This window comes from Streptomyces sp. DSM 15324, from assembly GCF_001514285.1.
GTDB lineage: Bacteria > Actinomycetota > Actinomycetes > Streptomycetales > Streptomycetaceae > Streptomyces.
The window spans coordinates 284,714-342,384 of the sequence record NZ_KQ949027.1 but is presented as its reverse complement, the minus strand read 5'-3'; the positions used below and the strand labels follow the sequence as shown (position 1 = coordinate 342,384).

The 57,671-nt window shown below is 71.6% G+C and carries 51 protein-coding genes (2 of these 51 running past the window's edge); 30 read left to right on the top strand and 21 right to left on the bottom strand.

Annotated elements, in window-relative coordinates; all coding sequences use genetic code 11:
* Together AQJ58_RS18285 and AQJ58_RS18280 are read left to right on the top strand one after the other, a co-directional pair.
* A protein-coding gene (locus tag AQJ58_RS18285) for an AfsK-binding protein KbpA (protein ID WP_067251383.1) crosses the window boundary here: on the top strand, positions 1-516 show its 3' portion. It extends 231 nt beyond the left edge of the window; 516 of the gene's 747 nt are visible here — the last part of the coding sequence; its start codon lies off the left edge, out of view; its stop codon occupies positions 514-516.
* Between the two features lie 215 nt (positions 517-731).
* The gene (locus tag AQJ58_RS18280) at positions 732-3,098 is read left to right on the top strand and encodes a protein serine/threonine kinase AfsK (protein WP_067251381.1); all 2,367 of its coding nucleotides are present in this window, start codon (positions 732-734) and stop codon (positions 3,096-3,098) included.
* Positions 3,099-3,928: 830 nt separating this feature from the next.
* Here AQJ58_RS18280 and AQJ58_RS40900 read toward each other — a convergent pair.
* Entirely contained in the window at positions 3,929-4,087 is a 159-nt protein-coding gene (locus AQJ58_RS40900) for an Arc family DNA-binding protein (protein ID WP_079079011.1), read from the bottom strand.
* 50 nt (positions 4,088-4,137) lie between these two features.
* Here AQJ58_RS40900 and AQJ58_RS18270 point away from each other — a divergent pair, with 50 nt between their 5' ends.
* The 6 genes from AQJ58_RS18270 (at position 4,138) to AQJ58_RS18245 (ending at position 8,537) form a co-directional block, all read left to right on the top strand.
* Positions 4,138-5,379, top strand: coding sequence for an RNA-guided endonuclease InsQ/TnpB family protein (locus tag AQJ58_RS18270; protein WP_199844607.1), 1,242 nt, complete (start codon positions 4,138-4,140; stop codon positions 5,377-5,379).
* 48 nt (positions 5,380-5,427) lie between these two features.
* Positions 5,428-5,631, top strand: a complete 204-nt coding sequence (locus AQJ58_RS18265; protein WP_067251377.1) for a hypothetical protein — start codon at positions 5,428-5,430, stop codon at positions 5,629-5,631.
* Positions 5,624-6,745, top strand: coding sequence for an ATP-grasp peptide maturase system methyltransferase (tgmC, locus tag AQJ58_RS18260; RefSeq protein WP_067251826.1), 1,122 nt, complete (start codon positions 5,624-5,626; stop codon positions 6,743-6,745). The genes AQJ58_RS18265 and tgmC overlap by 8 nt, the downstream gene beginning before the upstream one ends.
* A gap of 73 nt (positions 6,746-6,818) precedes the next feature.
* Complete coding sequence (locus tag AQJ58_RS18255) at positions 6,819-7,250, top strand: hypothetical protein (RefSeq protein WP_067251376.1); 432 nt, start codon at positions 6,819-6,821, stop codon at positions 7,248-7,250.
* Between the two features lie 254 nt (positions 7,251-7,504).
* Positions 7,505-8,161, top strand: coding sequence for a DUF433 domain-containing protein (locus tag AQJ58_RS18250; RefSeq protein WP_067251824.1), 657 nt, complete (start codon positions 7,505-7,507; stop codon positions 8,159-8,161).
* A 31-nt stretch (positions 8,162-8,192) separates the two neighbouring features.
* Positions 8,193-8,537, top strand: coding sequence for a PIN-like domain-containing protein (locus AQJ58_RS18245; protein ID WP_234360086.1), 345 nt, complete (start codon positions 8,193-8,195; stop codon positions 8,535-8,537).
* Positions 8,538-8,866: 329 nt separating this feature from the next.
* Here AQJ58_RS18245 and AQJ58_RS18240 read toward each other — a convergent pair whose 3' ends face one another.
* From AQJ58_RS18240 to AQJ58_RS18220, 5 genes are all read right to left on the bottom strand, one after another.
* Positions 8,867-9,286 carry a PIN domain-containing protein gene (locus AQJ58_RS18240; RefSeq protein WP_067251372.1) on the bottom strand — a complete coding sequence of 140 codons (420 nt, stop codon included), beginning with the start codon at positions 9,284-9,286 and terminating at the stop codon, positions 8,867-8,869.
* Positions 9,283-9,504: a type II toxin-antitoxin system VapB family antitoxin gene (locus tag AQJ58_RS18235; protein WP_067251370.1), complete on the bottom strand. Its 222-nt coding sequence runs from the start codon at positions 9,502-9,504 to the stop codon at positions 9,283-9,285. The genes AQJ58_RS18240 and AQJ58_RS18235 overlap by 4 nt, the downstream gene beginning before the upstream one ends.
* A gap of 73 nt (positions 9,505-9,577) precedes the next feature.
* On the bottom strand, positions 9,578-10,351 hold the full coding sequence (locus AQJ58_RS18230; RefSeq protein WP_079079010.1) for an enoyl-CoA hydratase/isomerase family protein: 774 nt from the start codon (positions 10,349-10,351) through the stop codon (positions 9,578-9,580).
* Positions 10,348-10,764 (bottom strand): Zn-ribbon domain-containing OB-fold protein, encoded by a 417-nt coding sequence (locus AQJ58_RS18225; RefSeq protein WP_067251823.1) that lies wholly within the window; start codon positions 10,762-10,764, stop codon positions 10,348-10,350. The genes AQJ58_RS18230 and AQJ58_RS18225 overlap by 4 nt, the downstream gene beginning before the upstream one ends.
* 13 nt (positions 10,765-10,777) lie before the next feature.
* Positions 10,778-11,923: a lipid-transfer protein gene (locus AQJ58_RS18220; RefSeq protein ID WP_067251367.1), complete on the bottom strand. Its 1,146-nt coding sequence runs from the start codon at positions 11,921-11,923 to the stop codon at positions 10,778-10,780.
* Positions 11,924-12,027: 104 nt separating this feature from the next.
* Between AQJ58_RS18220 and AQJ58_RS18215 the strand changes: the two genes are divergently transcribed.
* Positions 12,028-13,617: a FadD3 family acyl-CoA ligase gene (locus AQJ58_RS18215; protein WP_067251365.1), complete on the top strand. Its 1,590-nt coding sequence runs from the start codon at positions 12,028-12,030 to the stop codon at positions 13,615-13,617.
* Positions 13,618-13,709: 92 nt separating this feature from the next.
* Here AQJ58_RS18215 and AQJ58_RS18210 read toward each other — a convergent pair whose 3' ends face one another.
* Together AQJ58_RS18210 and AQJ58_RS18205 are read right to left on the bottom strand one after the other, a co-directional pair.
* Positions 13,710-13,901: a hypothetical protein gene (locus AQJ58_RS18210; protein ID WP_067251363.1), complete on the bottom strand. Its 192-nt coding sequence runs from the start codon at positions 13,899-13,901 to the stop codon at positions 13,710-13,712.
* 203 nt (positions 13,902-14,104) lie between these two features.
* Positions 14,105-17,083: an SARP-family global regulator AfsR gene (locus AQJ58_RS18205; protein WP_067251362.1), complete on the bottom strand. Its 2,979-nt coding sequence runs from the start codon at positions 17,081-17,083 to the stop codon at positions 14,105-14,107.
* 207 nt (positions 17,084-17,290) lie between these two features.
* Between AQJ58_RS18205 and AQJ58_RS18200 the strand changes: the two genes are divergently transcribed.
* From AQJ58_RS18200 to AQJ58_RS18165, 8 genes are all read left to right on the top strand, one after another.
* Positions 17,291-18,532, top strand: coding sequence for an amidohydrolase family protein (locus tag AQJ58_RS18200; protein ID WP_067251360.1), 1,242 nt, complete (start codon positions 17,291-17,293; stop codon positions 18,530-18,532).
* A gap of 65 nt (positions 18,533-18,597) precedes the next feature.
* Positions 18,598-19,482, top strand: coding sequence for a TIGR03619 family F420-dependent LLM class oxidoreductase (locus tag AQJ58_RS18195; RefSeq protein WP_067251821.1), 885 nt, complete (start codon positions 18,598-18,600; stop codon positions 19,480-19,482).
* 1 nt (position 19,483) lies between these two features.
* Entirely contained in the window at positions 19,484-20,254 is a 771-nt protein-coding gene (locus tag AQJ58_RS18190; protein WP_067251359.1) for an SDR family NAD(P)-dependent oxidoreductase, read from the top strand.
* A 105-nt stretch (positions 20,255-20,359) separates the two neighbouring features.
* Positions 20,360-21,478 (top strand): LLM class flavin-dependent oxidoreductase, encoded by a 1,119-nt coding sequence (locus tag AQJ58_RS18185; protein ID WP_079079009.1) that lies wholly within the window; start codon positions 20,360-20,362, stop codon positions 21,476-21,478.
* A gap of 87 nt (positions 21,479-21,565) precedes the next feature.
* Entirely contained in the window at positions 21,566-23,296 is a 1,731-nt protein-coding gene (locus AQJ58_RS18180; RefSeq protein ID WP_067251355.1) for an N-acyl-D-amino-acid deacylase family protein, read from the top strand.
* Positions 23,293-24,774 carry an aldehyde dehydrogenase family protein gene (locus AQJ58_RS18175; RefSeq protein WP_067251354.1) on the top strand — a complete coding sequence of 494 codons (1,482 nt, stop codon included), beginning with the start codon at positions 23,293-23,295 and terminating at the stop codon, positions 24,772-24,774. The genes AQJ58_RS18180 and AQJ58_RS18175 overlap by 4 nt, the downstream gene beginning before the upstream one ends.
* Before the next feature lie 154 nt (positions 24,775-24,928).
* Positions 24,929-25,600, top strand: a complete 672-nt coding sequence (locus tag AQJ58_RS18170; protein WP_067251352.1) for an ABC transporter ATP-binding protein — start codon at positions 24,929-24,931, stop codon at positions 25,598-25,600.
* Positions 25,597-27,882 (top strand): FtsX-like permease family protein, encoded by a 2,286-nt coding sequence (locus tag AQJ58_RS18165; RefSeq protein ID WP_067251350.1) that lies wholly within the window; start codon positions 25,597-25,599, stop codon positions 27,880-27,882. Before AQJ58_RS18170 ends, AQJ58_RS18165 begins: the two co-directional genes overlap by 4 nt.
* A gap of 94 nt (positions 27,883-27,976) precedes the next feature.
* On the opposite strand, the gene AQJ58_RS18160 is transcribed toward AQJ58_RS18165, so the two are convergent.
* The 4 genes from AQJ58_RS18160 to AQJ58_RS18145 form a co-directional block, all read right to left on the bottom strand.
* Positions 27,977-28,372, bottom strand: a complete 396-nt coding sequence (locus tag AQJ58_RS18160; protein WP_067251348.1) for a nitroreductase family deazaflavin-dependent oxidoreductase — start codon at positions 28,370-28,372, stop codon at positions 27,977-27,979.
* A 407-nt stretch (positions 28,373-28,779) separates the two neighbouring features.
* Positions 28,780-29,334 carry a hypothetical protein gene (locus AQJ58_RS18155; protein ID WP_067251346.1) on the bottom strand — a complete coding sequence of 185 codons (555 nt, stop codon included), beginning with the start codon at positions 29,332-29,334 and terminating at the stop codon, positions 28,780-28,782.
* A 27-nt stretch (positions 29,335-29,361) separates the two neighbouring features.
* A complete protein-coding gene (locus AQJ58_RS18150; RefSeq protein WP_067251344.1) occupies positions 29,362-29,631 on the bottom strand; it encodes a DUF397 domain-containing protein in 270 nt (89 codons plus the stop codon).
* 10 nt (positions 29,632-29,641) lie between these two features.
* Positions 29,642-30,535 (bottom strand): helix-turn-helix domain-containing protein, encoded by an 894-nt coding sequence (locus tag AQJ58_RS18145; RefSeq protein WP_234360085.1) that lies wholly within the window; start codon positions 30,533-30,535, stop codon positions 29,642-29,644.
* 158 nt (positions 30,536-30,693) lie between these two features.
* Here AQJ58_RS18145 and AQJ58_RS18140 point away from each other — a divergent pair, with 158 nt between their 5' ends.
* From AQJ58_RS18140 to AQJ58_RS18130, 3 genes are all read left to right on the top strand, one after another.
* On the top strand, positions 30,694-31,137 hold the full coding sequence (locus AQJ58_RS18140; protein ID WP_107122077.1) for an ATP-binding protein: 444 nt from the start codon (positions 30,694-30,696) through the stop codon (positions 31,135-31,137).
* A gap of 74 nt (positions 31,138-31,211) precedes the next feature.
* Positions 31,212-31,487 carry a hypothetical protein gene (locus AQJ58_RS18135; RefSeq protein ID WP_159056262.1) on the top strand — a complete coding sequence of 92 codons (276 nt, stop codon included), beginning with the start codon at positions 31,212-31,214 and terminating at the stop codon, positions 31,485-31,487.
* Positions 31,484-31,726: a hypothetical protein gene (locus AQJ58_RS18130; protein ID WP_067251341.1), complete on the top strand. Its 243-nt coding sequence runs from the start codon at positions 31,484-31,486 to the stop codon at positions 31,724-31,726. Before AQJ58_RS18135 ends, AQJ58_RS18130 begins: the two co-directional genes overlap by 4 nt.
* Positions 31,727-31,793: 67 nt before the next feature.
* Here the strand turns inward: AQJ58_RS18130 and AQJ58_RS18125 are convergent, their stop codons facing one another.
* From AQJ58_RS18125 to AQJ58_RS18115, 3 genes are all read right to left on the bottom strand, one after another.
* A complete protein-coding gene (locus tag AQJ58_RS18125) occupies positions 31,794-32,666 on the bottom strand; it encodes a hypothetical protein (RefSeq protein ID WP_067251340.1) in 873 nt (290 codons plus the stop codon).
* Between the two features lie 168 nt (positions 32,667-32,834).
* Positions 32,835-33,608, bottom strand: coding sequence for a hypothetical protein (locus AQJ58_RS18120; protein WP_079079007.1), 774 nt, complete (start codon positions 33,606-33,608; stop codon positions 32,835-32,837).
* Positions 33,609-33,830: 222 nt separating this feature from the next.
* Positions 33,831-35,333: a CehA/McbA family metallohydrolase gene (locus tag AQJ58_RS18115; protein WP_067251814.1), complete on the bottom strand. Its 1,503-nt coding sequence runs from the start codon at positions 35,331-35,333 to the stop codon at positions 33,831-33,833.
* 191 nt (positions 35,334-35,524) lie between these two features.
* Here AQJ58_RS18115 and AQJ58_RS18110 point away from each other — a divergent pair, with 191 nt between their 5' ends.
* The 4 genes from AQJ58_RS18110 (at position 35,525) to AQJ58_RS18095 (ending at position 41,009) form a co-directional block, all read left to right on the top strand.
* The gene (locus AQJ58_RS18110; protein ID WP_067251338.1) at positions 35,525-36,391 is read left to right on the top strand and encodes an LLM class F420-dependent oxidoreductase; all 867 of its coding nucleotides are present in this window, start codon (positions 35,525-35,527) and stop codon (positions 36,389-36,391) included.
* 68 nt (positions 36,392-36,459) lie between these two features.
* Complete coding sequence (locus AQJ58_RS18105) at positions 36,460-39,063, top strand: bifunctional FO biosynthesis protein CofGH (RefSeq protein WP_067251336.1); 2,604 nt, start codon at positions 36,460-36,462, stop codon at positions 39,061-39,063.
* Between the two features lie 79 nt (positions 39,064-39,142).
* Positions 39,143-39,730, top strand: a complete 588-nt coding sequence (locus AQJ58_RS18100; RefSeq protein ID WP_107122076.1) for a L,D-transpeptidase — start codon at positions 39,143-39,145, stop codon at positions 39,728-39,730.
* Positions 39,731-39,890: 160 nt separating this feature from the next.
* Entirely contained in the window at positions 39,891-41,009 is a 1,119-nt protein-coding gene (locus tag AQJ58_RS18095) for an ADP-ribosylglycohydrolase family protein (protein ID WP_067251333.1), read from the top strand.
* Between the two features lie 187 nt (positions 41,010-41,196).
* Here the strand turns inward: AQJ58_RS18095 and AQJ58_RS18090 are convergent, their stop codons facing one another.
* Complete coding sequence (locus AQJ58_RS18090; protein ID WP_067251331.1) at positions 41,197-41,982, bottom strand: SDR family oxidoreductase; 786 nt, start codon at positions 41,980-41,982, stop codon at positions 41,197-41,199.
* A gap of 714 nt (positions 41,983-42,696) precedes the next feature.
* Here AQJ58_RS18090 and AQJ58_RS18085 point away from each other — a divergent pair.
* From AQJ58_RS18085 to AQJ58_RS18070, 4 genes are all read left to right on the top strand, one after another.
* Positions 42,697-43,227 (top strand): SigE family RNA polymerase sigma factor, encoded by a 531-nt coding sequence (locus tag AQJ58_RS18085; RefSeq protein ID WP_067251329.1) that lies wholly within the window; start codon positions 42,697-42,699, stop codon positions 43,225-43,227.
* Entirely contained in the window at positions 43,224-44,024 is an 801-nt protein-coding gene (locus AQJ58_RS18080; RefSeq protein WP_067251328.1) for a hypothetical protein, read from the top strand. The genes AQJ58_RS18085 and AQJ58_RS18080 overlap by 4 nt, the downstream gene beginning before the upstream one ends.
* Positions 44,025-44,500: 476 nt before the next feature.
* Positions 44,501-47,026, top strand: coding sequence for a non-reducing end alpha-L-arabinofuranosidase family hydrolase (locus AQJ58_RS18075; RefSeq protein ID WP_079079005.1), 2,526 nt, complete (start codon positions 44,501-44,503; stop codon positions 47,024-47,026).
* Positions 47,027-47,221: 195 nt separating this feature from the next.
* The gene (locus tag AQJ58_RS18070) at positions 47,222-47,491 is read left to right on the top strand and encodes a hypothetical protein (RefSeq protein WP_067251325.1); all 270 of its coding nucleotides are present in this window, start codon (positions 47,222-47,224) and stop codon (positions 47,489-47,491) included.
* On the opposite strand, the gene AQJ58_RS18065 is transcribed toward AQJ58_RS18070, so the two are convergent.
* On the bottom strand, positions 47,461-49,164 hold the full coding sequence (locus AQJ58_RS18065; protein ID WP_234360084.1) for an RICIN domain-containing protein: 1,704 nt from the start codon (positions 49,162-49,164) through the stop codon (positions 47,461-47,463). The two genes, AQJ58_RS18070 and AQJ58_RS18065, sit on opposite strands and share 31 nt — an antisense overlap.
* Positions 49,165-49,500: 336 nt before the next feature.
* Positions 49,501-49,632 (bottom strand): hypothetical protein, encoded by a 132-nt coding sequence (locus AQJ58_RS45370; protein WP_267892066.1) that lies wholly within the window; start codon positions 49,630-49,632, stop codon positions 49,501-49,503.
* On the opposite strand from AQJ58_RS45370, the gene AQJ58_RS44465 reads away from it, so the two are divergent.
* Both AQJ58_RS44465 and AQJ58_RS18060 read left to right on the top strand, forming a co-directional pair.
* Positions 49,589-50,062: a non-reducing end alpha-L-arabinofuranosidase family hydrolase gene (locus tag AQJ58_RS44465; protein ID WP_234360103.1), complete on the top strand. Its 474-nt coding sequence runs from the start codon at positions 49,589-49,591 to the stop codon at positions 50,060-50,062. The two genes, AQJ58_RS45370 and AQJ58_RS44465, sit on opposite strands and share 44 nt — an antisense overlap.
* Positions 50,063-50,609: 547 nt before the next feature.
* On the top strand, positions 50,610-52,031 hold the full coding sequence (locus tag AQJ58_RS18060) for a non-reducing end alpha-L-arabinofuranosidase family hydrolase (protein WP_067251323.1): 1,422 nt from the start codon (positions 50,610-50,612) through the stop codon (positions 52,029-52,031).
* 341 nt (positions 52,032-52,372) lie between these two features.
* On the opposite strand, the gene AQJ58_RS18055 is transcribed toward AQJ58_RS18060, so the two are convergent.
* From AQJ58_RS18055 to AQJ58_RS18045, 3 genes are all read right to left on the bottom strand, one after another.
* Positions 52,373-53,230 carry a hypothetical protein gene (locus tag AQJ58_RS18055; RefSeq protein ID WP_067251321.1) on the bottom strand — a complete coding sequence of 286 codons (858 nt, stop codon included), beginning with the start codon at positions 53,228-53,230 and terminating at the stop codon, positions 52,373-52,375.
* Between the two features lie 242 nt (positions 53,231-53,472).
* Positions 53,473-55,398 (bottom strand): MFS transporter, encoded by a 1,926-nt coding sequence (locus AQJ58_RS18050; protein ID WP_067251319.1) that lies wholly within the window; start codon positions 55,396-55,398, stop codon positions 53,473-53,475.
* A gap of 184 nt (positions 55,399-55,582) precedes the next feature.
* A protein-coding gene (locus tag AQJ58_RS18045; RefSeq protein WP_067251318.1) for a serine hydrolase crosses the window boundary here: on the bottom strand, positions 55,583-57,671 show its 3' portion. The gene runs 443 nt beyond the window's last position; 2,089 of the gene's 2,532 nt are visible here — the last part of the coding sequence; its start codon lies off the right edge, out of view — the gene reads right to left on this strand; the stop codon is at positions 55,583-55,585.

Sequence of the window (57,671 nt, the reverse complement as noted above, 5' to 3'; positions counted from 1 at the left end):
GTCTGGACGGTGTACTTCTCCACCCCCGACGCCCAGGCCACCGTGCGGCGGGTCCGGTCGGCGGGCGGGCAGGTGGTGATGCCGCCCTTCCCGGTGGACGGCCAGGGCTTCGCCGCCCTCGCCGCCGACCCCGAGGGCGCCGTCTTCGGCCTCTGGCAGCCGGGCTCCCACCCCGGTTTCGGTCTCCGGCACGTCCCCGGGGCGTTTGCCTGGGCGCAGCTCTACGCCCGGGACACCGAGATCGCGAACACCTTCTACGGCCACCTCTTCCACGAGGCCCTCTTCGGACCCGGCGCCGCGCCCGACTTCGGCCGGGTGCCGGTCACCGACGTCTTCCCGGAGGTCATGCCGCCGCACTTCCTGGTCCACTTCGGGGTCCGGGACTGCCAGGCGGCGCTGGGCACGGTCGGCCGGCTCGGCGGGCGGGTCCAGGCGGGCCCGTTCACGGCGTCGTACGGCATCGTGGCGGTCGTCACGGACAATCAAGGTGCGTCGTTCGCGCTGCTTCAGCGTTGAACCACGTACCGGAGTACCCGCTCACGCCCCGTCCCGCATGCTGTTTCGCCCCTATATGAGATGAGACACCCCGATCGCCCCCGGGTTCGCAACCAGCCGCCCGGCCAGGAAGAATCTGGGGTGCGTGCCGCCATGGCGGTGCGGTGGTGAGACGCTGCACTTCGGTCGCGTACACATAGTGGGTGACGTGGCCCGTACGGGGAGGTGGCAGGCAAGTGGTGGATCAGCTGACGCAGCACGATCCGCGGCGGATCGGGCCGTTCGAGGTGCTGGGACGGCTGGGGGCCGGCGGCATGGGGCTGGTCTATCTGGCGCGCTCCGCGTCGGGCCGGCGCGTGGCGATCAAGACGGTCCGGACCGAGCTCGCCGAGGACCAGCTCTTCCGCGTGCGCTTCACGCGCGAGGTGGAGGCGGCCCGGGCGGTGTCCGGCTTCTACACGGCCGCCGTGGTCGACGCCGACCCGCGCGCCGCGGTGCCCTGGCTCGCCACGGCCTATGTCCCCGCGCCCTCCCTCGAGGAGATAGTGAACGAGTGCGGGCCGATGCCGGCCCAGGCCGTGCGCTGGCTGGCGGCGGGCGTCGCCGAGGCGCTCCAGTCGATCCACGGCGCGGGACTCGTCCACCGTGACCTCAAGCCGTCGAACGTCCTCGTCGTCGAGGACGGGCCGCGGGTGATCGACTTCGGTATCGCCTCCGGTGTGTCGAACACCCGTTTGACGATGACGAACGTCGCCGTCGGCACCCCTGCCTACATGTCCCCCGAGCAGGCCAAGGACTCCCGCAGCGTCACCGGCGCCAGCGACGTCTTCTCCCTCGGCTCGATGCTCGTCTTCGCCGCCACCGGCCACCCGCCCTTCCACGGCGCCAACCCGGTCGAGACGGTCTTCATGCTGCTCCGCGAGGAGCCGGACCTCGAAGGCCTGCCCGACGAGCTGCGCCCGCTCATCGAGTCCTGTATGCAGATGGACGCCACGGCCCGCCCCAACCCGGCCGACCTCCAGGCCCAGCTCGCCCCGCACCTGTTCGGCTCCGGCTCCGACGACAGCGGTACGGCCTCGGCGTGGCTGCCCGAGAAGGCGGTCACCCTCATCGAGACCCGCCGCGGCGGCCGCCCCGCGCCCAAACCGGCGCCGGTGAGCCCGCGCGCCCCGCTGCCGCTGCCCCCGCCGCCCTCCCACGACCCCGTGGTGCCCGCGCCCGCCCTCGGCCCCGGCCCGGTGCCCGTCGGCGTCGGCGCCCCCGACACCGGCCCGGTGCGCCTGGCCGGCGCGTCCGTGCCGATCGGTCCCGGCCCGCGCGTCGCCGACGTCCGCGCCACCGCCGCCGTCAAGGCACCGCTGCCCGAGCCCGGCCTGGTCGCCAACTGGACCCGGATCCGCCCCGCCCTGGGCGCGGGCGGCGACACCGCGCTCACCGCCCCGCAGACCGCGGCGGCCCCGGACGGACACCCGGCGGGCTGGCGCCCCTGGCGGTTCCGCATGTCGAACGACGTGTGGGGCACCCCGGCCGTCTCCGGCGACCTCGTCTACGTCACCTCCTTCGAGGTGCACGCGCTGGACGTGGCGACCGGCCGGCGCCGCTTCAAGACCCGGGACGTGGCCTGGTCCATGGCGGTCGCCGACGGCCGCGTCCACGCCTCCGACGGTCCCACCCTGTTCGCCCTGGAGGCCCGCGAGGGCCAGGACCTGTGGCGGCTCCAGACCGACGCCTGGGTCTACTGCCTCAGAGCCGAGCGCGGCACGGTCGTCACCGCCACCCGCGGCGGCGGGGTCCAGGCCTGGGAGGCCTCCACCGGGCAGAAGCTCTGGGAGATCACCGGCTGCCAGAGCGACTTCGAATCGCCCGAGGCGGGCCCCGCCCTGCACGACGGCATGGTCTTCGTCTGGCAGGACGCCCGGCTCCGGGCCCTGGACGCCCGTACGGGTGACGAGCGCTGGTCGTATCCCATCGGCGACGCGGCCTCCTGCGGCGGCGTCCCGGTCCGCGTCACCCCCGCCCCCGACGGCCACGTCTACCTCTCGGCCGGCACCCGCGTCATCGCCGTGGACGTGGCGAGCGGCATGGTGCGCTGGCACTTCGAGGCCCCGGCGGTCTTCCTCTCCCCGCCCGCCTTCGTCCCCGGCCCCGCGGTCACCGGCGGTGGCGTCTACCTGGCCGACTACCTCGGCACGGTCTACGCCCTCGACGCCGCCGACGGCCGCGACCGCTGGCGCATCGCGACGGAGTCCCGCTCCTCCATCGACCCCGTCCTGGTGGCGGCCGGCCATGTCCACGTGGGCAGCGGCAAGGGCCTCTACACCCTGGACGCGGTCACCGGAACGCCCAAGTGGCGCTTCCAGGCGGGCGGCGACATCGTGGGCTCCCCGGCGGTCGAGGCGGGCCGCATCCACTTCGGCTCCACCGACCACCTCCTCTACACCCTCAAGGCCGACGACGGCCGCCTGCGCTGGAAACTCGCCACCGGCGGCGAGATCACCGGCTCCCCGGTGGTCCGGGACGGCGTGGTGTACGCGTGCAGCAAGGACCGTTGCGTGTACGCGCTGGACGCGGAGAAGGGAACGGGCACGGCCCGCACGGTGTGAGGCCGTGCCGCCCGTTCCGGGACGGCCGCAGCACCGGGCTCGGAGTAGACGGACAGGGTCCGTACGGCGGTCGCCCCGGCAGACGTCACGCCGGCTACAACTGGGGCCTGGTGCAGCTGATCGCCCTCAGCGACGACGGACAACTGCACGACTGGCTGGTGGGTGCCCCACGGTGACCTGGCCTCGCGGCCGACTGGACGTCACCGAGGACGAGTTGGGCCGTCAGGTCGGCCATGGTGCCCTTTCGTCTGCTCTGCCCTTCCTTGGCTGCTTCGGGACAGCCACCGGCCCCTTGTCCGCGAGGGTCCGGCGGGTCGCTGACCTCCAGAAAGAACCGGGGGAAAGAACTCCCGCCCACCCACCCTCCCCGGCCGCGCCGCTCGCGTCACTCGTCCGGGTGACCGGCTTGCAGGTGCGGGATGCGGACGGTTACGTTCGCCGCGACCACCACAAACAGATACGGCCCCCGGCCGGGACTGGCATCCCGAACGAGGGCCTAACCGCTCAGGAAGCGAGACCTTCCCGATGGCTGAATCGCAGTCTAACGCCCCCTCGCGCACCACCGCCGGACCTCCGGCCTCCGGCGTGATCCACGTCCGCACCCGCCTCACGTCCGACTTCACCGTGATCTCGCATGGGAGGCCGGTCGTGGCCGCCACGCGGGAGTGTACGAAGCCGAGGACGAGCCCCCAGGGATCTGGGCCGCTCCGGTCGAGGCGGCCGAGATCGACGCAGCAGTGCGTCACCGGGCTCCTCCGAGGATGCCCCGGCCTTGAGGCCGGGGAGGGATCGGGCTCCTGCGGAGCGGGGCAGGGAAAGCCGAATCGCCGTCAGGGCGAACCGGCGTCCGCCACGGTGGCGGCGCGTTCGATCTCCAGGCGATAGACGATCTCGGAGTTGAGGGACCTGCGGGCGGACTTGGCCTGCGTGACCAGCCATTCGTGCAGGTCGGCGGGCAGACGGAGCGTGATGCGCTTCTCTTCATCCATGACCCCAGAATAGTGGGTTCCGAGTGGCCTACGAGTGGTAGGGTGACACCATGACGACACTATGGAAGGTGGCGGAGGGTGCCGGGCACGCCCGGTACACCTACCGGCTTCGCGTGTCGTCGGCCGCCCGCACCGGCCTCGAAGCCGAGTGGGCGCGCTGCCGGTGGGTCTGGAATGAGTGCGTGGCCATGTCCCGTAAGGTCCACCACCTGAACCGGGACACGGCCGAGAAGACGACGTGCGGACCGGCCCAGCTCGACAGGATGCTGACCGAGGCCCGCAGCACGATGACCTGGCTGCGTGAGGGCGCCTCGGTGCCGCAGCAGCAGACCATCCGGGACTTCGCCAAGTCCCGCGCCAAGGCGATGAAGGACATCAAGGCGAAGCTGCCGGTACGGCAGCGCGCCGGGATGCCCCGGATCAAGCGCAAGCGGGACGCGCTGCCCACGCTGAACTACACCACCCGCGGCTTCCGGCTGAAGGACGGCCGCCTGCACCTGGCGGGCGGGATCGCGCTGACCGTGGTGTGGTCCCGCGACCTGCCGTCCACGCCGTCGAGCGTGCGCGTGTACCGCGACAGCCTCGGCCACTGGTACGCGTCGTTCGTCGTCGCGACCGACATGCAGCCGCTACCCGCCACGGGCGCGGCGCTCGGTGTGGACTGGGGCGTCAAGGAGACCGCTACCACCACGAGCGACGCCCACGACCTCCCCCACGCCCAGCACGGGAAGAACGCCGCGCAACGCCTCGCCCGCTACCAGCGGATGATGGCCCGCCGCCGCCCCGCCAGGGGACAGGCGGCGTCCAAGGGCTACCGGCACGCGCAGGCACAGACCGCGAAGCTGCACAAGAAGGTCGCCCGGCAGCGGCAGGACACCGCCCGCAAGTGGGCCAAGTCCGTCGTCCGCGACCATGACGCGGTCGCCGTCGAGGACTTCCGGCCGAAGTTCCTCGCCAAGACCGCCATGGCCCGCAAAGCCGCCGACGCGGCGATCGGCGCCACCAGGACGGCCCTGATCGAGATGGGCCGCAAGCACGGACGGGACATCCGCCTCGTGCATCCCGCGCACACCACCATGGACTGCGCGTCGTGCGGAGCGAGAACCAAGCACGCACTTCCTCTTTCGGAACGTTACACCTGCACCGCGTGCGGAGCCGTGTCCCCCCGGGACAAGAACTCCGCCCGCGTGATGCTCGTCCGGGCTGGTCTCAACCCGGCTGGTGCTGATCGTGTAAGAGCTGACGGACCGCTGGTCCCCAGCCGACGTGAGCCAGGAATCCCAGTCCTTTAGGGCGGGGAGGATGTCAAGTATGAACCGGTTGTCTGCTGCGCGGACGGGATGCGTGGGGCGCTGGCGCGGTTCCTCGCCGACTTCGGGCTGAGTTTCGGAGCCTTCGACTTCGCCGTGACCGCCTCCGGCGCATGGTGGTTCCTGGAGTGCAACCCCAACGGCCAGTGGGCGTGGCTCGAAGACGCGGCCGGACTACCCATCACCCACGCGATCGCAGACCTGCTGGAGAACGGAGCGAGTGGACATGACTGACCCCCTGTCCTCGGAACACCTCCGGGCCGACCTCGCGCGGCGCCTGTCCGAGTCAGGCGTTCTGCGGAGCCCGCGGTGGCGAGAGGCGGTCACATCGGTGCCCCGCGAGGCGTTCCTCTCGCACGGCTGGTTCGAGTGCGAAGAGGACGGCTGGTACCGGCCCGCGTTCGGGGAGTCCCCGGACGGACTCACGCGGATCTACGAGGACGACACCCTGGTGACACAGGTCGCCGGGGGCGTCTTCCCCGACCAGGTCGAGGGGCGCATCGCCGCGGCGCCCTCGTCGTCGTCCACTCTGCCGAGTCTGGTCGTGCGGATGCTCGAAGACCTACGGGCGAGCGAGGGGACGCGCGTCCTTGAGATCGGCACCGGTACGGGCTACTCGACCGCGCTGCTGTGCCATGTCGTGGGGGACGACCACGTGACCACGGTGGAGGTGGACGCCGAGGTGTCCGCCCGTGCCGCAACGGCCCTCGCGGGCGCCGGACACTGGCCGACCCGCGTGGTCGGCGACGGACTGGCGGGCTGCAAGGAAGGAGGCCCGTACGACCGTGTGATCGCCACGTGCAGTGTGCATACGGTGCCGGCCGACTGGCTCGCTCAGACTCGACCCGGCGGGGAGATCCTGGTGACGGTCGGCGGGGGGATGCAGGCATCCGAGCTCGTACGCCTCTCCGTTGCCGGTGACGGCACGGCCGACGGCCCGGTTCTCGGCGGACAGGTCTCGTTCATGCCGGCCCGTCCCCACCTTCCGCCGCCGCTGGGCGTCCTGCCGAACCTCGACGAGGGGGACGCGACGCCTGCCGGGCTGGGCGCGGAGGTGCTCGACGACTGGACGGCCCGGTTCGTCGCGCAGTTCGCCGCGCCGCGCGCACAGCGGCTCACGCTGCAACGGGACGGCCGGACGGAGCACGTCGTGATCGACGTGGAAGCCCAGGCGTGGGCGGTCGTCTTCCAGGACGGCGCGCGGTGGCTGGTCCGGCAGGGCGGCGCGGTTCGTCTATGGGACGAGATCACCGAGCGCCTCGCTCGGTGGCAGGCGGACGGACGTCCGTCGGCGGACCGTATGCGCCTGCACGTCGGCCCGGACGGGCAACGCCTCACCTGGCCATGACGGACGAATCGACGCCCAAATTCCGCCACGCGTGCGACACTTCGGGCCAGTCGGGTTGAGGAGGGGGCGCAGGATGTCCACCTGGAACGGATTCGGTACCACGTACCGGGGCTACAGCCATGTGAACCGTGACGGCAGCCACTACGCCACGCAGTGGGCCGTGCTGTTCTTCCTGCCGGTGGTCCCCTTGCGGCGCCACCGCCTGACCGTCGGCGACTCGACCTACACGCAGTACGGCAACGGCAGCACCTCGGTCACCCGGTACGCGGTGCACGAGGAGACGCCGCTCGTCGGCGCGGAGATACTGCGCACCTACCTGTCGTGGTGGGTGGTCGGCCCGCTGATCGTGTTCGGGCCGCCCGCCCTGGCGTTGTGGCTCATCGGCGACGCGGTGGGATTCGGGGGCTACTTCCTGCTCATGGCCGGCTGCGTCGCCTGGGGCATCTGGGCGGGCGGGACCCTGGACAAACGCAACCGCCGGGAGCGCGTGCTGCCGCCGTCGTAGGCCCGGTCGATCTCGGCGAGCACCCGTCCCCGAGACCAGGCTCCCCTTCCAGACCTGCGACGGCTGCGAGCGCGCCTTCCGCGCACCCGACCCCGGCCACTGCCGGGAATGCAGGTCCAGGGAATCAGGGGACCGTCTCCGTGTGGCCTGCTGAGCTGCCTGCGGCCGGGTGTGCGGTCCGGGCCCGGGTGGGAGGCTTGATGTGCGACGATGCGAAACCCGGATCCGGGTACGAGGGCAAGTGGAGGTGGGGCATGGTCGACAGGTTCAGTGACGGACTTCTGACTCCCACGGAAACGGCCTCCTATCTGGAGATTCCGCAGTCGACGCTCACCTCGTGGCTGAAGGGCAGGGCCGCCGGGTCCCCTCTGGTCCACCAGGTGGAGCCACTGCGGAAGGGACAGCCCTCGGTGCCGTTCATCGCGGTGGCCGAGGCTCACGCTCTTCGTTCCCTGCGAGCCCTCGGGCTCCGTATGAGCGAGATCAGGGAGGCGGCGGCAGCCGTACGCGACGCCTTCGCGACCCCCTATGGCCTTGTGTCCAGACGGATCGCGACGGACGGCGTGGACATCTTCGTCGAGCACGGCCTCGGGGATCTCCGCAGAGCCCGGGACGGTCAAGCCCCCATCCACGAAGTGGTCTCCGACTATCTCCGCTACCTGACGTGGGAGCCCGGCGACGACTTCCCCTCCAGCCTGAGGCTCAGGCAGTACCCGGAATCCGTCCCTGTCGTGATTGACCCGAGGTTCGGGCACGGGAGACCGGTCGTAGCCGCAAATCGCGTCGCGGTCAACGCGATCACCGACCTGTGGGAGGCCGGGGAGAGCGTCGAGGACATCGCGTACGACTTCGACATGACACCCGAGCAGGTCGACGCACTGTGCCGGGCAGTGGTGCGCCTTGCCGCCTGAGTTCTTCCTCGACCGCAATCTCGGGCGTCGAGTGGCAGAAGGGCTGAGGGCGTGCGGCTGGACGGTTCACAGCATCGGGGATGTCTTCCTCGACGACGGACAGGACGTGCCCGACGAGGAATGGATCACCCACGGCCTCGAACGGTCATGGGTGCCCCTCTCGAAGGACGGCCGGATCAAGAGCCGCGACTTGGAGATCCAGCCCGTCCTCGTACGTGAGGCGGTGCTTTTCTACCTCGACAACCAGCAGCTCCGCAGCGCCGAGATGGTCGAACGGCTCGACGCCCACCGGGAGGCGATCCACCGGGCAGTGGCCAGGGGCGGTCCCGCGGCCTACGCGGTACGAGGCGACCGCATCGAGCGCACCTGGCCGTGACGGATGAAGCGCCACCCACATCCCGCGAGGCACGCGATTCCCATGCGGCGGCACTATCCTGCACCTGGGTGAAGCCTTGCGCCTTGCGGAGGGCGGCCAGTTCATGGCCCCGCTCGGCGTCGACCATCTCCGCCTTGATGGCGTCGACGCGCTCGCGCTTCTCGGGAGGGCTTCCGCGCCCCGGCGCCCGGCCGCTGCCGGGAATGCCGGTCGGTGACCGCCTCCGTGCGGCCTGCTGGGCCGCCTGGAGGCAGGTCATGGCCGCGGTGCACTGCGAGAAGGACTGGACGGACGGGGGCTGAGCCCCTGCCCCGACAGGCGCCTCCGCTTCAGAGGTCTGGAACGCTGCGTACGTTCCGCTCCGCGACATCGGGCAGAAACCGTGCGACCGTGACGAAATCGGCGTCGTCATGGAGTACGACCAGGCCGTGGTGCGCGGCTGTCGCGCAGATCATCAGGTCGAGTGGACCTGCGGCGCCAAGGGCTCCTCCCTCGGCGAGCGTGTACTGGGCGGCGTCGACCCAGTCCCACAGCCTCTTCGGCAGTGGCACGTCAGGGTAGAGATCGGTGAACATCTGCCCCATGGCCTCGTACTCCGTCACGTTGCGGGCCGAGCGCCGGAACTCGGCCCTCTGGGCGGCGCAGGAGCCGATGGCCCGCAGGGTGGTGGTCTCCAGCCACGCGTCCCGCAACGGCTCCTCACGCAGCAGGCGCCACAGGCCCGAGGAGTCGAGCAAGTAGTGGATCACGCGCCGTCCTGCTTGTCCTCGGCGCGGCGTCGCTGCCAGCCGTCGTAGTCCCACTGCTGTGCGGCGCGGAAGTGCTTGGCCACGAGTGCGGCCCGCTCGTGGCGTTCGGCGTACTCGCGGAGGGCGGCATTGACCACGTCCTTCTTGGTGCCGCCACCGGCGACACGCATGGCCTTCTCGAGGGCGTCGTCATCAAGATCGATCGTCGTCACACTCATACTGGACTCCTTTATTCAAGGCTAACATCCAGTATATATAAGCGCGGTCGGCATGCATGGCTTTCTCCGTGGGTCAGCGGACCCGGGGCCGCGCTCCCGACCGCCCCCCGAACAACTCCGCCTGCTCCTCACCCGGCAGGTTGCCGAGCGCGATGAGATGGGGCGCCTGGGACCAGCCCGCCGCGCGGGACGCCTCCGAAGCCGACCACAGGGCCCGTACCGTGCCCTGGACGCCGGTGGTCGGGTGGGCGGCGATGACCGTGGCGCAGGCGGTGGCGGCCCCCAGTGCCTCGCCGGGGGCGGTGAGTTCGGAGACCAGGCCGACGGCGTGGGCCCGCTGCGCGGAGAGCCGTTCGGCGGTGCCCATCAGCATCATGCGGGCGGCCTCGCCGTACGGCATCCGCCCCGCCATCAGCACCGACTCGTACGCGCTGACCATGCCGTACGTGGTGTGCGGGTCGAAGAAGACGGCGTCCGCCCCGGCCACGATGAACTCGCACTCGCCCAGGAGGTAGAAGGCGCCCCCGCAGGCCATGCCCTCCACGGCGGCGATCACCGGCTTCCAGAGGTCGTTCGCCTTGGGGCCGATGGTGAGGAGAGGGTCGTCCTGCATGTAGGGGGAGGCGGGCTGCGGGACGACGGCGTCCCGGTCGAGGCCGGTGCTGAAGGCCCGGACCCCCGCCCCCGTGAGGACCACGGCGCGGACGGAGTCGTCGAAGCGCAGGTCCCGCCACACCTGCGCGAGCCGCCGGGCGGTGTCCAGGTCGATGGCGTTCAGCCTGTGCGGGCGGTCGAGGGTGACGACGGCGACCCCGGTCTTCTCGGTCACCTCCAGGCGCACGCTCACGGCCGCTCCAGGACCCACTGCACGAGCCCCTCGGCGGTGAAGACCGCCTGCACCCGGGCGCCGATCCGGACCCGGTCGGGGGAGAGGGAGTCGAGAGGGGCTCCGGCCGCGCGGACCAGGTTGCCGACCAGGCGGATCCGGGGCGCGTCGGCGAGTTCGACGAGGATCACGTTGTACGGGGCCTGCGCCGCGTACTCGGGGAGCAGCGGCGGGTGCGGGACGACGTACGACCAGATACGGCCCCGCCCGGACATCGGCCGCCACTCGCACGCGAAGGACTGGCAGTGCGGGCAGCAGGGGCGGGGCGGGAAGCGGGGCTCGGCGCAGTCGGCGCAGGTCTGGACGCGCAGTTCGCCCTGTGCGGCGTACTGCCAGAAGGGGGCGCCGTCGGGGTCGGTGACCGGGGTCAGCAGAGGCATGGGGTGGTCAGCTCCTCAGGAGGAGGGCGGAGGTGGGGACCCCCTCGCCCGCCGTGACCAGGCAGGTCGCGGCGTCGGGGACCTGGGCCGTGCTGGTGCCGCGCAGCTGCCGTACGCCCTCGTTGATGAGGTTGAAGCCGTGCACGTACGCCTCGCTGAGCCCGCCCCCGCCGGTGTTCAGGGGCAGCCGGCCGCCGATCTCCAGGGCGCCGCCCTCGGTGAACGCGCCGCCCTCGCCCCGGCCGCAGAAGCCGTAGCCCTCCAGGGAGAGGGGGACCAGGGCCGTGAACGCGTCGTAGATCTGGGCCACGTCGACGTCGGCGGGGGTGACGTCGGAGTGCTTCCAGAGGTGGCGGGCCGCCGTCCACGCGGGACCGGTGAGCGGGTCGTCGTTCCAGTAGTTGACCATGCCGTGGTGCTGGGCGGGCAGGCCCTGGGCGGCGGAGTGGACGTACACCGGCCGCTGCCGGCAGTCCCGCGCCCGTTCCCGGCCGACGAGTACGCAGGCCAGCGCCCCGTCCGTCTCCAGGCAGTTGTCGTACAGGCACAGGGGCTCGCTGATCCAGCGGGCGGTCATGTACATCTCGCGGGTGAGGGGGCGGTCGTACATGATCGCGGCGGGGTTCTGGTTGGCCCGGTTGCGGCAGGCGAGGGCCACATTGAAGAGGTGGTCCCGGGTCGCGCCGTACTCGTGCATGTAGCGGCGGGCCAGCATGGCTATCTCGTCGGCCGGGCGCAGCAGGCCGTAGGGGCGGGTCCACTGGGCCGGGGTGGGAAGCTGGACGGCGGTGTTGGTCCAGGGGCGGGGGCCGCTGCCGCGCTTGCGGGAGCGCCAGGCGACGCCGACCGTGGCCTGGCCGGAGGCGATGGCGGCGGCCAGATGCGCGACGGTCGCGCACGAACCGCCGCCCCCGAAGCCGACCTTGCTGAAGAAGGTCAGGTCACCGAACCCGACGGCCTTGGCCAGCTCGACCTCGTCGGTCTCCTCCATCGTGTAGGAGGCGAGCGCGTCGACCTCGTCCGGGGCGATCCCGGCGTCGTCGAGCGCGGCGAGGACGGCACGGCAGGCGAGGGTCCTCTCGCTCTCGGGGAGGTGCTTGGCGAACCGCGTCTGGCCGATGCCGACGATCGCGGTGGCGTCCTTGAGGGTCACGCTGCACGCACCTCCGCAAGGCAGGCAACTGGGTGTCAGCGCGGCTGACAGGCCGTCAGGTTACCGCTAATCTGACGGGTAGTCAGCTACTGGGGAGGCCGGTCATGCGCGGTGACGTGGAGTGGGGGACGATCCCCGAACTGGTGCGCCGCTCGGCCGAGAGGTACGCGGACACCGAGGCGGTGGTCGAGGGCCGGACCCGGATCACGTACGGCGAACTCGGCGCCCGCGTGGAGCGCGCGGCGGCGGCCTGTCTGGCGAACGGGGTGCGGGCGGGCGACCGGGTCGGCATCTGGGCCCCCAACTCCCTGGACTGGATGGTCGCGGCGCTGGGCGCGGTCACGGCGGGCGCGGTGCTGGTGCCGCTCAACACCCGGTTCAAGGGCATGGAGGCGGCGGACGTGCTGCGCCGCAGCGGCGCCCGGCTGCTGTTCGTGACGGGGACCTTCCTCGGGACCTCGTACGTGGCCTCGCTGCGCCGGGCGGCGCGGGAAGGTCCTTCGGGCGGTCGCGGGCCCCTGCCCGGACTCCCCGCCCTCGAACAGGTGGTCGTCCTCTCCGACGACGCACCCGCCGACTTCCGCACCTGGAAGGACTTCCTGGCGAGCGGGGAGGGCGTGGGCGCGGGGGAGGTGCGGACCCGGGCGGACTCGGTGCGCGGGGACCGGCCCTCGGACCTCGTCTTCACCTCGGGCACGACGGGCCGCCCCAAGGGCGCGGTGATCACGCACGCGCAGACCCTGCGGGCGTACGAGGTGTGGAGCGATCTGGCCGGTCTGCGCCACGGCGACCGCTACCTCATCGTCAACCCCTTCTTCCACACCTTCGGCTACAAGGCGGGCGTGATCGCCTCTCTGATGCGGGGCGCGACGATGATCCCGCAGCCGGTCTTCAACGTGGACACGGTCCTCGCGAACCTGGCCGCGGAGCGGGTCTCGGTGCTGCCCGGCCCGCCCACGCTCCACCAGTCCCTGCTGGACCACGCGTCCAGGGACACCTACGACCTGTCCGCGTTGCGGCTGGTGGTGACGGGTGCGGCGGTGGTGCCCCTCCAGCTCGTCGAACGGCTGCGGGGCGAGCTGGGCGTCGGGACGGTCCTCACGGCGTACGGCCTCTCGGAGGCGAGCGGCATCGTGACGATGTGCCGCCGCGGCGACGACCCCACGGTGATCGCCTCGACCTCGGGCCGCGCGATCCCCGGCACCGAGGTCCGGGTGGAGGCGCCCCCCGGCCGGCCCGGGGAGGTCCTGGTCCGGGGCTTCAACGTCATGCGCGGCTACTACGAGGACGAGGCGGCCACACGGGAGGTGCTGACCCCCGACGGCTGGCTGCGCACGGGCGACATCGGCGTCCTGGACCCGGCGGGCAACCTGCGCATCACCGACCGGCTGAAGGACATGTTCATCGTGGGCGGCTTCAACGCCTACCCGGCGGAGATAGAGCAACTCCTCGGCCTGCACCCGGACGTGACGGACGTGGCCGTCATCGGCGTCCCGGACCCCCGCCTCGGCGAGGTCGGCAGGGCCTACGTCGTCCGCCGCCCCGGCGCCCACCTCACCGCCGACGACCTCATCGCCTGGGCCCGCCGCGAGATGGCCAACTACAAGGTGCCGAGGACGGTGGAGTTCGTGGGGGAGCTGCCGAGGAACGCGAGCGGGAAGGTCGTGAAAGGAGAGTTGCGGGGCCGGGTGTGAACCCCGAAAAGAGCACGGCGCGGGACACACGTCGGCCGCGGTGGCGCCCCCTCCGCGCCACCGCGGCCGATCCCCGTCGGATCGGGCCTTCGTCAGGCCGTCTCGTCCGAAGCGTGGTTGTCGAGGAGCTTCGCCGTCCCGCCCGACGCGTGGTTGTCGAGGGTGGTGATCTTCTCCTCGGACGTCTCCTTCCGCGCGGCCTTGGCGAGGACACCCTCCTCGACGACGGAGGCGTGGTTGTCCAGCGGCTTGATGACGTCGTCGTTCTCTGCGGCCTGGCTCATGTTGTCAACTCCGGCAGAATCTCAGCTCACAAGGATGGGCGCGGCCCCCCGGCGACTCCCCCGAGTGCTACCGGGCGGGCAACGTTCGGCCGCTCACCCTAAGGGGGCGGCCTCGCGACGAACCGTCCGCCCCCCGGCGCGACGAATCGACGGTGCACACACTGCCGAGCCGCGATAAACGAACGATGAACGCCCCCGGATCGCTACACGGCGGCCGCGGGCGTCAGCAGGGAACGCACTTCACCGGCCTCGGAGGAGCCCAGCCGCTCGTAGATGGAGAGGGCTTCCCGCCAGCACGCCCTGGCCCTGTCCTGCTGGCCCATCGCCGACAGCGCCCGGCCCAGGACGGTGAGAACCGTCCCGCGCCGCCACTCCCCGCCGATGCCCCGCAGGGCGATCGCCTGCTCCGCGTGGCTCGCGGCGAGCGGGGCCCGACGGGCCGCCAGATGGGCCTCGGCGATCCGGAAGTGGGTGACGCCCTCCCACAGAGGCTGGCGGTTGTCGTGGAACAGCGCCAGCGCTTCGGTGAGCTGCTCCAGCGCCTCGGACAGCCGGCCGGCCTGGGTCAGGGCCATGCCCAGCGCGTAGCGGCCGTTGGCCAGCCGGAGCGTCAGGCCCATGCGGTCATAGATGTCGATGCCCTGCTGGGCGAGTTCGATGGCCTCGGCGGTACGGCCGGTGGCCAGGTGGATCCGGGAGAGATTGCAGAGCGCGCTCGCCTCGCCGACGTCGTTGCCGTCGGACCGGAAGTTCTCGCTCGCCTGCCGGAGATAGCGCTCGCCGTCGGCGTGCCGGTTCTCGTAGATGGCGATGATGCCGCGGTCGTTCGGCGCGCAGCAGCCGGGCAGCGGGTCGTCGGCCCGCGCGGCGAGTTCCATGGCCTGCCTGGCCTCGTCGTCCGCCTCCTTGAAACGGCCCGCCACGAGATGGGCGTTGGTCAGGGCGGCTCGCGCGCGGCCCTCGGCGCGGATGTCCCCCGCCTTATGTGCCGCGTCCCGCAGGCTCAGTGCCGCCACCTCGTACTGACGCGCGTTGGCACCGGACTCGGCCAGGTCCTTGCTCGCCCAGAGGAGATCGACCGCCCGCCTCAGCGTCGTGGCGCCACCGGACTGGCGGGCGCAGGCCAGCAGGCAGTTGGCCTCGGTGTACAGCCAGTCCTGGGCCTGATGGCGGCTCTCGAACGCCAGCCCCGGATACTCGGCGGCCGCCAGATGCTCCACCACCCGGTCGCCGGGCCGTTCCAGTGCGTAGACCCCCTTCGCCGTCGCCAGGTAGAAGTCCAGCAACCGCGACAGAGCCCCGCCCCGCCCGCTCGGCGGCCGCTCGTCCCGCTCCGCGCAGGCACGCGCGTAGAGGCGTACGAGGTCGTGGTAGCGGTAGCGGCCGGGAGCCGCCGACTCCAGCAAGGAGGTGTCCACGAGGGACTCCAGCAGGTCCTCCGCCTCCTCCACCGGCAGCTTCAGCACCGCCGCGGCCGCCGCCAGCGAGATGTCCGGGCCGTCCGCCAGGCCCAGCAGACGGAACGCCCGGGCCTGGTTCGGGTCCAGGGCGCCGTACCCCAGCTCGAACGTCGCCTTCACCGCCAGGTCCCCCGCCTGGAGTTCGTCCAGCCGCCGCCGCTCGTCCGCGAGCTTGGCCGCGAGGACCGCGACCGTCCAGGTGCGGCGGGCCGCGAGGCGGGAGGCGGCGATGCGGATCGCCAGCGGCAGGAAGCCGCAGGCCGCCACCACGTCCAGCGCGGCGTCCCGTTCGGAGGCCATCCGCTCCTCGCCGACGATCCTCGTGAACAGGGCGAGCGCCTCGTCGGGGGACATCACGTCCAGGTCGACGAGGTGCGCACCCGCCAGGTCGACCATCCGCACCCGGGAGGTGACCAGGGCCGCGCAGCCCTCCGTGCCCGGCAGCAGCGGCCGTACCTGGGCCGCGTCCTTCGCGTTGTCGAGCAGCACCAGGACCCGGCGGCCGTCCAGCATCGACCGGTACAGCGCCGCGCGGTCCTCCAGGGAGTCCGGGATCGCGGAGTCCGCCGTGCCGAGGGCGCGCAGGAAGGAGCCGAGGACGGTCTCCGGCTCCGCCGCCCGTGCGCCGGCGCCCTGCAGGTCGACGTAGAGCTGCCCGTCGGGGAAGGCGGTGCGGGCCCGGTGGGCCACGTGCACGGCGAGGGTCGTCTTGCCGACGCCCCCGATGCCCGCCAGCGCCGACACCGCCATGACCCGTCCGGTGCCCTCACCCGCCCCGGACTCGGCCAGCAGCTCGCTCAGCTCGGTCACGAAGGACGCCCGGCCGGTGAAGTCGGGCACAGTCGCCGGGAGTTGCGCGGGCCGCACCCGCACGACCCCCGGCTCGGCCGGCGAGGCCGAGGGCTCCGCCAGCTCCGGGTCCGCCTGGAGGATGCGGCGCTGGAGCTCCCGCAGCCCCGCGCGCGGGTCCACCCCCAGCTCCTCCGCGAGCAGCCGCCGGGTGTCCGCGTACACCGCCAGCGCCTCCGCCTGCCGCCCGCTGCGGTACAGCGCCAGCATCAGCAGCTCCCGCAGCCGCTCGCGCAGCGGATGCGCGGCCGTCAGCGCGGTCAGCTCGGAGACCGCCTCCGCGTGGCAGCCCAGCTCCAGGTCCAGGTCCAGCCGCGTCTCCAGCAGTCCCAGCCGCCACTCCTCCAGCCGGACCCGCTGGGTCTCCGCGTAGGGGCCGGGGACCCCGGCGAGGGCCTCTCCGTCCCACAGGCCCAGCACCGCGTTGAGGTGCTCACGGGCCCGGTCCAGGTCGCCCGAGGCGCGCGCCCTCTCCGCCTGGGCCGCCCGGTCCTGCGCGACCGCGAGATCGAGGGCGCCCTCGCCGAGGCCGCGCACGGCGTACCCGCCGGACTCGCTCACCAGGACCCCGGGGTCCAGCACCTTCCGCAGCCGTGAGGCGTACGTCCGTACCGCCGCCAGCGCCTGCGACGGAGGCTCCTCGCCCCAGAGTGCGTCGATCAGCTCCCCCGCGGTCGCGGTACGGCCCTCGCGCAGCAGCAGGGCGGCCAGCAGCGCCCGCTGCTGCGGGGACCCGGTGTTCAGCTGCTCCTCGCCGCGCCGTGCGCGCACCGGGCCGAGCACGTCGAAGCGGAGCGCCGCCGGTTCCCCGGGGGAGCCGGGACGTCTCTGCTCCGGCACGCGCGGGCCGCCGGGTCCTACGCGGTGGTCCATCAGGGCTCCCCTTAGACATCCGAATGACCGGTTCATCTTGCCTTGTCGGCGCCGAAGTCGTCAGCCGCGCAGGACGCCGATCGCGGGCGGCGCACCCGAGTCCGCCCGGCCCACACGTCCGGGACGCACCCCTCTCCACAGAGTCGATCAACTCCGACCCCGTCTGATACAGCTGACGGGTCGTCAGATCGGCGCTACCGTGCCCCCATGGAGACCACATCCGGCACCACGACCCCTCTCCCGCTGATCATCTCCGTCGACGACCACACCGTCGAACCCCCCACCGTCTGGCAGGACCGGCTCCCGAAGAAGCACCGCGACACCGGCCCGCGCGTCGTGCGCGCCCCGCTGAAGGAGATGACCTTCCTCGGCGGCCACTTCAAGCCCGTCATGGGCGGACCCGGTGACGACGGCCCGCTCGGCGACTGGTGGGTCTACGAGGACCTCCGGCGCCCCCTGACCCGCCTCGACACCGCCGTCGGCTTCAGCCGGGACGAGATCAGGCTGGAGGTCATCACCTACGAGCAGATGCGCCCCGGCTCCTACGACGTCCCCTCCCGGCTCGCCGACATGGACGTCAACCACGTGCAGTCCGCGGTGTGTTTCCCCACCTTCCCGCGGTTCTGCGGCCAGACCTTCACCGAGGCCGCCGACCACGAGCTGGGCCTGCTCTGTGTGCGCGCCTACAACGACTGGATGGTGGAGGAGTGGTGCGGCCCCGAGGCCCGGGGCCGGCTGATCCCGCTCACCCTCATCCCCCTGTGGGACGCCGACCTGGCCGCCGCCGAGGTCCGCCGCAACGCCGCCCGCGGCGTCCGCGCCGTCGCCTTCTCCGAGATACCCCCGCACCTGGGCCTGCCCTCGGTCCACACCGACTACTGGGACCCGTTCCTCGCCGCCTGCGACGAGACCGGCACGGTCGTCGCCATGCACATCGGCTCGTCCAGCCGGATGCCCTCCACCTCCGCGGACGCGCCGCCCGCCGTCGGCTCCACCATCACCTTCGCCAACTGCTGCTTCTCGATGGTCGACTGGCTGATGAGCGGCAAGTTCGAACGCTTCCCGAACCTGAAGGTGATGTACGCGGAGGGCCAGATCGGGTGGATCCCGTACATCCTGGAGCGCGCCGACGTGGTCTGGGAGGAGAACCGCGGGTGGGGCGGGGTCGCCGACAAGGTCCACCGGCCGCCGTCCGAGCTGTTCGCCGACCACGTCTACGGCTGCTTCTTCGACGACGCCTTCGGCCTGCGCAACCTGGACTCCGTCGGCCTCGGCAACGTCCTGTACGAGACCGACTACCCCCACTCCGACTCCACCTGGCCCAAGTCCCGCGAGGTCGGCGAGGCCCAGATGGGCCATCTGGACCCGGAGGCCGTCGAGCGGATCGTGCGCGGCAACGCCATCGACCTGCTGGGTCTGACACCCGACGGCCTGTGGAGCCCCCGGTGAGCCTTGAGGGGCCACCGCAGCGCCTCGCCTACGGCATCCAGCTCCCGGTCCAGTCCCAGTCCGCGATGTTCGCCGAGCCCTGGGAGGCCGGCGCGGGCCCCGCCGACCTCGTCGAGATCGCCCGCGCCGCCGACCGGGCCGGCTTCGCCTACCTCGCCGTCTGCGACCACGTGGCGATCCCGCGCCGCCTCGCGGACGCGATGAGCACGGTCTGGTACGACCCCGTGGCCACCCTCGCCCACCTGGCCGCCGTCACCGGGCGGATCCGGCTGCTCAGCCATGTCGCGGTGGTCGGCCTGCGCCACCCCCTCGTCACGGCCAAGCAGTACGCCACCCTGGACGCGCTCTCGGACGGCCGGCTGATCCTCGGGGTCGGCGCCGGACACGTACGCGAGGAGTTCGAGGCGCTCGGGGCCGACTTCGCGCGGCGGGGCGCCGTGCTGGACGAGACGATCGACGCCCTGCGGGCCGCGCTGGGGCCGGAGGAGTTCCCGGTCCACCACGGCAAGCGGTACGACTTCGAGGGGCTCGGACAGCGGCCCCGGCCGGTCCAGGCGCGGGTGCCGCTGTGGGTCGGCGGCTCCTCCCCGGCGGCGGTCCGCCGGGCCGCGCTCAAGGGCGACGGCTGGCTGCCCCAGGGCGACCCCAGGGACCGGCTGCCCGCCCAGATCGAGCGGATACGGCGGTTGCGGCGCGAGCACCCGGAGGGCGACACCCCCTTCACCGTCGGCGCCATCACCGAGCCCCTGTACGTCGGCGCCCCCGCCTGGGACACCGGCCGCCGCACCCTCACCGGGCCCCCCGAGGCCCTCGCCGAGTCCCTCGGCGCCTACGCCGCGATGGGCGTGGACCAGATCCAGGTCCGCTTCCGCTGCCGCGACCGCGGCGAACTCACCGACCAGATCACCGCGTTCGTGGCCGAGGTGGCCCCCCGTCTGCGAGGAGACTGAGATGGGCAAGCTCGACGGAAGAGTCGTCCTGGTCACCGGCGCCGCCCGCGGGCAGGGCGAACAGGAGGCGCGGCTGTTCCGGGAGGAGGGCGCCCGGGTCGTCGTCGCCGACGTCCTCGACGACCGGGGCCGGGCCCTCGCCGAGGAGATCGACGCGCTCTACGTCCACCTCGACGTCGGCCGCGAGGAGGAGTGGACCGCCGCCGTACGGGCCGCGAAGGAGACGTACGGGCATCTCGACGGGCTGGTCAACAACGCCGGGATCCTGCGCTTCAACGCCCTCGTCGACACCCCCCTCGACGAGTTCATGCAGGTCGTGCAGGTCAACCAGGTCGGCTGCTTCCTGGGCGTGCGCACGGTCGCGCCCCAGCTCGCCGACGGCGGCACCATCGTCAACACCGCCTCGTACACCGGGCTCACCGGCATGGCGGCGGTCGGCGCCTACGCGGCGACCAAGCACGCCGTGCTCGGCCTCACCCGGGTCGCCGCCCTGGAGCTCGCGCCCCGCCGGATCCGGGTCAACGCGATGTGCCCCGGCGCCATCGACACCGCGATGTCCAACCCGGCCCGGCTGGACCCCGACGCGGACCCCGAGGAGACCACCCGGGCCCTGGACCAGCTCTACCGCAAGCTCGTGCCACTGGGCCGGATCGGGCGGGCCGAGGAGGTGGCCCGGCTGGCGCTGTTCCTCACCGCGGAGGACTCCTCGTACATCACCGGGCAGCCGTTCGTGATCGACGGGGGATGGCTGGCCGGGGTCAGCGTCATCTGACCGCTAGCTGACTGCCCGTCAGCTATTGACCCCGCATGCGGGCGGTGTCAGAGTCTCCAAAACTGACGATGTGTCAGAAAACTGATCCAGGGACGGTGAACCTCCGTGGAATTCGGGCTCTTTGTACAGGGATACGTGGGTAAGCGCGCCGAGACCGACCCCCTCGCCGAGCACAGGGCGCTGATGGAGGAGACCGAGTACGTCATCCAGGCGGACCGGTCCGGCTTCAAGTACGCCTGGGCGTCCGAGCACCACTTCCTGGAGGAGTACTCCCACCTCTCCGCCAACGAGGTGTTCCTCGCCTACCTCGCCCACGCGACGGAACGGATCCACCTCGGATCGGGCATCTTCAACCCCCTCGCCCAGGTGAACCACCCCGTGAAGGTCGCCGAGAAGGTCGCCATGCTCGACCACCTCAGCGAGAACCGCTTCGAGTTCGGCAGCGGGCGGGGCGCCGGGTCGCACGAGATCCTCGGCTTCCTGCCCGGCATCACCGACATGAACTACACCAAGGAGATCTGGGAGGAGACCATCGCGGAGTTCCCCAAGATGTGGCTCCAGGACGAGTACCCCGGCTTCCAGGGCAAGCACTGGCAGCTCCCGCCGAGGAAGGTGCTGCCCAAGCCGTACGGCAAGTCCCATCCGGCGATGTGGTACGCGGCCGGGTCGCCGCCGTCGTACGAGATGGCCGCGAGGAAGGGGCTCGGCGTCCTCGGGTTCAGCATCCAGAAGGTCTCCGACATGGAGTGGGTGCTGGAGAAGTACAAGACCGCGATCGTCACCGCGGAACCCGTCGGCGACTTCGTCAACGACAACGTGATGGTGACGACGACGGCGATCTGCGCGCCCACGCACGACGAGGCCATTCGTATCGCCGTCAACGGCGGCCTGCACTACCTCCCGTCGCTGGTGTTCCGGTACCACGACACCTTCCCGCGGCCCGAGGGCTTCCCCGTGTGGCCGGAGACGCTGCCCCCGTACACGCCCGAGTTCGTGGAGCTGCTCGTCGAGGAGGAGCTGCTGATCTGCGGGGATCCGGACGAGGTGCTGCGGCAGTGCAAGCGGTGGGAGCAGGCCGGGGCCGACCAGTTGTCCTTCGGGTTGCCGGTGGGGGTGCCGAAGGAGGAGACGTTGCAGACGATCCGGCTGATCGGGGAGCACGTGATCCCGAAGATCGACACGGACCCCGTCCACCGGACGACCCGGTTCCGTCAAGCCGCTTGATCGCCGTCGGCGGGTGCGGGTGGGGTGTGGCTGGTCGCGCAGTTCCCCGCGCCCCCTTTTCAGTCACGGAGTTGAAAAGGGAACCCCATGCTTGATCACGTCATCAAAGGTGCGACCGTCGTCGACGGGACCGGCGCGGCTGCCTTCGTCGCCGACGTCGGTATCCGCGACGGCCGGATCGCCGTCGTCGGCACGATCACCGAGGAGTCCCGGACGGCCGAGGACGCGGCCGGGCTCGTCCTCACCCCCGGATTCGTCGACCCGCACACCCACTACGACGCCCAGCTCTTCTGGGACCCCTACGCCACCCCGTCCCTCAACCACGGGGTGACCACGGTCGCCGCCGGGAACTGCGGGTTCACCCTCGCGCCGCTCAACCCCTCCCGGCCCTCGGACGCCGACTACACCCGCCGGATGATGTCCAAGGTGGAGGGGATGTCGCTGGTGGCGCTGGAGGAGGGGGCGCCGTGGACCTGGAGCTCGTTCGGGGAGTACCTGGACGCGCTGGAGGGGCGGATCGCCGTCAACGCCGGGTTCATGGTGGGGCACTGCGCGCTGCGGCGGTACGTGATGGGGGCGGACGCCGTCGGCGGCCGGCCCAGCGAGGCGCAGCTGGAGGCGATCGTGGGGCTGCTGCACGAGGCCATGGACGCCGGTGCCTGGGGATTCTCGACCACGCAGTCGTCGACGCACTCGGACGGCGACGGGCAGCCGGTCGCCTCGCGGCACGCGGCGCCCGAGGAGCTGCTGGCCCTCTCCCGGGCCGTCGGCGAGCACGAGGGGACCCAGATCGAGGCGATCGTCGCGGGATGCCTGGACCAGTTCAGCGACGCCGAGATCGATCTGTTCGTGGAGATGAGCGCGGCGGCCGGACGGCCCCTGAACTGGAACGTCCTGACGATCGACTCGGCCGTGCCGGAGCGGGTGCCCCGGCAGCTGACGGCGAGCGAGCGGGCGCGCAAGGCCGGCGGCCGGGTGGTGGCGCTCACCATGCCGATCCTCACGCCGATGAACATGTCCCTGGGCACGTTCTGCGCGCTGAACCTGATCCCCGGGTGGGGCGAGGTGCTCGGGCTGCCGGTGCCGCAGCGGATCGAGCGCTTGGGGGACCCGGGCGTACGGGCCGAGCTGGTGCGGCGCGCCGAGTCCGAGGAGGCGGGCGTCTTCCGGCGGCTGACCGACTTCGGGCGGTACGTCATCGGCGACACGTACAGCGCGGCCAACGAGGGGCTCACCGGGCGCGTGGTGGCGGACATCGCCCGGGAGCGGGGGCTGGACCCGTTCTCCTGCCTGGTGGAGATCTGCGTGGCCGACGAGCTGCGTACGGTCCTGTGGCCGATGCCCACCGACAACGACCCCGCGTCCTGGTCCCTGCGCGCCGAGGCCTGGCAGCACGAGGACGTCCTGCTCGGCGGCTCCGACGCGGGCGCGCACCTGGACCGGATGTGCGGGGCCCCGTACACCACCCGCTTCCTCGGGGACTGTCTGCGCGGACGCCGGCTGGCGACTCTGGAACAGGCCGTGAAGATGCTGACCGACGACCCGGCGCGGCTGTTCGGGCTGCGCGAGCGCGGGCGGGTGCGGGAGGGCTGGCATGCGGACCTCGTCCTGTTCGACCCGGAGCGGATCGACGCGGGCAAGGCCACCCTGGTGCACGACCTGCCGGGTGACAGTCCCCGGCTGGACTCGCGGGCGCTGGGGATACGGGCGGTCTGGGTCAACGGCGTCGAGGCCATCCGCGACGACGCGGTGACCGGGGCGGTGCCGGGGCGGGTCCTGCGGTCGGGCCGGGACACCGAGACGGTGAGCACCCGGTGAGTTCCGGGCCTCTTCCCCGAGGGGGCGACGGGCAGCGGCTGTTCGTCGCCGGTGCGTGGGTCGAGCCGGACGGCGGGCACTACGAGGTGACCGACCCGGCGACCGAGGAGAGCGTCGGCGGAGCGCCGGAGGCCTCCCGGGAGCAGGCCCTCGCGGCCTGCGCGGCGGCCCGGGAGGCCTTCGGTCCGTGGTCCCGCACGGCACCGGAGGAACGGGCGGCGGTCCTGGGCCGGGCCGCCGGCATCATCCGGGGCCGGCTGGAGCCGTACGCCTCCCTCGCCCGGGCCGAGACCGGCGCCACGACCGGCACCGCGCGCGGGATGCAGGTGGGGGTGGCCGCCGCCCGCTTCAGGCGGTACGCGCGCGTGGAGCCCGCCGAGTGGGCGATCGCACCGCAGATCAACGAGTCGGGGCCGATGGGCCGGGCGGGCGTGATGGGCGCGCTCGCCGTACGGCAGCCGGTCGGCGTCGTCGCCTGCATCACCTCGTACAACAACCCCTGGGCGAACCCGGCCGGGAAGATCGCCCCCGCGCTGGCCATGGGCAACACGGTGGTGGTGAAGCCCGCCCCGCAGGACCCCCTCTCCGTGTACCGGATGGCGGAGGCGCTGGAGGCGGCCGGGGTGCCCCGCGGGGTGGTGAACGTGGTCTCCGGGGAGGCGGTCGCCGTCGGCGAGGCGGTCGTGGAGTCGCCGGACGTGGACATGGTGAGCTTCACCGGTTCGACGGCGGTCGGGCAGCGGATCGGCGAGGTGTGCGGGCGGGCGATGAAACGCCAGCTCATGGAGTTGGGCGGGAAGGGCGCGGCGCTCGTCTTCGACGACGCGGACCTGGGCTCGGCCGTCGCCGGCATCGGCACCACCTTCTCCTTCTACAGCGGACAGATCTGCACGGCCCCGACCCGGGTGCTCGCACAACGAGGGGTGTACGGGGAGGTGGTGGAACGGCTGGCCGGGTACGCGGCCCGGCTGAAGGTGGGGGACCCCCGGCTGCCGGACACGGTGGTCGGCCCGGTGATCTCCGCCGCCCACCGCGACCGCGTCGCGTCGTACGTCGAACTCGGCCGCAAGGAGGGCGCGACGGTCCTGGCCGGGGACGATGCGGGCCAGGCACTCCCCTCCCGGGGTTTCTACGTCCCCCCGACCCTGCTCGCGGACTGCACCAACGACATGCGGGTGGCCCGGGAGGAGATCTTCGGACCGGTGGTCGTCGTCATCCCCTTCGACGAGGAGGACGAGGGCGTGGCCCTGGCCAACGACAGCGACTACGGCCTCATCGACTACGTCTTCTCCGGCGACGTGGCCCGCGCCTTCCGCGTGGCCCGCCGGCTACGGGCGGGCGGCGTCGGCGTCAACACGGTCGCCCGCAACATGGAGGCCCCCTTCGGCGGCTTCAAGAAGAGCGGAGTGGGCCGCGACGTCGGCTCGTACGCGCTGCACGCGTACAGCGAGGTGCAGGCGATCGTGTGGCCCGGATGATCGCCATCAGCCGTGCCGCCCGTGCCGCCCTTGCGAGTTGACACCTGTTAATCTCCCGTCGATCCCCGGCCATGACCAGCCGGGGAGAAAAATTTGCTGCGGGCCCAGGGGTGCACACCCTGGGCCCGCATCGCGTCTTGGGGGAAGCACAGGAATGTCCGACATACTCACTGCCACGGGAGTCGACCTCTCCTACGGCAGTCAGCTCGCCGTTCGTGACGCGCAGCTGTCCGTCTCGGCCGGGGAAGTCGTGGCGATCACCGGGCAGAGCGGTTCCGGCAAGTCCTCGCTGCTCTACTGCCTGGCCGGGGTTCTGCCCGTCACCCGTGGTCAGGTCCGGTTCGACGGGCGCACGCTCGGCGATCTCACCGACGACGAGATCAGTACGCTGCGCCGCGAACGCTTCGGATTCGTCTTCCAGTACGGCGAGTTGCTTCCCGAGCTCACCGTCGAGGAGAACACCGCCCTGCCGCTCAGGCTGGCCGGGCAGCGCAAGCGCCCCGCCCTCGCGGCGGCCGGCGAGGTCCTCGAACGGCTCGGCCTCGGTGACCTGCGGGAACGCCGACCCGCCCAGGTGTCCGGCGGGCAGAGCCAGCGCGTCGCCGTCGCGCGTTCCCTCGTACACCGGCCCGCCGTCGTCTTCGCGGACGAACCGACCGGGTCGCTCGACAGCGCCAACGCCGACGCCGTCCTCAAGGAGTTCCTCGACCTCGCCCGGTCGCAGGGCACCGCCGTCATCCTGGTGACCCACGACCCCGCCATCGCGGCGCAGGCCGACACCCACTACACGATGTCCGACGGCGTCCTCGGACGAGGTGCGCGGTGACCGAATTCCTGCTCGGCCTGCGCCTGTTGTTCGGCTCGGGCCGCGGCAACCGCATCCGCTTCTTCCTGATGGCGGCCGGCGGCTCCATCGGGGTGTGCTGCCTCGCCCTCGTGCTCACTGTCCCGGCGATCATCGACGCCCACGACGCACGCTCCGCCGCACGAGAGCCCATCATCTCGACAAAGAATCCGGTGGGTGGCACGCTCGTCCTGGAGCGCGACGATTCCTACGGCTCCCATTCCTTCACCCGTCTGTTCGTTGCCAAGGGAGCCAGGGGCGTGCGTTCGGTGCCTCCTGGGCTGAGTGAACTGCCGTCCCCGGGTGAGGTTTTCGTCTCTCCGCGGGTTCACGAACTACTGCGTGAGGCACCCGCCGTCAAGAGTCTGCTGCCGGGCCGCGAGGTTGGCGTGATCGGCCCCGCCGGGCTGTCACACCCCGACGAGCTGTTTGCGTACGTTGGTACCGAACGGGCGAAGATCGCAGCTGAGGGCCGCACCCTGAAGGGGTTCGGGTACAGCTACGCCCCGTTCCCCGCCGTCGACTCCTCCACCCTCACCGACGTCCGGTTCGCCCTGGCCACACTGGTCCTGCTGCCCCTGGGCATCTTCCTGTCCGTCTGCGCCCGGCTCTCCGCCGCCAGCCGGATGCGTCGTCTCGCGGCCCTGCGGCTGCTGGGCCTGAGCAGCAAGGGCACCCAGCGGGTGAACGCCGCCGAGACCGTCGTCGCCGCCCTGCTCGGCGCAGTCCTCGGACTGGGCGAGTACTGGGTGCTCAACCAGGTGATGTCCCGGGCCGGGCTGCCCGGACTGAGGTGGTACCCGGACGACGGCGCCGTGTCCGCGACCACCGTCGCGATCTGTCTGATCGGCTGCCCGGCCCTCGCCTGGTTCGTCGGCCGCAAGAGCGCCCGGGAAGCGACCGCCAACCCACTCGCTGTTCGGCGTACGGCGGTACCACGGCCCCCGACCAAGTGGGTCGGTCTGCTGCTGCTCAGCGGCCTGGGCATCGTGTGCGGCTTCTGCGCCAGCGGCCTGACGGGCCACCCCGCCTCCAGTCTCGGCCTGAACGCGGTGCTGGTGGTCGCCGGCGTCGTCCTGACCGGCGTAGGACTTGTACTCACCCTGCCGCTGCTGTCATACGCGCTGGCGAGCCGGGTCGCGCGGACCACGCAGTCCCTGACCCTCAACCTGGCGATGCGGCGCAACGAGGCCGAGCCCGGCAGCACGATGCGGGTGGTCACCGGCCTGGTCCTGCTCGTCTACGCGGCCTCACTCGCGCAAGGCGTCCTCATCCAGCTGGAACAGGTCACCCGCCCCTACAGCCCGGTACAGGAGTACTCCCTGCCCCTGTCGAAGCTCAGTGCGCAACAGCAGCGGGACCTCGCCAGGGTCCCCGGGGTCGGCGCGCACACCGTCCTCATGGACTCGTGGCGCGACCTCAACGATTCCCAGTCCAGGGCCTTTTCCTCCTCGGCCACGGCCCTGGTGGCCACCTGCGCCGAGTTGGAGCGGATGACCGTGCGCACCGAGGGCTGTGTGGACGGCAAGGTGCTGCGGCTCGTCAACACTCGCTCCGGCCCCGATGTGGAACCCGGCATGTCGTTCCCGTTCAGCTTCCGCACCGACTCCGGACGGGACGAGAAACGGAACTTCACCGTGCCCACCGAGCGGGTCGTCTACCGGGGATATGAGGCGTCCGCGGTCGGAAGCGCCGATCTCCTCGTCCCGCCCTCCGCTCTGCCCGCTGACGCCCGCCCGAGCGATGCGACCTTCGTCCTCGCGAGCAGCTCCGACCCCGAACGGGTACGGGCTGTCCTCGACGGCATCGCCGCCGTCGCCCCGATCGCCGAGATCGAGCTGGTCGGACTGAACATCCAGGGGCTGGAGCAGATCTCCGTGGTCGAGACCCTGCTGGCCCTGGGCATGATCATGGGCCTGGTCATCGGGGTGGCCGCCTTCCTGGTGTCCGTCACCGACCGGGCCGTCGAACGCCGCTCCCAGGTCACCGCCGTCACCCTGATCGGCGCGCGGGCCAGGACCATGCGGGCGGTGCAGTGCGCCCAGGTCGTGCTGCCGCTCGGTCTCGGACTCGTCCTGGCACTCGTGACCGGCAAGCTCGCCGAGTCCAGCTATCTGATCACCGGAGGCGGCGCGGTCCGCTGGGACGTGGAGGGCATACCGCTGCTGACCCTCGCCGCGCTGGGCGTCGTGGCGGCGGCCGCGGTGGGCTCGCTGCCGCTGGTGGGCCGCCGCATCGATCCCGAACTGATCCGGCGGGACTGAGAGACGGGGCGGGGGACCGGGTGGAGGTATGTTCCGCCGCCCGGTCGCCGCCTGGTCGCCTGTGGGTCGTCCGCCGGTCGTCGAAGGCGTGGCCTCAGTGGTCCAGGTCCACCCGCACGGTCAGCAACCGCGTCCCCAGGGCCCGTACGGCCGTGCTGTTGGCCTTGGGCAGGGTCCGCAGTCTCGCCACCGGGTCGTCGTCGGGCAGCAGATGGGCCGTGCCGGTGTGCCAGCGCCCGGCTATCCGCACCCGTACCCGGGGATCGGCCTTGATGTTGCGGACGTACTGCGACCGCTCCCCGAACTCCGACACCAGCCAGAAGGCGTCACCGACCCGCCGCCCGCCCAGCGGGGTGCGCCGGGGCTGCCCGGAGACCCGCCCGGTGGTCTCCAGGAGTGTGTGGAACGGCAGTCGGCGCATGAGCGGATTGGCGACATGCCGCTGGAAGGCGGTGGTCGCACGGAAGCGGAGGTCATGGGGGCGAGGCATCGTCCGGTGGACTCCTTCGCGCGAGGCGCTGTTGCATCACTTGCTTCCATGGTCGCCGATGCCGTCGTGGTGATGAGAGCGGGTGCCTGTTGCGCTCCGGCGGATCGCCCTCCTCCGGGTCGCACGCGTTCACCGCGTTGCCGTGCCAACGTCCGTCGGCCATCGCCACGTAGACCTGACCCCTGTCGATTGCGGGCGGGGGCGACGGCAGCCATGGGGGGCGGACATCACCACCAGGGCGTCCTGGTCCGGCAGGGTCGCCCTCAGGTCCCGGTTGACCACCGCGAGCGCGGCCTCCAGCTTCGGCCACCGACCGGGCTCGGCCCGCCGGGGTTCCGGGCGGGGCCGCCGGTCATGAGCGGGGCCGATGCGGACGAACGAGGAGTGCTTCACCGGAGCATTGTGTCCTAGAGGCTCGGGAAGACCAGAGCGAAGAAGAGCCGGAGCAGCACGGCCCAGAAGACCGCCGCCGCCAGCGACACGAGCAGCGAGCTGCGCCACCTCAGCACCAGGAAGGGGAAGAGGACCAGGGCCGCCCAGTGCCCGGCCACGTCGATCGACATACGGGCGGCCTCGTGCAGGGTTCGCGCGCCGCCCGTCGCCATCCGGCGCAGCAGCCGCTGGGAGACGAACCCGTACAGCCCGAGGACGATCGGGAAGAACCACAGCGGGGTGACCGAGACCAGCTCGGACTCGGAGAAGTCGTCGAAGGCGAGGAAGTAGATGTAGAAGGCCGCGGCGAGTCCCCCGAGCAGCGCGACCACATAGACGGCGGTCAGTGCGGCCGGCTCGACGGCACTGGCCGGTACGGGGACGGGGGAGGCGTACGGAACGTCGGGCTGCGGGACGCGGACCACCTGATGGCAGTGGGGGCAGCGCACGTCCTGCCCGGCCCGGTCGGTCGGCGCCGAGATCAGGTGCCCGCACGATGCATGGAACTCCGTCTGCTGACCCGCGTTCATGTGCAGCCCCCTCCGCATCGGATCCGGTCAGAGGCGAGGACGCGGGCGACGGCCGTCCGGGTTCCGCCCGAGGGTACGGAGGAGGGCGGCGAAGGCGGTGGGGGTGGCGGAGAGGACGGTGTGGGCGGGGTCGGCGGATTCGGTGAGGTGGATGGTGTGGGCGTGGGGGGCTGTGGATATGTGGACGCAGGCTTCGCCTTGGGCACAGTAAGAGGACTTCTGGGCCGTGGCGGCGACATGGACACACGATTCGCCCTGGGCGCAGTAGGACGACTTCTGCCATGTGTAGGAGGTCATGCGGGTCCTTTCACAGTTCAGTGGCCAGGTTGTGGATGAAGTCGCGGGTCTTCTCCGGGGACAGGGCCACGGATTCCATCCGTTGCAGCAGATTCCGGTAGGTGTCCAGTCCGGCTTCGGCGTCGACCAGTGCGGGTCCGTGCGACTGGTCCAAGGAGACCGTGTCGAGCCGGGGCACGGCGCCATGGACGTACAGGAAGGTCTGGCCGGACCCCGGGTAGGCCCCGATGGCGAAGGGGATCACCCGGATGGTGATGCCGTCGCGCTCGCTCTGGGCCAGCAGGTGCCCCAACTGGCGTTTCGCGACTGATGTGCCACCGACGGGTACGCGGAGTGCGGCTTCGTGGATGATCGCCTGATACGGCGTCGGGGGCGCCTGGTCCAACAGCGCCTGGCGCTGGAGCCGGAAGTTCACGCGTAGTTCGAGCTCACGGCGGCTGAACTCGGGAACAGCCAGTTCGAAGATGGCGCGTGCGTGGTCTGCGAGTTGAAGCAGGCCGGGAACGTGCGCGGTGTTGGCTGCCTGGAGCGCGGTGGCGTAGTGCTCGGTCTCGGCCAGGTCGAGCAGCGCGGCGGGCAGCATCTCGCGGAAGGTCTCCCACCAGCCGGTCTTCCGCTCACCGGCCAGCTCGATGAGGCCATCGAGGTAGGCGGTGTCCGAGCAGCGGTAGATGCGGGCCAGCGCCCGCAACCTGTCCGCACTCACGCCGAATCGACTTGCTTCGATATTGCTGAGCTGGGCCTGGCTGACGCCGAGTTGACGGGCCCCTTCGGTGACGGACAGCCCTGCCCTCTCCCGGAGCCTGCGCAGCTCCGTGCCGAGGCGGAGGCGGCGGGCACTCGTCGCGGTCTTGGGGGCCAATGGCCGACCTTCCTTGGAAAGCTGCGCGTTGGTGTCACTCACACGAGGGAAAACCTCACGTGATTGCCGAAATGGGAAATGTATTAGGTGTCCGGTCGATAGCGTACTGAACCAGGCGCCCCGCCCGGAAGCGCACCGCGGGACGCCGCGGCAATGACACCAGGCACCCGTCCAACTCCCCTCAGTGATCGGAGACTTCCATGGCCACCGTAACCCCGTGCTGGAACTACACCCTGCACCTTCCCCGAGATCCACGCGCACCGGGTATCGCCCGAGGCACCCTCAGGCTGATCCTCGCCGCCCATGACCTGGGCGAGCTGACGCCCACGGCGGAGCTGGTCGCGGGTGAGCTGCTCGCCAACTCGCACTGCCATACGAAGGGCCCGTACTCCCTACGCGTCCTGTCCCCGCACCCCGGCCGCCTACGGGTCGCCGTCTGGGATACGGATCCGAGGATCCCGCCCGCCTTCTCGGCCGACGTCGACAAGGACGCCGTACCGCCGCCCGACACCGAAGGCGGCCGGGGGCTGCATCTGGTGCGGGCCTGTGCCGACGAGGTGGGCGTGTCCGTGCTGCGCGAACTCGGCGCGTCGAGGGGCGGCAAGCTGCTGTGGGCGGACTGCGGAGGCGGGGTGGCGCGGTGAGTACGGGCTGCCGGGCCCGGTTCGTCGGCGCCATACTGGAAGAGGAGCCATGCCTCGTTCGTCAGGAGCAGACCATGAGCGCACAGCCCGAGCACGGCTGGGGAGCGATGCCGCTCCCGGAGATCCGGACCGTGGACGATCTGCGCAGTGCGCTCAGCCGCTACGGCTTCCCTGGTGACCGGGAGCGTTTCGAGCAGGAGCTGGCCGCCGCCATAGGAGCCGCCCCGACCAACGACTTCGCGGGCGCGGCGGCAGTGGTACGGGCCTACCGGCACCGGATCCTGATCAGGAACTCGCCGGAGATCATGACCGCTCTGGAGGACGCGCGCGGCGAAGGCGGCCCTGCGTGAACGATGTCCCTCTGGAGGAGGCCGAGCCCGCGAAGAAGGCGTTCGGTGATTTGACCGAGGGTGAGCGAGAGGTCGTCCGGGATGCGCTCCTGGCGATCGGACGCGACCCGGCGGTGGGCCGAGCGATCCCCGGCTGGCGGCCGCCGTCGGTGGAGTACACGTACACGACCCCGCTCGCCCGCGACTCGGCCGAGGCGATCACGGTCGTCTACACACACACACCAAGGGCATGGGAGTGACGGTCGTCTACTACTTCCGTGATCCGCAGGTGGTGGACTGAGTCCTCGAAGGACCCCCACGGCGGTGTCAGGGCCGCTCGAAGAGCTGCAGGACTCCGCCCACCGAGAAGCAGGCCCCGCCGAGCAGGGTGCCCCAGTTGGCGATGTCCGTGTTGACGAGGCTGTCCGTCGCGGGGCGGGTGTACGCGGCGATCGCCGAGACCATGAAGAGGACGGAGCCGAACTGGTTCACGGCGACGATCCACCAGCCGAGGCTGCGGCGGCGCAGACAGAGCCGGTGGCCGTGGCAGAGCTCGACGAAGCCGAGGTGACCGGAGATCAGGAACAGCATGCAGCCGATCACGTCCGGCACCCAGATCAGCCGGTTGACCTGCTGCACGCTCAGACCCTGGAGGAACGAGTCCAGCAGGTTGACGCCGAAGACCAGGGTGCCGACGAAGAGGACGAACACGCTCAGCCAGTCGATGCGCGAGGGCTCGTAACTCCACCAGCGCCACGGGGGCGTGACCAGTCGGCCCTCGCCGCCGGGGACGTGGCGGGGTGCGTTGACGACCTGGAGGAGGGAGGTGAAACCACCCGTGTTGAAGAAGAGGCCCCCCGCGAAGTAGATCGACGCGCACGTGGTGGCGTCCCCGGAGCCGAACTGGGCCACGCCCGCGCCGAGCGCGAAGAGCGCCCCGCCGATGACGAAGGCGGTCGCGGCGATGGCGTTGAGCAGGCGGAGCCGACGGACTCCGACCGCGTCGGCGCTGCTGTCCCGGCCCGTGGCCGCACCGGGCGCGCGTACGGCGATGATGCCCTGCCGCCGGGCGGGCCGTGACTCCCAGACGGCGGTGCCGCCACCGGGAGGCCGCCAGGTGAGCCGGGTCGTGAACGGTCCCGCGCCCTCGGCGCACTGCTCGGCCTGCTCGGCTTGTTCGGGCTGATCGGGCTGGTCCACGGGCCGAGACTAGACGCCGCGACGGGAGCCTCCGGCGAACGAAACGCGGCACGGTGTACGGGCCGCTGCCCGCGCGGTGAGGTGGCCGGCCTCCCGCCCCGCAAACGCTGATGAACGCGGGCGTCGGAACAGCGGCAGTGGCCGACCGTATGGATCGCCGACGGCAGGTCAGGAATCCGCCGCAGGCCACCGGCGCCGCCGCGGATAGCGGTGGAGTTCCCACGCCGTGTACCCCATGAGCGGGACGAGGACCGGGGGGAACAGCCACCAGGGGATGTCCCACCACACTCCGACCAGGCCCAGGACGGGGCAGCCGACGCAGAGGATGATCAGCATCGGCTTGCCCCAGCCGCGCCAGGGGAAGGGGAACGGAGGGTTCGGCCGGGTCAGGCGGGCGGTGCCGACGGTGAGGGCCAGGGCCGCGAGGAGACCGGCGAGGGTGCCGAGCGCGGCGGGCATCTGGGGGTCGTCGCGCGGCTCGTCGGAGGACGCCTGGAGGAGCCCGTCGCGGCTGACCGACATGATCTCGCCGCGCCAGACGGTGCCGGTGACCCGGTCGCCCGGTTCGAGCTCGGACAGCAGCGGGCCCGAGTCGCCGAAGTCCAGGACGCCGTTCCAGAAGGGCGCTCCGGAGAGCGTTGCCCGGTAGACGGCGCCCTTGCCGCCCTTGATCCTCGTCGCGTCCACCGTGAAGACGACCTCGCGCAGGCAGTCCTCGTGCTCCCGTGGTGACGTGCCCGCCGCGCAGGGCCCGGCGCTCGCGTAGTCCCGGTAGCGGTCGAGGTCGTCGGGCAGCCAGCGGGCGAAGGCGAAGGAGCAGGCCAGGGCCGGGAGCAGGGACAGCGTCAGGAGCAGTGCGCCCCACGCCCGCGTCCGCGCCGGGGAGTGCGGCCGTGGCGGGCGCTTGCCCCGTCTGTGCGTGGTGCCGCCCCTGCTCGCCACGTCCGACGCCCCCCGTCCGCCCGTCCGCCCGTGCCCGGCCCTCGGGCCTGAACGCTCGTGCCCGAACGCTCGTGCCCGAACGCTCGTGCCCGGCCCACCTGCCCGGCCCCCGTCCTCGTAGCCTCTCCCGTCAGGACCGGGCAGACAAGGCAAGCGTCAGGCAGTCAAGAGCCCCGCAGTCCTGCCGGGTTCCGGCAAAGAGCCGGCCTGAGGCCGGGGCCCTCACCTCCCCAGGAACACCGGATTCGTGAACGCCGCCAGCGCCCCCGGCAGCGGGCCCGCCGCCACCTCGTGGCGGACCTCCGCCCGTACGTACGCCGCGTACGCCGGGGTCGTACGCCACTCCACGACCCCCGCGCCCGACACCGGCAGCGGGGCGCTCGTGAACACCACGCCCCCGTCGGTCACGAAGCGGACCGTGCAGCGCGGGGCGCCCGTCGCCTCCAGGCGGACCGTCACCGGGGTGTCCGCGTCCACCCGCAGCCGCTCGCCGATGCCCGCCCGCTCGCCCCGGCCGCCGGTCACCGTGAAGGACAGCGACACCGCGCCCGACTCCGCCACGTACACCCGGCCCGCCCGGATGCCCTCCTGGATCGCCTCCCGGGTCAGGGCGTCCGCGAGGACCACGGTCTGGGGCAGGCCGACCACGTCCGGGTCCCGGTGTGCGTCGCTGTTGCCCACCGCCGGGAGCCACCGCGCCGGACCGCCCCGCAGGGTCGCGTCCCACTCCGCGAGCGTCACCTCGTCGTCGGGGGTGTAGGAGCCGTTCCACGCCTCCACCGCGTCCGCCTCCCCGAGGCCGAACTTCCAGGAGCAGCCGACGCAGGTGGCGTGCGGATGGGCGGGGATCACCAGGCCGCCCGCGTGGCGGATGCGGCGGGCGAAGCGGGGGAAGAGGCCCTCCCGCGCCCGGTAGCGCCAGTCCACGAAGGTGCCGGGGGCCGTGCCGACCGCCAGGACGTGGCCGTTGCGGGTGGTGACCTCCTCGCCGAGCAGCACCAGCAGGTCGTCACCGGCCACGTCCGCCCACGCCCCGTGGCCCGCGTGCGTGTTGTGCTCGGAGGTGTTGATGAAGTCCAGGCCCGCCGCCCGGGCGAGGGCGCCGATCTCGGCCGGGGTGCGGCGGCCGTCGGAGTACCAGGAGTGCAGGTGGCAGTCGCCCCGGTACCAGGCCCGGCCCCGGCCTTTCGCGCTGCCGGGCGGATAGGAGGCGGGCGGGGCGGCGGGCGCCGGGTCGCCGTGGGTCAGGGTGACCGTGATCTCGTACGTCAGGCCCTGCGGCGCCACCGTGTAGGGGCCGAGCGCGATGTGCCACCGGCCCGCGCGGACCGGTCCCGGCACATAGCCCGGCGTCGCCTCGTCCGCCCGGACGAAGAACTCGGTGCGCGCCCCGCCCGACCAGCCCCGGAAGCCCTCGCCGCCCGGCGCGGTGCCGCGTTCGTCGAAGAGGCCGATGTCGAGCGCGTTGCCGGGGATGCCGGCCGGGACGGCGGGGCGGTCGTAGGCGTACGCCACCCTCAGCTCGCGGACGCCCGGCGGCACGTCGACGGGCACGTACACATAGTCGGGAGAGCCGGGCGGCAGGGTGCCCCGCACCGTCCAGGTCTCCGGCTGCGGGTCCCGCGGGTCTCGGGGTCCTTGTCGTCCGTCTGCGGCTGCGAAGCTCACGTTTCCCAACGTAAGCGCCGCGGCGGCTCCCGTCGCGAGCAGCGCTCGGCGTGCCATCGGGCCGTCCTGCGCGTGCGTCACGACGTCACCCTCCCCACGTCACCCTCCCCACGTCGCCGACCGATGCCGAGCCGTTGCCGATCCATGCCGACCGAAGCCGATCGATGCCGACCGGTCGGTATGGACACCGACCCCTTCTGCCGGTACAGATGAACCGGCCCAGATGAACCGGCACCGAAAGGCCCGCCATGCGCATCGCCGTAACGATCTTCCTCACCGACGAGACGATCACCCCGACCCGCCTCGCCCGGGAGCTGGAACAGCGCGGGTTCGCCGGGCTGTACGTGCCCGAGCACACGCACATCCCCGTCGAGCGGACCACCGCGTACCCGGCCGGCGGCGAACTGCCCCGCGAGTACGGCCGCACCCTCGACCCGTTCGTCGCCCTCGGCCAGGCCGCCGCCGTCACCGAGCGCCTCGGTCTCGGTACCGGCATCACGCTCGTCGCCCAGCACGACCCGATCGACCTCGCCAAGCAGGTCGCCACCGTCGACCACCTCTCCGGCGGCCGGCTCACCCTCGGCCTCGGCTTCGGCTGGAACGTGGAGGAAGCCGCCGACCACGGCGTCGAGTGGCGGACACGGCGCGAGCTGGTGCGGGACCGGATGGCGCTGATGCGCGCCCTGTGGAGCGAGGAGCCGACCGCGTACGAGGGCGTGTACGGGTCCGTCCGGGCCAGCAGCGCCTATCCGAAGCCCGTGCAGCAGCCGCGCGGGCCGGTCGTCGGGCCGCGCACGCTCATCGGCGGGGCCGCCGGGCCCAAGCTGTTCGCCCACATCTGCGAGTACGCCGACGGCTGGCTGCCGATCGGCGGGCGCGGGCTGTCCGAGACCCTGCCGCTGCTGCGCGCCGCGTGGGCGGACGCCGGGCGCGAGCCGGAGGCGCTCCAGGTCGTGCCGTACGCCGTCCACCCCTCCCCGGGCAAGCTGGCCCACTACGCCGACCTCGGCATCGAGGAGGCCGTGCTCCAGCTGCCGCCGGCCGGCGAGAGCGAGATCCTCAAGCTCCTCGACGAGTACGGCCCGTACGCCACCGCTTCCAGTGACACCGTGTAACGACCTGGGACGAGGGACGAATCGGGCTCCCCCACCGGCTCTGATCAGCCCGAACGTATGCTCAAGGGATGACGACTTCCGCGACCTCCGGAACCGGCCCCGGCCCTCTTCCCGGCCCCACCGAGAACTCCATGCGTCGCGCTCTCAAACGTGCCCGGGACGGCGTCGCGCTCGACGTGAGCGAGACGGCCGTCCTGCTCCAGGCGCGCGGCGAGGACCTCGACGACCTCGCCGCGTCCGCCGCGCGGGTGCGCGACGCGGGCCTTCAGGCGGCCGGCCGGCCCGGCGTCATCACGTACTCGAAGAGCGTCTTCATCCCCCTCACCCGGCTGTGCCGGGACAAGTGCCACTACTGCACCTTCGTCACCGTCCCCGGCAAGCTGCGGCGCGCCGGGCACGGGATGTTCATGTCCCCCGACGAGGTCCTCGACGTCGCCCGCAAGGGCGCGGCCCTCGGCTGCAAGGAAGCCCTCATCACGCTCGGAGACAAGCCCGAGGACCGCTGGCCCGAGGCGCGCGAGTGGCTCGACGCGCACGGCTACGACGACACCATCGCCTACGTCCGCGCCATCTCCGTACGCATCCTGGAGGAGACGGGACTGCTCCCGCACCTCAACCCCGGGGTGATGTCCTGGACCGACTTCCAGCGGCTGAAGCCGGTCGCGCCCAGCATGGGCATGATGCTGGAGACGACCGCCACCCGGCTGTGGTCCGAGCCCGGCGGCCCGCACCACGGCTCCCCGGACAAGGAACCGGCCGTACGGCTGCGCGTGCTGGAGGACGCGGGCCGCTCCTCCGTCCCCTTCACCTCCGGGATCCTCATCGGGATCGGTGAGACGTACGAGGAGCGGGCGGAGTCGCTGTTCGCGCTGCGCCGGATCTCCCGGGCCCACCACGGCATCCAGGAGCTGATCATCCAGAACTTCCGCGCCAAGCCGGACACGGCCATGCGCGGCATGCCGGACGCCGAACTCGACGAGCTGGTCGCGACGGTGGCCGTCGCCCGCCTGCTCATGGGCCCGTCCGCGAACCTCCAGGCCCCGCCCAACCTGGTCGACAGCGAGTACGAGCGGCTGATCGGCGCGGGCATCGACGACTGGGGCGGGGTCTCCCCGCTGACCATCGACCACGTCAACCCCGAGCGCCCCTGGCCGCAGATCGAGGAGCTGGCCGCCCGGTCCGCGGCGGCCGGCTTCACCCTGCGTGAACGTCTCTGCGTGTACCCGGAGTTCGTCACCCGCGGTGAACCCTGGCTGGACCCGCGGCTGCTGCCGCACGTGCGCGCGCTCGCCGACCCGGCCACCGGTCTCGCCGTGCCGGACGCGGTCGTCGAGGGCCGCCCGTGGCAGGAACCGGAGGAGGTCTTCACCGCCTCCGGCCGCACCGACCTCCACGCCTCGATCGACACCGAGGGGCGCACCTCCGACCGGCGCGCGGACTTCGACGAGGTGTACGGCGACTGGTCCGCCCTGCGGGAGGCGGCCGTCCCCGGCATGGCGCCCGAGCGCATCGACACCGACGTACGGCAGGCTCTGGCCACGGCCGCCGACGACCCGACCCGCCTCACGGACGCCGAGGCCCTCGCCCTGCTGCACGCGGACGGTCCGGCGCTGGACGCGCTGACCCGGATCGCCGACGACGTCCGCCGGGCGGCGGTCGGCGACGACGTCACCTACATCGTCACCCGGAACATCAACTTCACCAACGTCTGCTACACCGGCTGCCGTTTCTGCGCCTTCGCCCAGCGCCGCACCGACGCCGACGCCTACACCCTCTCCCTCGACCAGGTGGCCGACCGCGCCCGGCAGGCGTGGGACGTGGGCGCGGTGGAGGTGTGCATGCAGGGCGGCATCCACCCCGACCTGCCCGGCACGGCGTACTTCGACATCGCGAAGGCGGTGAAGGAGAAGGTCCCCGGGATGCATGTGCACGCCTTCTCGCCGATGGAGGTCGTCAACGGCGCGACCCGCACCGGCCTGTCGATCCGCGAGTGGCTGATCGCCGCCAAGGAGGCCGGACTGGACTCCATCCCGGGCACCGCCGCCGAGATCCTCGACGACGAGGTCCGCTGGGTCCTCACCAAGGGCAAGCTGCCCGCCGCCACCTGGATCGAGGTGATCACCACCGCCCACGAGGTCGGCATCCCGTCGACCTCGACGATGATGTACGGCCATGTCGACCAGCCCCGGCACTGGCTCGGGCACCTGCGCACCCTGGCCGGGATCCAGCAGCGGACCGGCGGCATCACCGAGTTCGTGACGCTGCCCTTCATCCACACCAACGCGCCCGTCTACCTGGCCGGCATCGCCCGCCCCGGCCCGACGATGCGCGACAACCGCGCGGTCACGGCGATGGCCCGGCTGCTCCTGCACCCGCACATCCCGAACATCCAGACCAGCTGGGTCAAGCTCGGCACCGAGGGTGCGGCGGAGATGCTGCGCTCCGGCGCGAACGACCTCGGCGGGACCCTCATGGAGGAGACCATCTCCCGTATGGCGGGCTCCTCCTACGGCTCGTACAAGTCCGTCAAGGATCTGATCGCGGTCGCCGGGGCCGCCGGCCGCCCGGCCCGGGCGCGCACCACCCTGTACGGCGAGGTGCCGGCGGAGCGGCAGCGCGCCGCCCGCGCCTCGGACGGGCATCTGCCGGAACTCCTGCCCGTGCTGGAGTGAGTACGATGATCCGACCCTCCCCTGGAGGGAGGATCCCAGGGGAGGCCCCACCGGCGGGGTCCCGTAGCCGAGGAGATGCGTGCCCGTGCCTGCCCGACTTCCCTCGTGGATCTGGGTCACCGGTCTGACGGTCGGCGCCGTCGCCGCGGTCGGCGCCCTGACGGTGCAGGCCGAGCGGGGCCCGCATCCCACGGCCGCCGCGGGCCGCCCGAGCGCGTCGGCGTCCGCCGCGCCGGGCGCGAAGGCGTCCGCCACGCCGAAGGCGTCGGCTTCCCCGGCCGCGACCGGGGTGCCCGAGGCGTCCGGCTCCGGCCGCAGGATCGTCTACGACCTCTCCGACCACCGGGTCTGGCTGGTCGACGCGGACGACACGGCCCGCCGGACCTTCACGGTCTGGCCGGGCACGGTCGCGCCCGTGCCCGGCACCTACACGATCTCCGTCCGCAAGGACGCGACGACCGGTTCCGACGGCGTCGCGATCGAGCACATCATCTACTTCTCGGTCGTCTCCGGCGTCAACATCGCCTTCTCCAACGCCGTCGACGGCGCCTCCCCGCCCCCGGCCGCCGCCGACGCGCAGACCGGCGGCATCCGGATGCCGAAGGCGGACGGGGCGGCCCTGTGGGCGTTCGGCGACCTCGGGACGAAGGTCAGGGTCGTCGATTAGGGCTCGGGCGGCATGCCGCCTCCCCCGCCTCTCGCGCCTCGGCTCGGACCTCCACCGGCCCTCCACCACCCCTCCACCCCGCACCTGCCCGTGACCCCGTTCGATTACAGTGACGGACGTCGTACGTACGGACGGTGCCCGCAGGCTTGGGGAGGACTTGGTGAGTACGACATCAGGGGCCGTCTGGGGCCGTGCCGAGCAGCAGGACTTCCGCAGCCGGGTGCGGGGCACACTGCTGGGGGCGGCCGTCGGGGACGCGCTCGGGGCGCCCGTCGAGGGGCACGGCATCGAGGAGATACGGCAGGTCCTCGGGCCGGAGGGGGTCGTCGACCTCGTCCCCGCCTTCGGACGGCGCGGTGCCGTCACCCACCACACCCAGCTCACCCTGTTCACCGTGGACGGGCTCGTCCGCGCCCAGGTGCGGCGCGACACCGGCGCCTGGCACCCGCCGACCGATCTCCACCGGGCGTACCTGCGATGGGCGGCCACCCAGCGCGACTGGGGCCCCGACCTGCGCCGCAAGGACGACGGCTGGCTGGCCCGCGAGGAGTGGCTGTACGCCCGCCGGGAGCCGACCCGGCCGCTCCTCATGGGGCTCGGCGACGAACGGATGGGCACGCTCGACGACCCCAAGAACCCGGCGGCCGACGGGCCCGAACCCGTCGCGCGCTCCGCGCCGTTCGGGCTGCTCGTCGGCTGGGAGCCGCAGCTCGTCGCCCAGCTCGCCGTGGAGTGCGCGGCCCAGACCCACGGCCATCCGACGGCGTACCTGGCGGCGGGCGCGTACGCCGTCACCGTGCACGCCCTGGCCCGGGGGGAGGAGATGGACGCCGCGGTGCAGCGGGCGCTCGTGCTGCTGGCGGCGTGGCCGGGGCACGAGCCCGTCTCGGAGGCGTTGCAGCGCGCGCTGGGCGCCGTACGGCAGGGGCTGCCGGAGCCGGCGCGGGTGGCCGAACTGGCGGGGGAGGGGCGCGCACCGGGCGTGCTGTCCGCCGCCCTGTACTGCGCGCTCGTGGCGGAGGACGTGCGGCACGGGCTGCGCCTCGCGGTCAACCAGGGCGGCCCCGCCGCCCCGACCGCCGCCCTCACCGGCGGACTGCTCGGCGCCCTGTACGGCGAGACGGCCCTCCCGCCGGCCTGGCTGGCCGAGCTGGAGGGCCGTCCCACGATCCTGGAACTCGCCGACGACTTCGCGATGGAGATGACCCAGGGCCCGGCCCTGCACAACCCGGCGGGCGCGTCACCGGGGTGGCTGGCGAGGTATCCCCCAGGGGGCTGAGCCGGACGCGTCCCGGTCCCGCGGCCCCTGGGCCTGCCGTAGTCCTTCGCGGGTGCCGGTACGCCACCAGGGTATCCTGCCGCCCGCGGTGGCGAAGTCGCCGACGTCGGTGACGCGCTGGTGCGACCAGACGCCGCGATTCGACATGGCGTCCTACGTTCATCTACATGAACAGCCTGTCAGGGTGTCACCGCATCAGCTCCCCCGCGTTGACCAGCAACGACTGCCCCGTGATCGCCCGCGCCCGGTCCGAGGCCAGGAACACCGCCGCGTCCGCCACGTCCCCGTCCGTGGCCAGCTCGGGCAACGCCATCCGCTCCGTCAGCCGGCCCAGCACCTCCGCCTCGGGCACCCCCTCCGTGTGCGCCGTGAACTGCACGTACGCCTGCACCGGCGGCCCCCACATCCAGCCCGGCAGCACGGTGTTCACCCGGATCCGGTGCGGCCCCAGCTCCCGCGCCAGCGAGTACATGGCACTGGTCAGCGCCCCCTTCGAGGCCGCGTACGCCGCCTGCCGCACCTGGGAGGGGGCCGCGACCGCGGACTGGGTGCCGATGAAGACCACCGATCCGCCCCGCACCCTGAGGGAGGGCAGGCAGGCCCGGGTGATCCGCAGCGATCCCAGCAGGTTCACGTCGACGACCGACTGCCAGGTCGTGAAGTCGGCGTCCTCCAGTCCGCCGAAGTAGGAGTCCCATGCGGCGACCTGGACCACCGCGTCGATCCCCCCGAACCGCTCCCGCGCCAGCCCCGCCAGCGCCTCGCAGCTCGCCTCGTCGGTGATGTCGGTCGCCCGCCACGCGGTGTGCGTCCCGTCCGGATCGATCTCGGCCGCGCACTTGACGAGGTTCGCCTCGGTACGGGCGCCCAGCACGGCGTTCCCCCCGTCCCGGACGACGGCCGCGGCGACCTGGTGACCCAGGCCCGCCCCGACCCCCGAGACGACGACCGTCCTGTCGGCGAGCAGTGACATCGGGACCTCCCTGACCCTGACGCATTGTCTGACGGGGCGTCAGAGTATGGTCCGGCCGCCGAGGAAGGGGAAGAGGCGGGAGCGAGGAGACCCGCAGCGAGACGTACGCCGAGCCGGCCGCCGTGGGGCCGTACGGTGCCGTCGAGGCGGTCATCGACACGGCCCAGGCGAAGTCGGAGCGCGAGGCCCGCCGCACCTGAGCCGCAGTGCGCTGCATCGGGTTCCGGGGGAACGGTTCCTGTCCCGCGCACCGCTCGCCGAGAAAGCAGCGTCGGGGCGGCAACCTTCTCGTCTTCTGCGGCAACTGGGAGCCGGAAGACCGAGTCGAACAACCGGATGGACGGGCATGAGGGCAACGAAGCACGCCGCGCCGCAACCGTGGCGCAGACGCGGACTGGTCACGGGCATTCCCTTGGGGCTGCCGGCCGCCGGTGTGCCGGCGTGCCGTCCCTCCGGGAGCGGAACTGGTGTGAGGACCGGTATCCACGCGGAGCGGCCGGGCGTCGGCGGCACCGCCGTGCAGCCGGACGTCGCCCGGCCGACCCGCGTCCGGTTCGGCCGGCAGTGACCAGCCCGCCGGTGAGCCTTCAGCGCCCCGCAACCGAGCACGCCCGCCGTTCGAATCCCGGACTCGGCACTGTTAGGCTGCGCCCCCCGATGTTATTGAATGTGCAACCAACGCGCACATCCTGGCAAGGAGAGGGCGAGCGGGGGATGGTCCTCGATGACGCGTCCGCGGAGTTCCACGAATTCTTCGAGCGCCACTATGCCGAACTCGCCCGTCTGGCACACCTCCTGACCGGCGAGGCCGACGCGGCGGACGACCTCGCGGCGGATGCCCTGGTCGCCCTGTGGCAGCGGTGGGACCGGTTGCGGCAGGCCGACCACCCGGTCGCCTACGCCCGCGGTGTGGTGGCCAACCTGGCGCGGGGACGGATCCGCAGCGCGGTGCGGGAGCGACGCCGGATCACGCTGTTCTGGTCCCGCAGCCCCGAGAAGGTGGAGGGGCCCGACTCGGCGGCCGTGCTGGACGTCCGCGCGGCGCTCGCCCGGCTGCCGTTCCGCAAGCGTGCCTGCGTGGTGCTGCGGCACGCCCTCGACCTGTCGGAGAAGGACACGGCGGCGGCGCTGGGCATATCGGTGGGAACGGTGAAGAGCCAGACCTCGAAGGGGATGGCCGAGCTGCAGAAGATCCTGGGCGCACGAGCGGCCGGGGACCTGGTGGCAGGGAGGAGGAAGCGGTGAACGAGGAGATCGAGCGTCGGCTGCGCGAGGCCGCCGAGGCCCACCGGCCCGACCGCGCGCGGATGCTGGCCCGGGTGGAACGCGGCATGGCCGGCCCCGCCGTCCGTCACCGCGCGCGACCGTTCGCGAGGTCCGGAACCAGGATCGCCCTCGCCGGGCTCGCCGCCGGCGGCATCATGGCGACCGGCGGCCTCGCCGTCGCCGCCATCGTCGCCACCTCGTCGCCGCCGCCCCTGCCCACCGTGACCACGCCTGCCGGCAGCCCGTCCCCGAGCGTCAGCTCCCCGCACCCGACGACAGCCCGCCCCACCCCTGTCGCGCCGGCCCCGGCCACCACCCCGGGCAGCTCGCGCCCGACTCCGTCGGCCACCAGCGCCAGTCCCTCGCCGACCGTTGGCGAGAGCCGGAACGGACCGCTGTCGTCGGCCGGCTCGGTGGACCCGCGGAGCACCGTCTACTGGACGCAGAGCGACCTCGTCCTCAAGACGACGCAGCCGCTCACCTCGCTCACGGTCGAGATACGGATCGTGCAGACCGGCGGGGTGAAGAACACCGGCACCTGGCAGACCCTGCCGAGCGGTGACTTCACCGTCACCGTCCAGGAGGCCGGCGACACGCTGGTCTACCGCTGGGTCCTCAAGCCGGGCCTGACCGTGCCGGCCGGGAGCCATGAGTTCGCCGCCCAGTTCAACAACGGCACCGGCGACCGCAGTGCCGCGGGCGACGGCTACCGCGTCGACGCGCAGGGTTCGGGCGGCTCCGCGTCGGTCCGGGGCGGGTTCGTCCCGACCGGGTGAACGCCGAGGTGCGGTGAGGGGAAGAGTCCCCTCACCGCACAGCTCGATGGTCGAGCGGATCCCGGTGAGGCGCCCCGGGTCGAGTACAGCGAGGCAGGTGTTGCCGGGTCGGCCACCGGCACGCAGCGAAGACCCGCCCGTCCCCGACACCCAGGCGGACCTGCGCGCCCGTGCGGACCGGCGCGCCGTCCTTGAGGCTGTCGAGGAAGGAGGAGGTCGGGGCCGTGATGGCGCGGCGGTGCAGTCGGGGGAGGCCGAGTACCCGAACTGCTGGTACGTGGTCCAGTCGGCCGGCCGCCGTTGCTCCCTTCGTCGTAGGTGGCCTCCGTGGTGCTCGGCAGGTAGCCGTGGAACTGCGCGAGGACCGTGGCGACGGCCTTCAAAAAAATTTCTCCCTCGATCGCGGCAACCTCTGTGTGCGTGGCGGCAACTGGCAGGTACTGGGGCCGGATCAAGGCCCGCTGTGCCAGAAGGACATGCCGTTGTCAGATCAGAACCGCTCTCATCGCCGCCGTCCGGCAACCCGCCGCGTGATCGCCGCCGCCGTGGTTCTCGCCGCCGCGGGTGCCGCCGTACCACTGGTCGCCCTGGCCGCACGCACGCCGGACGCCGGACCGGCCACGGCCGCCGAGGCGGCGGCCGGCAGCGGCCGTTACTTCGGCACGGCAGTGGCCGCGGGCAGGATGGGCGACTCCACGTACTCCACTCTTCTCGACCGGGAATTCAAGATGATCACCCCGGAGAACGAGATGAAGTGGGACGCCATCGAACCCTCCCGCGGGTCGTTCACCTTCGCCGGCGCCGACTCGATCGTCAGTCACGCCTCCGCGCACGGGCAGCGCCTGCGTGGCCACACCCTGGTCTGGCACTCCCAACTGCCCGCCTGGGTGAAGTCGATCACCGACGCCGGCACGCTGCGCAGCGTGTTGAAGAACCACATCACCACCGAGATGACCCACTTCAAGGGCAAGATCTACGCCTGGGACGTGGTCAACGAGGCCTTCGCCGACGGCGGCAGCGGCCGGCACCGCAGCTCGGTGTTCCAGGACGTGCTGGGCGACGGCTTCATCGAGGAAGCCTTCCGCACCGCCCGGGACGCCGACCCCTCGGCCAAGCTCTGCTACAACGACTACAACATCGAGAACTGGTCCGACGCCAAGACGCAGGGCGTCTACAAGATGGTCAAGGACTTCAAGTCCCGCGGCGTGCCCATCGACTGCGTCGGCTTCCAGAGCCACTTCGGCGCTAGCGGCCCGCCGGCCAGCTTCCAGACCACCCTGTCCAACTTCGCCGCGCTCGGCGTGGACGTGCAGATCACCGAGCTCGACATCGCCCAGGCGTCCGCCACCGCGTACACCAACGCCGTCCAGGCGTGCGTGAACGTCGCCCGCTGCACGGGCATCACGGTGTGGGGCATCCGCGACAGCGACTCCTGGCGCACCGGTGAGAACGCCCTGCTGTTCGACGCGGGCGGCAACAAGAAGCCCGCCTACAACGCCGTACTCACCGCCCTGGGCAGCAGCACCAGCGGCACGGGCGGCAGCACGGCCGGCACCGGCAGCACCGGCGGTGGTACCCAGGCCGGGGAGATCACCTCCGGCGCCGTCTACACGCTCTCCAATGTGGCCGCCGGACGTGTGCTCGACGAGCCCGCGGGATCCAACGGCAACGGCACCCCGCTCCAGGTGTGGGACGCCAGCGGCGCCTCCAACCAGCAGTGGAAGGCCGGCAAGAACAGCGACGGCTCCTACACGCTGACCAACATCGCCAGCGGCCGGGTCCTGGACGAGCCGGCAGGCCGGACGGCCAACGGGACGAAGCTTACGGTCTGGGACGCCAATGGTGGCGCCCACCAGCACTGGAAGGCCGGCAAGAACAGCGACGGCTCCTACACGCTGACCAACGTCGCCAGCGGCCGGGCGCTGGAGCTCCCCGGCGGCAAGACCGCCAACGGCACCCCCGTCCAGATCTGGGACACCAACGGCGGCCGCAACCAGCGCTGGACCTTCAAGCCGACCGGGGCACCGAAGAGCGACACGACCGCGGCGCCGACGAGTGCCACGACCGGGGCACCGAAGAGCGACACGTGTGCTCTTCCGTCGACGTACCGGTGGACCTCGACGGACGCGCTGGCGCAGCCGGCGAACGGCTGGGCCTCGCTGAAGGACTTCACCACCACGACCTACAACGGCAAGCACCTGGTCTACGGGTCCGACTTCTCGGGATCGGCCTACGGCTCGATGGCGTTCAGCCCGTTCACCGACTGGCCGGACATGGCCTCGGCCCACCAGACCGGTATGCGCCAGAACGCGGTGGCGCCGACGCTGTTCTACTTCGCGCCCAAGAAGATCTGGGTGCTGGCGTCCCAGTGGAGCGGCGGCTGGGCGTTCAACTACCGCACCTCCAGCGACCCCACCGACCCGGGCAGCTGGTCCGCGCCGCAGCCGCTGTTCACCGGCAGCATCCCCCGCACCGACTCCGCCACCGGCCCGATCGACCAGACCCTGATCGCCGACGACAAGAACATGTACCTGTTCTTCGCCGGTGACAACGGCAAGATCTACCAGACGTCCATGCCGATCGGGAACTTCCCCGGCAACTTCGGCTCCTCGTACACGACCGTCATGAGCGACACGACGAAGAACCTGTTCGAGGCACCCCAGGTCTACAAGGTCAAGGGCCAGAACCAGTACCTCATGATCGTCGAGGCGCGCGGTGCGAGCGAGCAGCGCTACTTCCGCTCCTTCACCGCCACCAGCCTGAACGGCCCGTGGAGCCCGCAGGCCGCCACCGAGTCCAACCCCTTCGCCGGCAAGGCCAACAGCGGCGCCACCTGGACCAACGACATCAGCCACGGCGACCTGGTCCGCGACAACCCCGACCAGACCATGACCGTCGACCCCTGCAACCTGCAGTTCCTCTACCAGGGCAAGGCTCCCAACTCGAACGCCTCATACGACAACCTGCCCTACCGCCCCGGCATCCTCACCCTGAAGCGCTGACCGCCTGATCGACCCCCCTCACCACCGAGAGGAACCCCAGCCGTGCATCGGCTGGGGTTCCTCCCCTGTGGATGTCGCCGCAGGCGTCGCCCCACAGCCGGTGTACAGCCTGGCGTTGACAACGCGCAGGAAGGTCACCGGCGCAAGGGCAGGCAGGCGGCCGATGGCGCCGCCCCGGTCCGCCTGGTCGGCGCGGTGCTGGCAGAGCCGTACTACGCGGAGTCCTTCGGGCCGGTCTGCGTCATCGAGACCTTCGCCGACGACGAAGTGGACCCTGGCGGCCAGTCCTGCGGGCTGCCGTCGGCGCTCCTCTTCCACGACCGTCCGGAGGGCGTCCCCGTGCTCGACGATCCGGCCGTAGAAGTCCTCAGCCCGACGAAGACGACGAAAGGCGCCCCCATCGAAAGAGACGGGGGCGCCTTCTTCGGCTACGCCTACTTGAGGGCTGTACCACCCGAGTTGTGATAGGCGATGGTCTTGTTGATCAGGTTTCCGCCGTCGGTCTCGGGCGTCGTCTGCTCCGACCACCCCGCACCGAAGAACAGGCCGGCGATGTGTGCGTTCGCGACCTGGTCCATGTGCGCGAAGAACCAGTCCACCTTGTCGTCCTTGTAGTGGTCGGGCGTGTTGTTCTGCGCCATGTTGCCCACGGGGATCTGCCACAGGACGACCGGCTTGCCCACTGACTCGGCCATCGTCTTCCAGAACTTCAGCGAGGCGGCGGCCTTCTGGTCGTTCCAGAAGGTGTCACGGCTGCCGTGGGCCGGCTGTGCGTACCAGCCCGCGTCGCGGTCCGTCACATCGCTGACCAGGAAGTCGGCGTTCTTCGCCCCGAGGTCCGCGTAGTCCTTGACGCACTTCTGGACGTCGGTCTCCCAGTCGAAGCAGGAGAGGTGCAGTCCCACGGCGGTGTTCGGCGCGTACGTGTGCGTCATCGAGATCAGGCACTGGGCGAGTCCGGCGGCGCTGTTCTCCTGCGACCCGCAGTCCTTCGGATTCGAGGCCTGGACCTGCGCGGGAACCTGGTGCAGGTTGCCGAGCGAGCGGGCGAAGCCCCAGAAGTCGGGCTCGAGGTCGATCGCGTCGTGCGACGTGCCGATCTTCTGGAGGAAGAAACGGTAGTCGTTCAGGTACCGGGTGAGCAGGTCGGTCCTGTTGATGGCCTTGACCTCGCCCGGGCCGTCGCCCTCGCCCGCCGCGTCCCCGAGGTCCCGCAGCGAGTACCAGGTCCAGAGCATCTTCTGCGGACGCTTGCTGCCCTTGTACTCCGCCTGGGAGACCACGTCGTCCCGCCAGGTCACGTAAGTGCCGGGCGCCGTGGTGCTGCCGTTCCAGCAGCCCCACCAGCCCGACCACCCGTCCTTGCAGCGCGCGGCCGTGTAGTAGTCCGAGGAGGGCGCGGGCTGGCTGTGCACATAGGCGTAGCGCATGTCGAACGGCGCCGCGTTCGCCGAGGCGTCGGACATCAAGCCGCCGATGAGCACCGTGTCACTGCCCATGAACCGCTTCGCCGAACTGCCGTTGGTGGCGGTCGCAGACGCCGCCGGCGGCACCGGGCGGGTAGCGCTCGGAGCCGGACTGGCCGGAGTGCTTCCGCCGGGCGCGGGCGTGGGCGTGCTGCCGGAGTTCCCCGGATTCCCGGTGCCGCCGACGCTGCCGACCTCGACGAGCTTCCACTGCTGGTCGGCGCCGCCCCGGTCGCGGTTCTGGACGACGTCGCCTCCGTCGGCCTTGGCGGCGTTCCTGACACCGACGGCCATGCCGCTGAAGCGGTTGACGAGACGCACGTAGCCGTCGGACGACTTGGCCGGTGTGAACTGCTGGTTGGCGGCGTTCAGGTCTTTCCACTGCACGAGGGCGGAGCCGGCGGTCTTCGACCAGCCGAGGTCGTCCAGCACCTTGCCGGAGGTCCGGTTCTGCAGCCGGTAGTAACCGTCACCCGAGTCGATGAACCGCCACTGCTGGTTGGCCCCGCCATGACGGCTCCACTGCACCACCGCCGCGCCGTCGTCCTTGGCGGAGCCGCGGTCGTCCAGCACCTTGCCGCTGTCGCGGTTGACCAGGACGTACCACTTATTCAGATCCAGGGTCTTCTGGTCCGCCGAAGCCTGACTGACCACGACAGCCGAACCGGTCACGACCACCAGGGAGAGACCCGCCCAGAATCCCCGACGCGCCAGCAACCGACGGCCACGATGCCTCCGGCGGTCACGGCGCCCGCCGCCACGGTGACCGTCGGCGCGTGACGCCGCCGATGACGTGGGGGGGCCTGGGACATGTCTGTCCTCTCGTTCCAGGGACATGCCTGTGCTCTCTTTCAACTGTGGCATCTGACCGGACCACTTGGCCGGACACCACTGAGTGGCCCCAGAGGCCGCATAAGGTTGCCGCGAAGAGCCGCACATTTTTTCGCGTTGACCGGTTTCCGTTCGCCGCGGAGCGGGGCATGCCTGACGCCGGCGGTGGCGCAAGCCTTATGGCTGCTCCGTCCAGCCGACCGCGGCGCCGAAGAGCGAACACGTGTGCTCTTCCCCGGCGTACCGGTGGACCTCGACGGGCGCGCTGGCGCAGCCGGCGAACGGCTGGGCCTCGCTGATGGACTTCACCACCGTCACCTACAAAAACGGCAAGCACCTCGTCCACGGGGCGAACCACTCGGGCCGACCGCCCGTCGAAAGCGCGGTCGCTGTCCAGGATCCGGTCGCCCACGCGGCCTTTGGGGTGCCTGGTCCATTCCGTGGCACCCCGAACGGGACAGGGCATCCGCGGGGCCGCCGCCGTCGGCGGAAGGGGAGGACCCGGACCGGGCTCCTCCCGTCGGGGCCCGCCGACCGGTCCCGCCGGAAACGCCCTGAGCACGGTCCGGGCCGCTGCGCAGCCCGCCTGCACCGCCAGGCGCCGGCGCGGCGGCGACACTCCGTGACCGTACTCCCAGCAGCGGCGGATGGTCCCGCCACGCTCCGCAGTCCCCGGGCCCTGGGGACGGTGGCAGTGGCTGGTGTCGACGCGGTGCGGATTGGCGGCCCGTGGTGGTGAGGTCGCTGGACCATGCCACGGCGGGGCCGCAGGCTCTCCAGCCTGCGGCCCCGCCGTGGGTGTCCGGGTCAGGACGACGGGCACGCCGAGCAACAGACCGGTAGCGGTCCAGCGGCGGCGATGACGCCCGCGGCGCCCGCCGTTCGTGGGGTTGTTCATGGAGGGGGGCTCTCCTTGCGCGCTGTTCATCAGAGGACATCCGGATCCCGGCCACCAGAACTGACCGGATCCGCCTCCTTGTTGCCACAGGCTCCGCCAAGGGTTGCCGCGCGACGGAACTTTTCTTTCCGTCAGGTCCCGGGTGCATCAGCGCGCTTGGAGAGCCCAGAGGCGCGCCCTTTGCGGCGCCGGCCGCGTGAACGCTCCGGTTCGCGAATCGTGCGCGAAGTATTGACGGCGCTCGCCGACTCTCTCATCATCCAGTCTGCTCGATATTCCGACCTGTGTCCGATATGCCGAACGCGCCGCTTGAGCCGCATCGCGTCGGCATCGCACGGCTTCCGGTGAAGCCGCCAGAACCGCTCGCTCAAGGATGACGAGGTTCCCCATGCACAGACGCATTTCCCGCCGCAAACCCCTGCCCGTAGTGCTCGCCGCCACACTCGGGGCCCTGGCCTTCTTGGGCGCGATGCTCGTCGCCGGCCCGGCCCAGGCCGCCACCACCAGCGCCGTGCGAGGCGCTGCCTCCGGCCGGTGTCTCGATGTGTCGGGCGCCGCCCAGGCCGACGGCACGAACGTGCAGATCTGGGACTGCACGAGCGCGTCCAACCAGCAGTGGACGCTGACGGACAGCAACCAGCTGACCGTGTACGGCAACAAGTGTCTGGATGTTCCGGGCCACGCCACCACGGCCGGGACCCGGCCGGTGATCTGGTCCTGCAACGGCGGCACCAACCAGCAGTGGCGGGTCAACTCCGACGGCACGATCGTCGCCGTGGAGTCCGGACTGTGCCTGGACGTCTCGGGCGGCGCCACGGCCAACGGCACGGCGGTGCAGCTGTGGAACTGCACCGGCAGCAGCAACCAGAAGTGGACCGGCCTGTCCGGCTCGGCCAACTCGTGCTCTCTTCCGTCGACGTACCGGTGGAGCTCGACCGGCCCCCTGGCGCAGCCGGCCAACGGGTGGCTCTCGCTGAAGGACTTCACCACCACGGTGTACAACGGCAAGCACCTGGTCTACGCGACATACTCCGACGGCAACTGGCACTCGATGGGCTTCGCCCCCTTCACGAACTGGTCGGACATGGCGTCGGCCGGACAGACCGCGATGAACTCGTCGGCGGTGGCGCCCCAGGTGTTCTACTTCGCGCCCAAGAACATCTGGGTGATGGCCTCTCTCGGGTGGGGTACCGCCTGGCCCTTCACCTACCGCACGTCCAGCGACCCCACCAACCCCAACGGCTGGTCCGCGCCGCAGGCGCTGTTCACCGGCACTCTCCCCAGCGGCGGCCCGATCGACCCGACCCTGATCGCCGACGGCCAGAACATGTACCTGTTCTTCGCGAACGACAACGGCAGCATCTTCAAGTCGACCATCCCGATCGGGAACTTCCCGGGCAGCTTCGGCTCCTCGTACACCACGGTCATGACCGACACGGTCAAGAACCTGTTCGAGGCGCCGCAGGTCTACAAGGTCCAGGGCCAGAACCAGTACCTCATGATCGTCGAGGCCCGCGGAGCGAACGAGGACCGCTTCTTCCGCTCCTTCACCGCCACCAGCCTGAACGGCCCGTGGACCGCACAGGCCGCCACCGAGTCCAACCCCTTCGCGGGCAAGGCCAACAGCGGCGCCACCTGGACCAACAGCATCAGCCACGGTGACCTGGTCCGCAACAACCCCGACCAGACCATGACCATCGACCCCTGCAACCTGCAGTTCCTCTACCAGGGCCTGTCCCCCAGCACACCTTCGGGCACCCCCTACGAGAGGCTGCCGTACCGTCCGGGACTGCTCACCCTGCAGCGCTGACCCGCCTGATCACGCGGTGATCGCGATGCGGTGAGGCCCGCCGACTCCACGTAGACGATGTGCTGAACGGCGCGGACGACTCCGCCTGCTGACCGACACCCACCGCCTCGAGGAACTCCAGCCGTGCGTCGGCTGGGGTTCCTCAAGGGCCTGATATTGCGCTTGCCGGGCACCTCGTCCATGCCGGGGCAAGCCGCCCGCCTCATCTCACACCGTCAGCGTCTGACGGTCGGCGAAGCTGCTGGGCGCTCGGCTGAGTGGTGGTCTTCGAGGTCTTCTCGACGGTGTTGTTCGAGCCGGCTGTGGTCGGGGATGCCGGTGAGCGTATCGACGTGCGGGGCTCACCGAAGTTCGTCAGCATAACGGTCTGTTCCCGGCACCGTGGGGATGAACGGCGCGACGAACTGCACGTCACCGAGACCTGAAGCGGCTACTGCCGTGTCCAGGCCCGCGAAGTGGTCCTGCCAGACCTCGCGGGGATCCTGCTGGAGGAACCACAGCAGGGTCAGCCGGGTCTCGACTCCGTCGACCTGCTTGACGTAGGTCATCCGGTCGAGGGGCAGCGGCGTCGGCGTGAAGACGGTCACCATGGCCGCCGGGGAGCCGGCCAGTTGTTTCGGAAGGTTGTCGTCACGCAGCCAGGCGAGCAGTTCTCCGCGCTGCTCGGGGGAGTTGGCGTCGACGACCTGGACGACGAGCCCGGCGTAGGGGTGGTCAAGGGCATGGATGTCGCGCGGGCCCTCGTCACCGTCGCGGTAGACGGTCACCGCGTGGTCCTGGAAGGCGGTGAAGATGTGGGTGCGGTCCTGGAAGACCCGGTGGTCGCGGTTGAGGCGCTTGTTGATGCCGACGGTCCAGCGCATGTGGTCGGTGTAGCGGCCGGCGGTGATCCAGTAGACGGATATGTAGCAGCCTGCCGTCACCGGCTGCGCGACGGCAGACTTCTCGGGGTAGCGCAGGAGTTGCAGGTCACGGGTGGCGACCCAGCGGCGTCCGGCGTACATCCATGGCATGGCCATCGCGCCGGCGATGTAGTGGTCGTCTTCGTACCAGCGATTGTACTCGCGCTCCCGGCCGGGATGCGGCTCGACCATGGTGATGAGGGCGTGCCCGAGGTCGGCTCCGTAGGCGCCGACGGCGGCCAGTTCGGCGTACAGGTGGCTGCGGGTTTCGTGGGTGTGCGCGGTGTCGTCCGTCATGGGTCCGGTCTAGCTGACATGGCGTCAGATTTGGAGAGCTGTTCCGTTCAATTCCGCGTGAAGTGCGGCGATCATGTGCGCCAGGTCGGCAGGCGGGGCGGCGGCCGCGCCCCGCAGTGCGCAACGAGCGTCCGTGCCGTCGCGGGCGCCCCTGCCGACGATCCCGGGGACGGACCGCTATGTGGCGGACCTGAGATGAGGACGGCCAGGGGGGCGGAGTCCCCTGGTGCGCCCGCACGGACTCAGGGCTCCTTGAGCTCCTCCGGGCACGGAGTGCCGCGTGGCAGCTGATAGGGCGCGGCGAGGCGGTAGACGCCGGCCTTCGGGGCCAGCAGCACCGTCCACTTGTCGCCCTGCGCGTCCTCCTCCGTCTCGTACAGGCAGCCGTTCACGTTCGTGTAGGACTTCGGCTCGCCCTCGGCCCGGTGCTTGGACGCCTCCGTCTCCTGCGGCGCCTTCAGGCTCTTGCCCTGCGCGTCCACGACGCTCAGCCAGGGCGAGTACGGGATCCGGATCAGCACCCGGCCCGCCTTCTCCACGTCGATCGTCATCTCGCCCTGCTCGGCCCGCTCCACCACCGCGTCGGGCTCGGCCATCGGCGCCGGGTCGGTGACCTTGAACAACTGCCAGTTGGCGTCGCCCCAGATCTGCTCCAGATACGGCAGCCCCCGCTGCACCAGCTCCCGCTCCCGCTCCCCGCCGTCCCCGTCCAGCGCCTCCTTGGGGACGACCACGTAGTGCACGGCCCACCGCTGGAGCCACTCGTGGTAGTTCGCCGAGTTGAGCGTGTCGTCGTAGAAGAGGGGGTTGCGCTCCATGTCGGCCTGCCGGTTCCAGCCCCGGGCCAGGTTGACGTACGGCGCGAGCGCGGAGGCCTCGCGGTGGGAGCGGGCCGGGACGACCTCGACGCGGCCCTTCTCGGCGCCGACGCCCTGCAACTCGTTGACGAGCGGCGCCAGCTCGCGCGCCCAGGAGGCCGCCGGGGTCGTCCGGATGACGTCGTCGACCGACTTGAAGCCGATCCAGCCGACGAACCCGAGCGACGCGACGACGATGACGTACCACTTGCGGCTGCGCGGCACCGCGAACGGCAGCGCGGCCGCCAGCACCACACCCGAGAACAGCATCGCGAGCCGGGTGATGTTCGACCCGATCTGGGAGCTGATCAGCCACACCCCCAGCACCCCGAGGCCGTACACCGCCGCCGTGATCCGCACGGTCTTCCAGTCGCGCGGGACGACCGCGAAGACGACCGCCGAGTACAGCAGCGGCAGCGAGGCCGAGGCGAAGGACATCGGCTGGGTGCCGGAGAAGGGGAAGAGCCACGCGGAGACGGCGACGACGGCGGTCGGGGCGAGCCCGAGGGCCCAGGCGCCGGGCCGCCGCTTCTGCAGGAACAGCGCCACGGCGACGATGCCCACGAACAGCCCCGCCACCGGCGAGCCCATCGTGGCGAGCGCGGCGAGCGGGGCGGCGCACAGGGCCTTCGCCCAGCGTTTGTAGCGCCAGCGGTACGGCCAGCAGAACACGACGGCCACGGCGGCCAGCGCGAACATGTTGCCGAGGCCGAAGGTGACCCGGCCGGACGCGGCGTTGCAGAGCAGCGCGAAGACCCCGGCCAGCGCCGGCCACACCGGGTTCCGCACCGGGCGGCAGCGCAGCAGGACGAGGGTGAGCAGGCCCGCCGACAGGGTCCCGGCGATCATCATCGTCGTACGGACGCCGAGGACCGACATCAGATACGGCGAGATGACGCTGTACGACACCGGGTGCATCCCGCCGTACCAGGCGAGGTTGTACGCGGAGTCGGGGTGCCGGCCGACGAACTCGGCCCAGGCGTCCTGCGCCGCGAGATCGCCACCGCTGTTCGCGAACGTGAAGAACCAGAGGAGGTGCACGATCCCGGACAGCGCGGTGACGGACAGCACCAGGTGCCGGCGGAGGAAGCCGCCGAGCCGGTCGAGCGCGGCGCGCGGCCCCGCCTTCGCCGGGCCCTGCGCCGCGTCCGCCCCGGCCGAGGCCTTCGCCGGGGCCGTCATGGCGTGGTGCGGGTCGTCGTGCGGGTCATCGTCGTGGTCACCGGAGTGGGGGGCGGGCAGCTTGATGCGCGGGCCGGTGTCCGGGCCCGGACCGGTGTCGTCGGCGCGTGTCGGCTCCGCTGTGGCCACCTGAAGGCACTCCCCGTGTCCCGTCTTCTGTTCTCGGCCGCGCCTTGTTCGCGTCCGCTTCACGGCAGCGTCGTCGCGACCGCCGACCTGTCCCGTTTCGCGACGCTAGCACGCACCCCGCCGGGCGGCTGCCCGGCGGGGTGGCGAGAGGGACGGAGGCGGCCGACGGGTCGGCCGGACGGGATCAGCCGAGACGGGTCAGCTTGTCCTGGAAGCCCGGTTCGACGAGGTCGCTCTCCAGGGCGACCGGGACCTTCACCGCGCCGCTGGTGCCGTCCCCGACGGTGAGCGTGCCCACCTGGGTGCCGGCCTTCGCGGTGTGCGGGACCTCGTCGGCGGCGAACTTCAGCTTCACCGTCAGACCGGCCCAGCCGACCGCGGTGACGTCCTTGGTGACGACGACCGGGGTGTGGCCGCCGAGCTTGTCGTCCACGTACCCGACGACATCACCCTTCTTGAGGATCTTCGCCGAGGTCAGCGCGTCCTCGGCGGCGGACAGGGCCGTCTTGCTGACCTCGTTGACCGTCTTGAGGATGGTCGGCTTGTGCTGGCCGAGGATCGCGCCGACGACGGTGACCGTCTCACCGCCGACCTCCTTGCGGGCGGCGAACAGGAGGTTGCCGCCGGCCGCGGTGGTGGAGCCGGTCTTGATGCCGATCGCGCCCATCCGGTAGGGGAGCTCGTTGTAGTTCGGCCAGTTGGTCCCGTAGGGGTCCGTCCAGCTCGCCGCGCTGGTGATCGCCACGAGCGCGGGGATCTCCACGACCGCGTTGCCGAGCTTGACCTGGTCCTCGGCGGTGGAGACCGTGGTCTCCTTCAGCCCGGACGGGTCGGTGTACGTCGTGTTCGACATCCCGAGTTCCTTGGCGGCGGTGTTCATCTTCTTGACGAACGCGGCCTCCGAGCCCCCGTCCCAGCGGGCCAGCAGCCGGGCGATGTTGTTCGCGGACGGGATCATGACCGCCGACAGGGCCTGCTGGAGCGTCAGCTTGTCGCCCGCCTTGACGCTGTTGAGGGTGGACTCGCCGCTCTGGTCGTAGCCGCCCTCCTTCTCGGCGGTGGCGTCGACGGTGATGCTCGGGCCGTTCTCGCCCGTCTTCAGGGGGTGGTCCTTGAGGACGACGTACGCGGTCATCGTCTTGGCCACCGAGCCGATGGCGACCGGCGTCTGCTTGCCGAAGTGGTCCATCGTGCCGACGCCGTCGACGTCCATCCAGCCCTGGCCCTCGTTCGGCCACGGCAGGGAGAGCTTGCCGCCCTCGAAGGTGTAGGCGTCCTTCGCGGTGAGCGCCAGCGCGGTGGCCGGCAGCGGGCGGAAGAACTGTACGACCGCAAACACGATCACCAGCAGGATGACCAGCGGCGTCCAGATCTTGACCCGGCGGCCGAGGGTGCGCAGGGGGGTCGGCGGGGGCGGCGGGGTGTTGGTCAGCTCCGCCAGCAGGTCGATCGGCGGCTTCGGCGGCAGGGGCTGCTGGGTCGTCCGCTCGGGGCCGACCTGGGGCACCAGTGCGGTGACGGCGGTGATGTCACCGCTCGCCTTCGGCGGGCGGGGCTCGTCGAGCGGCTTCAGCGCGACGAACTTGCTGGTCCGCTCGGCGGGCGGCGGGGTCCGCTCGCCGTCCCCCTTCGGGGCCTTCCCGGCCTCGTCGGCGTCCGGCTCGTCGGCCTTGGGCTCGTCGGCCTTGGGCTTGAGGGCCCCGCCCAGCTTGAGCATGGTGGTCGGCTGGTCGACGGTGGGCTTGGGCCGGGGGGCCTTGAAGATGGCGGTGGGCTGGTCGACGGGGGTTGCGTCGGCCTTGTCGCCGCCGTCCTTCCCGTCCTTCCCGTCCTCCGCGTCCTTTCCGTCCTCTCCGTCGCCCTTGTCTTCCTTGTCTTCCTTGGCTTCCTTGGCTTCGTCTTTCTTCTCGCCCCCGGACGCCCACTTGGGTGCGGGCCTGCCGGAGGCGGCGGGCTCGTCGTCGTCCTCGGTGCCGGACTCCGGGCCGGTCCGCACGTCTGCCCCGGAGGTCACCGGAGTCGAGTCCTCCGGGCCGTCCCCGTTGCCCTCGGTCTCGTGCTCGGTGTCGTCCTCGGTCTCGTCCTCGGTGTCGTCCTCGTTCGACGCGTCACCGGCGTCCTCCGTGTCGGCCGCGTCCTCGGGGCCCGCCGGGCCCTGCGGGCCGCCGTCCGCGCCCTCGCGCCCCTCGGCGGCGTCCGGGTCGGCCGCGGTGTCCTCGGAGCCCTCAGAGAGGCTCTCGGCGCTTCCCTCGGCCTCGTCCGCGGCTTCCGCC

Bases quoted from the DNA above. Each gene is read 5' to 3' on its own strand.
- AQJ58_RS40900 (WP_079079011.1), bottom strand. From the start codon at position 4,087: ATGGATGAAGAGAAGCGCATCACGCTCCGTCTGCCCGCCGACCTGCAC.
- AQJ58_RS18270 (WP_199844607.1), top strand. From the start codon at position 4,138: ATGACGACACTATGGAAGGTGGCGGAGGGTGCCGGGCACGCCCGGTAC.
- AQJ58_RS18265 (WP_067251377.1), top strand. From the start codon at position 5,428: ATGCGTGGGGCGCTGGCGCGGTTCCTCGCCGACTTCGGGCTGAGTTTC.
- tgmC (WP_067251826.1), top strand. From the start codon at position 5,624: ATGACTGACCCCCTGTCCTCGGAACACCTCCGGGCCGACCTCGCGCGG.
- AQJ58_RS18255 (WP_067251376.1), top strand. From the start codon at position 6,819: ATGTCCACCTGGAACGGATTCGGTACCACGTACCGGGGCTACAGCCAT.
- AQJ58_RS18250 (WP_067251824.1), top strand. From the start codon at position 7,505: ATGGTCGACAGGTTCAGTGACGGACTTCTGACTCCCACGGAAACGGCC.
- AQJ58_RS18235 (WP_067251370.1), bottom strand. From the start codon at position 9,504: ATGAGTGTGACGACGATCGATCTTGATGACGACGCCCTCGAGAAGGCC.
- AQJ58_RS18215 (WP_067251365.1), top strand. From the start codon at position 12,028: ATGCGCGGTGACGTGGAGTGGGGGACGATCCCCGAACTGGTGCGCCGC.
- AQJ58_RS18210 (WP_067251363.1), bottom strand. From the start codon at position 13,901: ATGAGCCAGGCCGCAGAGAACGACGACGTCATCAAGCCGCTGGACAAC.
- AQJ58_RS18205 (WP_067251362.1), bottom strand. From the start codon at position 17,083: ATGGACCACCGCGTAGGACCCGGCGGCCCGCGCGTGCCGGAGCAGAGA.
- AQJ58_RS18200 (WP_067251360.1), top strand. From the start codon at position 17,291: ATGGAGACCACATCCGGCACCACGACCCCTCTCCCGCTGATCATCTCC.
- AQJ58_RS18195 (WP_067251821.1), top strand. From the start codon at position 18,598: ATGTTCGCCGAGCCCTGGGAGGCCGGCGCGGGCCCCGCCGACCTCGTC.
- AQJ58_RS18190 (WP_067251359.1), top strand. From the start codon at position 19,484: ATGGGCAAGCTCGACGGAAGAGTCGTCCTGGTCACCGGCGCCGCCCGC.
- AQJ58_RS18180 (WP_067251355.1), top strand. From the start codon at position 21,566: ATGCTTGATCACGTCATCAAAGGTGCGACCGTCGTCGACGGGACCGGC.
- AQJ58_RS18170 (WP_067251352.1), top strand. From the start codon at position 24,929: ATGTCCGACATACTCACTGCCACGGGAGTCGACCTCTCCTACGGCAGT.
- AQJ58_RS18160 (WP_067251348.1), bottom strand. From the start codon at position 28,372: ATGCCTCGCCCCCATGACCTCCGCTTCCGTGCGACCACCGCCTTCCAG.
- AQJ58_RS18155 (WP_067251346.1), bottom strand. From the start codon at position 29,334: ATGAACGCGGGTCAGCAGACGGAGTTCCATGCATCGTGCGGGCACCTG.
- AQJ58_RS18150 (WP_067251344.1), bottom strand. From the start codon at position 29,631: ATGACCTCCTACACATGGCAGAAGTCGTCCTACTGCGCCCAGGGCGAA.
- AQJ58_RS18140 (WP_107122077.1), top strand. From the start codon at position 30,694: ATGGCCACCGTAACCCCGTGCTGGAACTACACCCTGCACCTTCCCCGA.
- AQJ58_RS18135 (WP_159056262.1), top strand. From the start codon at position 31,212: ATGAGCGCACAGCCCGAGCACGGCTGGGGAGCGATGCCGCTCCCGGAG.
- AQJ58_RS18115 (WP_067251814.1), bottom strand. From the start codon at position 35,333: ATGGCACGCCGAGCGCTGCTCGCGACGGGAGCCGCCGCGGCGCTTACG.
- AQJ58_RS18110 (WP_067251338.1), top strand. From the start codon at position 35,525: ATGCGCATCGCCGTAACGATCTTCCTCACCGACGAGACGATCACCCCG.
- AQJ58_RS18105 (WP_067251336.1), top strand. From the start codon at position 36,460: ATGACGACTTCCGCGACCTCCGGAACCGGCCCCGGCCCTCTTCCCGGC.
- AQJ58_RS18090 (WP_067251331.1), bottom strand. From the start codon at position 41,982: ATGTCACTGCTCGCCGACAGGACGGTCGTCGTCTCGGGGGTCGGGGCG.
- AQJ58_RS18085 (WP_067251329.1), top strand. From the start codon at position 42,697: ATGGTCCTCGATGACGCGTCCGCGGAGTTCCACGAATTCTTCGAGCGC.
- AQJ58_RS18075 (WP_079079005.1), top strand. From the start codon at position 44,501: ATGCCGTTGTCAGATCAGAACCGCTCTCATCGCCGCCGTCCGGCAACC.
- AQJ58_RS18060 (WP_067251323.1), top strand. From the start codon at position 50,610: ATGCACAGACGCATTTCCCGCCGCAAACCCCTGCCCGTAGTGCTCGCC.
- AQJ58_RS18055 (WP_067251321.1), bottom strand. From the start codon at position 53,230: ATGACGGACGACACCGCGCACACCCACGAAACCCGCAGCCACCTGTAC.